A 57,671-nucleotide genomic window follows, 5' to 3' on the forward strand; every position below is an offset into this window, starting at 1 on the left:
TGATACTGCAAAACACCCTACCAGGACCCGCCTGGATCAACAAGCCCAAGACCGAGAAAGACACCACAGAGAAGTCGACACAGAATTAGCCCAGCTCAACTGCCCTGATCAAATTGACGGGTTCCGGGCAGACGCAGGGGATGCTTTCTGTCGATCAATCTGAGGCATCTCGGCTTCCTCCCGGGTCGGGGACGACCTGGCAGGCGTCGCCTATCTCACCCTCACGGACGAGTCTGCCGATTGCTTCGATCATCGCGGTGATGCCGGGCCGGGGCGTGATGATGAGATCCGTCATGCAGAAGTGGAGGCGGTTCACCACGAGGCTGATCATCGGCGCGGCCCCGCCCCCGCAAGGCGGGTCACAGCCGGATCAGGTCGGCGACCTCCTCGGGCAGGCCGGGCGAAGTCAGGACATGGCCCATCCCGGGCACGACGTGCAGGACCGCGCCCGGAATCGCGGCAGCCAGGGCCTCGCCGTGACCGAGCGGCCAGAGCGGATCCTGGTCGCCGTGCACGATCGAGGTCGGCGCGGTGATCGACGACAGCGGGGCGAGCAGGTCAGGGGCGTCCCTCCATACGGCCAGGTCATGGTTGGCCGCGGCCGCCGGGTCGGTGGCCCGCGACAGCGCCAGCTCCAGCATCGCCCGGGCAGCCGGCTCGTCGAACGGCCGGACCGGCCCGTTGAAGACCCGGAACAAGGCCACGTCGGACTCCACACCCGGCGGCAGCCCGGCGGCCAGATGCGCGAGAAACGCCGGCGACGGCGGCGGCAGATCATCCGGGTCGGCCGGCTTCCCGGCCCTCGCCCGTGCCCACACCGGCCTCAGATCATGACCCATCGGCGAGCTGGACATCACCGTCAAAGACCGGACCCGGTCCGGCGCGTGCACCCCCAACCACTGCGCGATCATGCCGCCCAGGGAAGTCCCAGCCACATGAGCGGAACCCAGTCCGTAACCGTCCAGCACGGCCAGGCAGTCGCGAGCCATATCCCCGATCGTGTACGGGTGGGCATCGAAGTCGACGACGCTGGACCGACCGGTATCCCGATGATCGAATCGGATCACCTGAACCCCACGCTCCACAAGCCGCCCAACCAGCGCATCAGGGCAAAGGACACCCTGAGCGGCCGACCCCATGACCATCAACACAGCGGGAAGCCCAGGATCCCCGACCCGCTCAGTCCAAATCCGCAGCGGCCCGGAGGCCACAAATCGCTCGTGCGCATCCAACATGGAGGCACGGTAGCGGCTACCTGCTGCCGAACGCCCACATTTTCCGATGGCCCGGCCGGGAGCAGGGTGCCGAAGCCAGGAGAAAATCGGGAAAATCAAGAACTCGCCCAGCACTGCCCGCCTCATCGAGGGACAACGCACCATCGGCTGGCGCGAGGCACCCATCGAACGCGACATCGCCCCTGCGCGAATCGCGCTGGGCGACTGCGCAGGTGACTTCGGACATTGACGCTCCGTTCCAGAAAAGGTGGTTTGTCGGACGGTGACGTGGTCGGATGCAGCGGCGCCTGCGGGACAACATGTGACCTGCAACGCCCTTTGGCTGGGAATCTGCAACATCGTTTTGGCCGCGTACGGTGCGTATAGGGGCGGTGGTCAGCTGATTCCGATGACAAGAGTATCGCGGGCGATCAGGCGGTGACTGAACGGATCTGGATAGCCTCCGGCAGGCGTAGGCGACAGGCTCAGCGACCGTCCGTGAAAGCACCAAGGCACTTCGGGCAAGAAGGGGCGACCATCGTTCACTTGACCCAGCGGAGACGCCTGCACGGCCGTTCCACCTGACCTGGCCGACCCACCCGATCTACGGGTGGACTTCGAGCAGATCTTCAATGCGCACTTCTCCGAGATCCACCGCTACATCGTCAGGCGGTTGTCCGACGACGTCGCTGACGACCTGGCCGCCGAGGTGTTCCTGGCGGCCTATCGGGGTGGCTACGACGCCGCGCGCGGCGGGGTGCGTCCGTGGCTGTACGGCATCGCCACCCACCTCATCGCACGGCCGCCGCACCGAGATCCGTAGATGGAAGGCACTTAGCCGGACGGCTGAACGCGCCGTGCATAGTTCCGAGGACGCAGCCCTGGCCCGCGTGGCCGCAGGCCAGCTGACCGGCAAGCTGGCGGGGGCGCTGGCCGGGCTCAACCGTGGGGACCGCGACGTCGTGCTGCTGAGCGTGCTGGGCGACCTCAGCCACGCCGAGATCGCCGCCGCCCTGCGGATCCCTGCGGGGACGGTCGCCTCCCGGCTCAACCGCGCTCGCAAGCAACTCCGCAAGACACTCGGCGACGTCAGCCCTTTGGAGGAGATCCATGGATGAGCTGAGGCTCCTGGCGAGAGCACTGCCTGACGCTCCGCCACCCTCGGTGGAGGTGGTTGAGAACGCGCGCCTTCGGCTTGCCGCCGCACAGCGCATGCCGGTACGGCCAGGTAGAGCGAATCGCCGTGGCCTCGCCTGGAGATGGACCCTGGGAGCGGCCGCGACAACGATCGCCGTCGTCATGGCCGTCGTCAGGCTCGTGTCGAGCGTGACCGATGTTCCCGCACATGCTCGCGCCCACAGGCGGTAACGATGCCCTGCTCCACCTGGCGGACCAGATCGCGAAACTGCCGGAGGAGCGCGGCGACTACTGGCGGAGGCCGCAGCTCCACCGTGGGCTGATGAGGGTCCGGGCGGGCGGCGATACGTTCAACGTTCTCTCCTCGTCTCGAATCGACCTCTGGCAGCCGCGACCCCGGCGACCCCGTTCAGGTGGAGCAGAGGCAGCAGTTCGTCCGTCCCGCCACCGAGGCCGATGAGCGTGCATGGCGGGCGGCGGGTTCTCCGGTCAAGGTCCAACGCGTGTGCGCGCCGGGCACCCGCTCGGGCGACTGCGCGAAAGTCCAGATGCGGTTCAAGCCCTCACAGTGCGTTTACACGCGCGCAGTCGAACAGGGCCGCGTGCCCGGTTCACGCCTGAGTGGACTCACGCTGGCCGACCTCGCGGCGCTGCCCGGCGACACCGGACAACTCCGGGAGAAACTGCGAACCTACTGGAAGACCCGAAAGCCCAGCCAGCTCAGAATGAGCTTCGACAATTTCCTCCCCACCTCCTCCGCCCTTCTGGAGCTGCCGGTCAAGCCCTCGGTCAGGGCAGCCACCCTGCGTCTCCTCGCCGGACTGCCGACGACCAAGGTGCGTGGCTCGATCACGGACCCTCTGGGACGTCCGGGAATCGAGGTCACCTTCAGACAGAGCGCGCTCTTCTTCGACGAGTTCGGTACCGATGACGAGGTGCTGATGCGATACACCACCATCCTCGACCCGCGGACCGGCACCGTCTTGGCGACTACCGCGATCGCGGTCGAGAGCACGGAGGGGCTCGCCACGGGGACGCTCATGGAATATCAGGCATGGGCACCTGAGGCGGGCTGGACCAGCGAACGGCCACGCGGCTGCCGGCTCAGCAACCGTCCGCTCTCGTGACGGGCCGCCCCTGGGGCGCCGTGCGTCAGGCGCTAGCGTCACTGCCTCTCCGGCAGCGGGCGACTATCATTCTTCGCTTCTACGCGGACCTCACCGAGCACCAGAGCCCTCGGGTGGACGTGGCGAAGCGGACGATCAAACTCCGCGAGCGACGACGGCGCACTGCCGCTTCCTTGTTCGCGGCGGTTGGGTCGTCGTCACCCTCACAGCGACAATCGGCGTTCGACTGGACGGCCATCACGTAGGCGATGGCGCGGGTCGTTTGGCCGACCCGACGCAGACGGTGCCGCCTACTCGCAGGCATGGACGGCCGCCGAAGCGGATCAGGCGCGCGTCGGATCGAGGCGCCGACCGCCTTGGGCGGCTAGAGATGCAACTCTCGGGTTGCGCTTTCAGTCATGCGGTGCAACCTAGAGTTGCACCACAAGGCGGCAGCGAGGAGTCTCCTCACGAGCATGAATCGGATTGAGCGCGTTGCCGATCACCGCGCCCATGGAGTGGGTCTGACGCGCCCCCACCATCCACTCAGCCCGAACGCGAGCGCGACGCCCATCAGCGTGACTCTCCAATGGTTTCGCGCTGCGTCCATGAGGCGGGCACCGCAGCAGCCAAAGCGGTGTCCAAAAGCCGATTCAGGACGGTGGAACGTCTCGTCCCCGAGATCAGCCCGATTCGGCAGGACACCCCGCAACCTACCTGCACCGCAGCGCACGCCGCAGCCACTGAAATAGGAGAACGCCCGTGAGTGTCATCACCCCGTCCACCGGCCAGGTCAGGCCTCCGCCTCGGGACTGTACGGTCACTGGTGTAACTCCTGATCAAGGAGAACGCACCTGATGAGTACTGTGATCCAGGCATCGGCGGAGATCGACCTGGAGGACGCCGCGGTGGCGCGTAAGCCCAAGGACGCCAAGACGAAGGAGTCGGACCGGGAGCTGGTGGCCCGGCTGGTCGACCAGGCCCGCACCGAGGGAGTGGAACTGGTCGGCGAGAACGGGCTGCTGGGCCGACTGACCAAGCTGGTGCTGGAGTCCGCGCTGGAAGGTGAGATCACCGACTATCTCGGCTACGACAAGCACCAACGCTCCGGCGGCGAGACGACCAACAGCCGTAACGGCGCCCGCTCCAAGACGGTTAACACCGACGTTGGGCCGGTGGAGATCATCGTGCCACGCGATCGGGACGGCAGCTTTGAGCCGAAGATCGTGCGCAAGCGGCAGCGGCGCCTGTCCGGCGTGGACGAGATGGTCATCTCGCTGGCCGCCAATGGCCTGACCACCGGCGAGATCTTCGCGCACCTGGCCGAGGTCTACGGCGCCGACGTTTCCAAGCAGACCATCTCCACGATTACCGACAAGGTGCTGGAGGGCATGGCCGAATGGCAGAACCGGCCGCTCGATCCGCGATCTACCCGGTCCTGTTCGTCGACGCTGTCCATGTGAAGCTGCGGGACGGCCAGGTCGCCAACCGGCCGATCTACGTGGCGATGGCGGTCACCGTCGATGGCGAGCGCGACATCCTCGGGCTGTGGGCCGGCGACGGAGGCGAGGGCGCCAAGTTCTGGCTGCACATGCTGACCGAGATCAAGAACCGTGGCGTCGGTGATGCGCTGATGGTGGGCTGCGACGGCCTGAAGGCGCTGCCGCAGGCCATCGAGAGCGTCTGGCCACAAGCCGTGGTCCAAACGTGCGTGGTTCACCTGCTGCGCGCTTCGTTCCGGTATGCCGCCCGCCAGCACTGGGACGCCATCGCCAAGGGCTCAAGCCCGTCTACACCGCCCCGACCGAAGCGGCCGCGCTCGAGCGCTTCTACGAGTTCGCCGAGACCTGGGGCGGCAAGTACCCGGCGATCGTGAAGCTATGGGAGGACGCCTGGGCCGAGTTCGTGCCCTTCCTCAACTTCGACACCGAGATCCGCCGGGTGATCTGCTCGACCAACGCCATCGAGTCGGTCAACGCCCGGATCCGGCGGGCGGTCAAGGCCCGCGGACACTTCCCGAACGAGCAGGCCGCACTCAAATGCGTCTACATGGCGATCATGAGCCTGGACCCGACCGGCAAGGGCCGCAAACGCTGGATCACCCGCTGGAAGGCCGCGCTGAACGCCTTCGCCATCACCTTCGAAGGCCGCCTGACCCCAACCACCCGATAGAACAATTCAAGATCGAGATACACCACTGACTGGGCTCTGTCGCTCTTTCGGTGGTGACGGAGCGTCAGGCCAAGAGGATGCGGTGGCGGAGCAGCGCGAAGCCGGCTCGGCCGTGCATCTGGCGCATGATGCGTTTGGTCTTGGTGTTCACGCCTTCGGTGCCGCCGTTGTGGAAGGGCAGGGTGACGGCCGCATGGACGGCGTCGCGGTCCTGGTCGAGGCCGCGGATAAAGGCATGCAGGTGAGGGAGGTCGGCGGCGCGGGCGATGGCGATCCACGCGTCGAGACGGTCGGCGTTGTCTTCGCGTGGCCGAAGCAGGTCGGCGAAACCGCGGACGAGTCCCGCCAAGTCGATCATCTCGGGGCAGGCGGCGGTGAGGTCGTCCAGCAAGTGCCGGTGCTCATCCTTGAGGTTGTCCGGTTGAGTGAGCAGGAGCCGGGTCAGGCGGCGGGGCGCGATGGGTAGCCGGTCGGCTTCGACTCGCCCTTGGGTGATGTAGCGGTAGAGGAGGTTGAAGCTGCCCGGGTAGCCGAGGGCTCTGATCTCATTGAACAGGTGCAGAACGGGGACTGCGGGGTCTTCGGCACGGCGGCGGCGCAGGTGGTCGCGGTAGGGGTCGACGAGGGTGGGCCGGTATTGCGGGGCGCGTTGCAGGCGCATCGGTTCGGGCACGCGGGCGTAGCGTTTGACGGTGTTGAGGCCCAGGTTCAGCCGGCGGGCGCATTCCAGCAGGCCGACGCCCTTGCCGAGCAGGTCGTGGACCTGGTGCCAGCGTTCGCGGGTGGTCTGTGCACGCTTGCCGACCTTGATCGGGGGGCCGGCCTTGGCCCAGCAGGCGCTGTGTCCGGCCACTTCTTTGAGCACGGCCTCGCCGAAGTTGTGCCACAGGTGCCAGCGGTCACCGACTTGGGTGGCGTGGGGCAGGGCGCGGCGGATCGCTTCGGCGTAGGCGCCCGAGCCGTCCCGGCAGACCACCTGCACCCCAGGATGGGCGCGCAGCCAGGCCTCGAGCACATCGGCGGTGCGGCCCGGCAGCACGTCGATGCGCTGGCGGGTCTCGGCGTCGATGAGCACCGTGGCGTAGCGATGACGCCGACGCAGAGCGAAGTCGTCCACGCCCAGCACGCGAGGCACCCGCAACGCAGGCAACGGCAGACGCAGCAGCAGGCGCAGGGCAGTATGCCGCGATAAGCGCACGGCCAGCGCGGCTAACGCCCGCACGCTGGCGCGTCCGGCCAGTTCGCGGACCACCGCGCCGATCTGCGAGGTCAGGCGAAGGGCGCGGCGCTGGTAGCGTTCCAGCACCCCGGGCACCTGTTCCCGGAAGGTCTGGCGGCAGCCGCGGGTCGGGCAGACCAGGCGGCGCCTCCGCACCACCACCAGCACCCGGCGTCCATCGATCGCGACATCGGCCACACTCCGCCGGTGATAGCCGTGCACACGCGCTGTCTCGGCCCCGCAGCCAGGACAGGTGGCCGAGCCGTCCGGGGTCCGCGCGCGTAACCGAATCTGCTCGCCCTCGTCTGTCACCTCTTCCACAACGAGGGGCGATAGCCCCGAGAACACCGTACGTACGAGTCCGTCATCATCAAGCACAACTCAGCGTGACGACACAGCACGAACCGTCACCATCGAATCCGAGACAGAGCCGAAAGAGCGACAGAGTCGAGTCGGCTTGAGGCGCGATACTCAGATTTCTCTGAACCCGTTTCCTCAAGCCGCTCGCCGAACCCGCCGTGCGCCTCTCAACGCAACGGGCTCTCCACGGTCTCTGCCGTCATGTGGGTATGACCCAGGGGTTGGGGATCTTGCTGCTCCGCCAGCGATATCGGGTGACCGTGATCTTGGCGATGTCGAACAACTCGATCCCGTCCGTCGCCGTAATGGGCAGCCACCGCCCGATCGGGGTGGTGAACTGGCGTCGGACGTCCTTCCAGCTCCAGCGGTGCCGGACTTGCAGCATCCGGATCAGCCTCCACCACACGAACTGGTGAAGGCCGGAGAACCGGTCTTTGGCCACGGCGTGCTTGAAGTAGTTGGCCCAGCCGCGCATGATCTGGTTGAGCCTGATCAGCACGGACCTCAGGTCCTGTTGTGACTTCCTGTGGGTCTGGGCACGAATCTTGGCCTTCAACGACCGGATGGGCCGGTCTGCGATGAAGGTGTAGACGTACCACTTATCGGTTCCCCTCTTGCGGCGCCACTGGATGCGGAACCCCAGAAAGTCGAACCCGTCGCTCAAATGCACGATCTGGGTCTTGGCCGGTGACAGCTGTAACCCGATCGGTTCCAGCACTCTCGCGACGTCCTCGCGCACCGCCAGCGTGTCGGCCTGTGTCCCGTGGACCAGGACGACGAAGTCGTCGGCGTAGCGGACCAGCCGCCACGTCGGTAGCCCCTTGCGGCGGCGGTGTCCGCGCCTACCCTCGTTCGACATCGTCCCGCCCGGCTTCCATGGCTCCACCAGGTGCTCATCGAGCACCGACAAAGCGATGTTGGCCAGCAGCGGAGACAGGATGCCGCCCTGCGGCGTCCCGGTCGTATAGCTCTTGTTCTCACCGAGCTCGGTCAAGATCCCGGCTTTCAAGAACGCTTTGACCAGTGCCAGAACGCGTTTGTCCTTCACCCGGCGACGCACCCGCTCCTCAGGGCCGTGTGGTCGATCCGGTCGAAGCACGCCTCGATGTCCGCATCCAGCACCCACCGATAGCCTCGGGTGCCGAAATGATGAATCTCAGCGATCGCATCCTGAGCACGCCGGTTGGGCCGGAACCCATAAGAGACCGGCTCGAAGTCAGCCTCGAAGATCGGTTCCAGCACGAGTTTCAGCGCGGCCTGCACGACCCGGTCGGCCACCGTCGGAATCCCGAGGGCACGGACCTTCCCTGCCCCACCCGGTTTGAGGATCTTGCGTTCCCGAACCGGCAAAGGCCGGAACGAACCATCCTTCAGGAAGGTTCGCAGGTCGTCCAGGAACCCCGGAACACCGATGCGCTCCTCGACGTCGGTGACCGTCAGGCCGTCCACGCCGGGAGTACGTGCTCCGCGGTTGCCCGCAACCCGATCGAACGCCACGAGTAGCGTCGCCGGGTCATGCACGAAGTTGAACAGGTCATCGAACCGGCGGCCAGGATCAGCCGCCGCCCAACGGTGAAGCTTGGCCTGCATCTCCGATACCCGCCGACTCGGCCCCAGCGGGACCGCCTCCGGCCAGGCGCCGCCATTCGGCAGCGCGTCTTTCGGCATTGCAGCCTCCATCCCTTCTCGAAACCGCTGCCGCCCTTCGCCATGTGACCGGCTCTCCCGGCCTCGGACTACTACGGCGGCTCCGCCCCACCCCGGCCCGTTCAGTGGTCGATGCACCTATCCCGGCCAACGGGCTGGATGCCCACGGCCTGGAGCTGCGACCGGGTGGTTCCCGTTCACTGCGATTCGCTCGACGAAGTAGGAGCCCGACTTTGTCCCTGCGGCCTCGCCATGAGTACGCCGCAGACTTTCCTCATGGCCTCCCTGCCGGCAATGGCAAACCGGCCCAGGAGTTCCCCGCCCGCCTCGGCCGGCGGGTGCGCGCCGCGTCCTGCCCAGATCCACCAGATTCGAGCAGGCGTCCAGTGGAGGGACTTAACGACGTCGGTTCCTCTCGTACTCCTCTCCATCACGCTCACCGGACCCGCACCATCTGGCAGTACTGGCACGTCCCGGCTTTGTCAGGGCTGCTCCCGCCCTCCCCGGCATCACCCGGATCAGGCTGCCCTCAGCTTCACCGACCTGCTGCGACAGGCCGAAGGCGAAGGTCTCCCACCTCCGCTCAAATCACAGCGCCTCACGGCGCACGCCACTGACTGGACACACCCGCCGTAGAGATGGCGGTAGGTGAGCAGGTGGACGAGAGCGACGCTCGGTGGATCAGTGACACATTTCACAGCGACCGTCCCGGGCGGGAGATGATGGAACATGTCACTGGACGGTGGGTGCCGCTGGTCCTGGCCGCCCTGACGCCTGGGCCAATGCGCTTCTTCGAGTTGCGCCAGCGCATCGAGGGCATCAGCGAGAAGATGCTTTCCGCCAAACTGCGGACCCTGGTCCGCGACGGGCTGGTAGAGCGCATCGTGGAGCCAACCACCCCACCGCAAGTCAGTTATGAACTGACCCAGTTGGGTCAAGGCCCGTCCCGCCCGTTCGCCCAACTGGTCCGCTGGATTTCGGCGCACACCCCGGAGGTCATCGCGGCCCAGCAGCGCTAGGACCGCAGCGTAAATCCTGCGGGTCAGGTGATTCTGAGTCCGTAAGACAGATCGCGGCGATCTCCACCCACATCATCCGCTCGCTTGCCCACGCCCTCCTGGCGTTCGACGCCAGGGGGAGAGGGAAGCAACGCTCGCGCCCTCGCACCGCCAGCAGCGCTGCGCAGAGGACTTTTGGACATCTCCGCAGCGAACTCCAGAAATCGACAACAGTTGTCACTTTTCGAAGTCGTGTGCACAGCTGTCCTGGGGATCTCGGGTTCTGTGCTGAGACGCCGTCCTGCAAGAACACCTCCCTGGCCGGAACGCTCATCCGATGGGATGTGCAGCGGTATAGGGCCTCGTCATGCGTTGCATTCGGTCTTCCACTTGGCGCGGGCGCCGCTGCCGCACAGGTACGGGTTGCCGTCGCTGGCTGGAGACCGCTTGCGCAGCACACCGGTGTCGACGCGTTCGAGGATGAACGAGTCGCCCTTACGGGGATGGCCGGGCGGAGCGGGATGTCCGGATACGGCCTGGCCGGACTCGTTCTTGTAGATCACGGTGGCCACTGTGCCGATCAGACCGCGTGGGTCCATTGAAGGCGAGTTCGGCATGACCCGCGCACATGCCGACCGAGCTTGGGCAGGGGCCCGCGTTCCATACCTGGCTGCCTCGCAGGTTCGAGCCGATGGTCAAGACGAGGCCGTGTGTCTGCCATCTGCCGACGAACGGCAGGTGACTGCGGTCGCGCCCGCGCGGCAGCTCCACTGTGCCGTCGTCGCGGATAACGACGATCTCGTGGAGGGTGCGTGACACGCACCGGCGTCAGTCGGTCGAGGCCTCGGATGGGCGGATGACCCCAGAGAGACCTTCCACTCGAAGCTGCTTAGTGTCGGGAGAGTCACGCGCCATGCGCTGACCGCCAGTAACGCGGCCGCCAACGCCCGGTCGTGCGCCGGATCCCGAGTTCCGTGGTGCACCACCACGGCGCCGTCACGGCGCCGCTCCGTAACCGAACCGTTGGCCTCACCTTCGTAGGAGTTCGACGACCTGCTGCGGGCTTGGCCACCCGGGTACGCCGACTGCTGGTCGATTATCGGGACTGGGTGGTCATCTATGGCCCATCGCGATACGAGAAGCACCGTGCCGTCGACCGTGTCGATCGTCGGTGGCAGTTTGCGCAACACCCTCGTGATCTACATTGTAAAGGGCCGGGCGGCGCACAATATCTAGCCGAGTGACTAGCGGTCCTGCCCGGACATGCAATGGAACGGGCTTCGCCCGTACAGCCTCCAAAGATCAAGGGGCACGGAATGGTTATCGTTGGCGCCCGAAATGCGGCTTTCAAGAGGCTCGGGGTTCATCGCTCATGGCGTTTAGGAGAACGCCGCAGGACATCCCGGCGGCCGGTTAGAAGGTCGCAGCGCCGCCACCGCTCGGCTCGGGGAACGCCTTCTCGACTGGTTGGTCAGGTGACGGACCGGAGGATGCCCGAGCCGTCGCTGGCATGGACGACGGCGCGCCGCAGCTGTGCAGTCGGGGCCGGTCATCACCCGGTCAACCATATGGGGTGATTGTCGTCTCGTCCGGGGCCGCAGGGAGTGTGCGCGCAGTGCCGTGTGCAGGATGGCCAGACCGGCGGCAGTCGGTGTGGGCCGACGAAGCCTGACAGCAGTCGAAGTTCCTTCGTACGGCCCCGGGTTGGACTTGCGAGCCAGGAGGCATTGTTGGCGTTGATGGGTAGGTCGATGTAGCTATGGCGCGCCATTCTTCGCCCGCGAGGACGGCAGCGACGGCGGTGTAGAGCTCAGTGTGGCGGGTCGGTACGGCGTTGGTCAGGTACAGCATGCACACGGCCTCGGCGGCTGCCTCCAGGCCGGGATCGCCGGGCACGATGAGCAGGTCGGTCGCGATGGCGTGCCACAAGGCCGCGTCATCGGTGCGGAGGGCGTGGCTGGCCCGGGTTAGGTCGAGGGAGTGTTTGGTGCGGCGGACGGCGCCCAATTGCCGAAGTGCTCGGCGCATAAACGGGGGCCTCGTAGGTGTCGCGTTCCTTGTGCGGTCCTGTGGCTGTGGAGCATCGCCGGCTGAACCGCTGCCATCCCTCGGCGAGCACCGACCGGGCCAGGGTGTGGTTGACGGTGAGCGGGATACCTCCCTGATGAACCATGTCCAGCAACCGTTGAAAAGGGCGCGAGGATTTTCTCGGTGCCGTCCGGGATGACGGCCGGGCATGACGAGCACCCGAACGAAAGTCCCGTTAGCGGATGGCTACAGCTAACTATTTGATCTTCCGGTCGTCCTGCTTACCGGGGACTGCCGTCGAGCTTGGAATGCCAACGCACTGCGGCGTCCCGAACGCCGGCGAGCCGGGGGCAACAGCATCGGAGGGCCCTTGCCGTACGAAACGGTTGGGTTGCAGGATCCACCCCGAGGCGAACCGGTGCAACGGGAAATCCGTCTGTTCACACCAATGCATGGCTCTTCGCACTGGGCGAGAACACTATGGGCGCAAACGACTGGAGGAGGGGGAGCCTGTGATGATGCACCTGGCCATACGGCTGGTTCCCGTCGGCGCCACCACTTTGATCATCGCCCTGACGGGAGAACTCGACGCCACCACCAGAGCCGTGCTGCCATCCTTCCTGGATCCGATCCCGCAGTCGCCGGTGACGGACGTGATCGTGGAGGCCACGCACCTGTGGTTCTGCGACGTGAACGGGCTTGCGCAGCTCGCCATCACCCAGCGGGCTATGCAGGCCAAGGGCGGCCGCCTGGCCGTGGCGGAGGCGCATCCGCCCCTGTGCAGCCTCATCGCGCTGATGAGCGAGCGCTCCGAGCTTGTGATCCCGCTCTACACCGGCATGCCCGAGGCTCTCTCCGGCACTGACGTCGAGATGTACGAGGCCCCGGCGCCGCCCGCGCCCGTGCGCCCGTGCGCCGCCACCTGCCGCGCCTGCGCACCATGCGACGCGTGCCCGCCCTCAGCCACCAGCCCCGCCCGCACTCCGAGCCGCCGCCCTGAGTCGACCGGAACGTCCGGTCGGGTCTTGCGCATCGGGGCTATGACATCGCTCAGCCGCAGGCCTGTCGCAGGTCGGCATACTATTGACCAGCTTGTGCATCAATCCCGCAGCCAGCACTTATGAGAAAAGCGCCATGCTGCTCGGCAGCACTCTCATGACCAGCGACTCTGCCCAAGCGGGGACCCGCAACGAGGAAACCCTCACGCTGCTTGACGAATTTGAGCGAGCCGGGCTACTCAGCATCGACGGGGAACCAGGCGAGCGCGCGACGATCGCCGTCATGATCGCTCCCGAGGATCCGTTTGAAGGCGAGGGTGCCGAAGCACAAGCCGGCGCACTCGTCTCCTTGGCAGCCGGAATGGATGCGGTGAGCCGAGGCACCGTACTCGCTGGCGGTAACACCTCCACCCTTCCCGGCGGCCTCATCGCCGCCTTGCGCGCCAAAGACGAGACCGTCAAGCACGTCACCACGGTTGCCACCGCCGATACCCCCTTGGGATATATCACGGTCGTCTATGCCCTGCGGGAGCAATTGAACGGGCGTGCGGGTCAGTACGGCACGGGCACAGGAGCCTCGTCATTCCCGCTCACGACGTCGCACGCGACCCCATCTCCCAGCCGGTAGAAGGAAGCGTCACCGCTCCAGCTCGATGCCCTGGCGGCCAGCGGCTACGACGAACTGGTCATGGAGAAGGAGTCGGGCAAGCGCGGTATCGCGCGACCAGCATGGGAGGCGCTCTTAGAGGTCCTAACAAAATGATCTAGAGCCGAGTCCCGTGGCGTTGCTGGTCGTTGATCTTCGTGTGAAGAAGGGCGAGCAGTTACCGTGGATGGTGCAGGACAGCCTGTGGGAGCGGATCGAGCCGCTGCTGCCGAAGGTGGAGCGGCGCCGGCGCCATCCGGGACGTAAGCGGCTGGATGACCGGCTGGCGTTGCAGGGCATCTTGTTTGTGCTCTACACCGCGATCCCGTGGGAGTTCCTGCCGCAGGAGCTCGGGTTCGGCTCAGGCATGACCTGCTGGCGGCGGCTGCGCGACTGGCACCAGGCCGGAGTGTGGGACCGGCTGCACCAGCTCCTGCTCGCCGAGTTGCACGCCGCCGGTCAGCTTGACTGGTCCAAGGCGGTGATCGACAGCTCCCACATCCGGGCGCTCAAGGGCGGCCCAAAACCGGGCCGAGCCCGGTCGACCGCGCCAAGCCGGGCTCGAAACACCACGTCATCACCGAAGGCGGAGGCATCCCCCTCGCCGTCTCCCTGACCGGCGGCCACCGCAACGACGTCACCCAGCTCATGCCCCTGATCAAAGCCATCCCGCCGGTACGCGGCCGCGTCGGCCGACCACGTCAGCGGCCCGACTGCCTGTACGCCGACCGCGGCTACGACCACGACAAGTACCGCCGCCTGGTCTGGCGCACCGGCATCAAACCCATCATCGCCCGGCGCGGCACCCCACACGGCTCCGGCCTGGGCATTCACCGGTGGGTCGTCGAACGCACGATCGCGCTCCTGCACTGGTTCCGCCGCCTGCGCATCCGCTGGGAAGTCCGCGACGACATCCACGAAGCGTTCATGACCCTCGCCGCTGCCATCATCTGCTGGCGACGCCTCGTCCGCTGATCTTTCTGTTAGGACCTCTTGGTGGGCATTTGATTTGAGTAGATTGCGGCTTATGCGCTAGTAGGTGCCTCGCCAGGTTGGCGTGGTCTCGTCCGTTATACGCTTCGTGAGATTGTTGATCGGGGCGATGTGGATCATGGCTTGGGAGCTGGTGGGCAGGGTCTCATAATCGCGGGTTAAACGGCGGTAGAGCATGAGCCAGCCCAGGCTGCGTTCGACGACCCAGCGGCGTTTAACGACATGGAATCCGCGAGTTTCGGCTTTTCTGGAGACGACTTCCACGTCGATGCCTAATGCGGCGCCGTGTTCGATCAGGGCGTTCTTGAAGCCGGTGTCGACCCAGGTTTTGGATATCGTCGGGTAGGTGCTCTTGGTTTGGTCGAGTAGCCCTTTTCCGATGACGTTGTCGGACAGACCTGCGGCGGCAACGCTCACAGCGAGGATAAGTCCGAGCGTGTCGGTGACGATGCCGCGCTTGCGACCGACGATCTTCTTGGCGGCGTCGGTTCCTTGGCTGGTGAGGGGCACGCTGGTGGAGGTCTTCACACTCTGGGTGTCCATCACGCACGCGGTTGGTTCGGCCGTACGGCCTTCTTTGACACGGGCCAGGCCGGTCATCTCGTAATTGAGCTGTACAAAGATTCCCTCATCGCGCCAAGCTGCGTAGTGGTCGTAGACGGTGCTGTACGACGGGAAGTCATGCGGCAGGTATTTCCAGGCGATTCCCGTACGGTTGACATACAGGATCGCGTTGAAGACGTCGCGTAGTTCGACCGAGGCGGGTTGACCGGTGGGCCGGCGGTCGAGCCTGGCTTGCCGCCAAGCGGTCAAGGTGGGTTCGATTAAGGCCCAGCGGGCGTCGGATATGTCGCTGGGATAGGGCTTTCGCTCGCTCATGGCGGAATTTCTACCCGACATATGTGATCGATAGTGATCCTCGGCGGGGTCGTGAACTTCTACCGCATTCCTAGACCAGACGGAATTCGAGCATCATTTGCTGATGAAACGGACGCCCTTGCCGGCGGCGAGGAGTGAGCAAATTTGTGCCTATTGGACAAAGAGCCCAAAGCCTGTCGAGACAAAGCGGGTACATGACATCGAGTCATGCCTAAACCCCCACTCAGCTGGCAACCCACCGGCGACCAACTGCACGGTTCAGCCCCCTACCTGGGGCACAGCACGTTGAAACTATGGCTCTGGCCTCTGCCGCCGGCCGGGCCCTTCGAACTCGGCGTGGAATGGTCCAGCGGAGGCGTCGAACTGAGCGTCGCCCAACTCGACGGCGCAGCCATCGTGTCCGCTGCTCAGCAGTCAGTCCCGTACCGGCCGGATCACCAATAGAGCGAGATCTTCGACAGGCTCGATCGCGGGCTCGCGGACGAGATCCAGCCTCAAAACAGGGCAGGCGCAGCGACATGGCGCGCACGAAGCCGCCAACCTGCACACCAAGACCTCGTCAGCCTCACGCTGCCGGGGTCTTCTTACATCGCCACATCCTCACGCCGGCTGGCGCGTTCATCCTCATCTTGAGTGTCCGGGAACAAATCCTCCGCGTCCTCCAAGTCGAGGAGCATTGGCCTGGCTCCCGGGATCAGCAGTACGGCGGTGTCCGGGACTGGGCCGTACAGCCGGCGGATGGCCTCCAGCGTGTCACTGACCTGACACAGTGGCTGGTGCCAGCCGAGCCGTTCCTCTGCGCCGTCCCTATGCCAGTAGGTCACCCCGATGGAGCACGCCATGCGGCTTCGAGGCAGGTCAGCCCCGCGCTCACGAACGGGTCCGCCAGGGGGCGGCCGATCGCTGCCAGTCCGGCGCGTCAGGACCAGTCCATCAGCGGCACCGCCCCTCTGCGCCTGTCCGGCTATCGTGAGGCGATCGCCGCCCACGGGCTCGCGGAGATCACGGCCTCGGTCGAGCGCTACCACCGCGCCGAAGGAGCGTCCGCGATGGCCAGGCTGCTGGACGCGCCGTCCCCGCCGGACGCAGTCTTCTGCTTCAACGACCTGCTCGCTCTGGGCGCCCTGCGCACGGTGCTGGCCTCGGGCCAACGCGTTCCCGAGGACGTGGTGGTCGGCCGTCGAGGCGATCAAGGACCATGACCGACGCCGCGGAGCAGCTATCCCCGCCCCGCGACCATCGAACCGGCAGCCACAAACTGACTTCCGGGCAGGACGCGTGGCGAACCCGGTTCGGGGCGGCGGCTCGGGGAGACGGACCGGCGGCGGCAAGACCGACACCGCGCCTCGGCGCCGACCGCACAGGCGCACTGAGCAGTTCCCCGAAACTCACTTTGGCAGGAAACCTGCATAGATTTGCAGTTTTGTGCCTGGCGCTTGGGGCGTGGCGATCTGATGCTGACCTTCAGTCATGTAGATCGAGTCGCGTCGTGGACATTAGCACGCGGTGAGAGCCGATGACGCCGCACCCGAATGGAAAAGGATGTTCCGGCAGGGGGTGGTCGCGGCCGCCACCGCGGGGGTCCGAGGAAGCGGGTTGCGAAGTCTCCGCGGAGCGGGCTTGGGAGAGGTCCACCTGAGGGCGCGCGACCCTCTGAGCCTCGCCCGCCGTTCGCCGGCGGGCGAGGAGCATCTGACAGGCAAATCACCGACAAGAACCCCGGCGAGGCCTCACGCACCGGGCGCGGCACGGAACAGCCCAGGTAATCCAGGGACGAGAGCAGGAAAGATGATGACAGATCGCCCACCGCGACGGCCACGAGCCGTCGCAGTGATCACGGCGTTGGTGACGGGAATCGCGATCGCGAGCGTACCGTCGCAGCCAGCGGCTGCCTTGCCTGTCACAACCGTCGGCGTCCAGAAGGAGCCGGTCGTGGCGGCTCGCTACGCCGAACGGGTGAAGGCCCCATCGGGCCAGGTGAAATCCTGGCGGGCCACGGCGCCGGTGTGGCCGGCGCGAGGCGTCGCCGAGGTCGAGGTGTCCGCCGCGGGAGCCACAGCGGCGGACAAACGTGGCGCCCGCGCCGGCGACTTACCCGTGTGGGTGGACGCGGCGGCGGGAGCGGCGGCCACGGCCGATGGCGGCCCCGCCAAGATGCGGGTGGAGTCGCTGGGCAAGGTCGAGACCGCGGGGGCGGAAGGCCTAGCGCTGCGGATGACCCGCGCCGACGGTCAGGCGATGGATGTGCCGGCCCGGCTGACCGTCGACTACAGCGCCTTCCGGTTCGCCTACGGCGGCGACTGGGCGTCCCGGCTGCGGGTGTGGCGCCTGCCGGAGTGCGCGCTCCGCACCCCGAAGGAGGCCTCGTGCCAGGGCGCCATGGTGACGTCGGTCAACGACGTCGGCGCGGGTACCGTGTCGGCGCAGGTCACAGTGCCCGGCTCCGCGGCGGAGCCGGGCGCGACGGCCGCCTCGGGCACGCTGCTGGCGGTCGCGGCCGAGCCGTCCGGGTCCGCCGGTGACTACAAAGCGACGTCGCTGGCGCCGTCGGCGACCTGGAGCGCCGAGGGCAACAGCGGGAACTTCTCCTGGTCGTACCCGGTACGGGTGCCGCCGGGGCTGGGCGGGCCGCAGCCGGCCGTCACGCTGGGGTACTCGGCGGACAGCGTCGACGGGCGGACGGCCGCGGTCAACAGCCAGCCCTCCTGGGCCGGTGAGGGGTTCGACTGGCACCCGGGTTTCATCGAGCGGCGCTACATCGGCTGCGCGCAGGACATGGCAGCCAAGAACGGCAAGCCGGCCAGCAACAAGGTGGCGACCGGCGACCTGTGTTGGGCCACCGACAACGCGGTGTTGTCGATGCAGGGTCACGCCGGTGAGCTGATCAAGGACGCCTCCGGTGGCGACACGTGGCGCCTGCGTGCCGACGACGGCACCAGGATCGAGCGCAGGACCGGAGCGGCCAACGGGGATGACGACGGCGAGTGGTGGCTGGTCACCACGACCGACGGCACCCAGTATTGGTTCGGCGGAAGGCCGGGATCGCAGTCGGCGCTGACGGTGCCCGTGTTCGGCAACCATGAGGGCGAACGGTGCTACAGGACGACGTTCGCCGCCTCCTCCTGCACCCAGGCCTACCGCTGGCAACTGGACCACGTGGTGGACCCGCACGGCAACACGATGCGGATCTCGTACACGAAGGAGACCAATCGCTACGGGCGCAATCTCACTGCGGCGGACGCGGTGGAGTACGACCGGGCGGGTTACCCGCAGACGATCGAGTACGGCACGCGCGGCACCACCGACCAGGCCCCCATGCGCGTCTCGTTCGGCCTGGGCGACCGATGCCTGAGCGCGTGCGGCGAGAACAGGAACTGGCCGGACGTGCCGCTCGACCTGAAGTGCTCGGCTTCCCCGTGCGGGTACACGCAGGTCTCCCCGTCGTTCTGGATGACCAAGCGCCTGGCCTCCGTCACCACTCAGGTACTCGACCCCGGCATCGGCCAGTACGCCGACGCGGAGTCCTGGACGCTGACGCACGCCTTCCCGGCGGTGGAGGACTACGGCACGCCCGCGATGTGGCTGGCGAGTATAGCGCACAAGGGGCTCGCGGGAGCAGGCGCCGACGTCGCCGTGCCAGAGGTGCGTTTCACCTCCGAGCTGCTGTCCAACCGTGTCGACACTCGTGAGGACACCTACCCGGCGATGAACCGGCACCGGATCAAGACGATCACCGACGAGAACGGCGGCGTGACCGACGTCGTGTACGCCCCCGACGACTGCGTCGCCGGATCGCGGACGCCGGACGAACGCAACCTGCACGACAACGCCTACCGGTGCTATCCGGTGCGCTGGACCCCCGCGGGGAAGACCGAGGCGATCACCGACTTCTTCCACAAGCACGTGGTGCAGTCCGTCACGGTGGCGGAGGTCGGCACCGGGAGTCCGACGTCCTCGCCGAAGGTGACCACCGGCTACACCTACAACGGCACGCCGGCCTGGCACTACTCCGACGACGACGGGATGGTCAAGCCGGAGTACAAGACCTGGTCAGTGTGGCGGGGCTACTCGTCGGTGACCAGGACGGTCGGCGAAGGTGCCCAGCAGATGCGCACCGAAAAGCGCTACTTCCGCGGCATGCACGGCGACAAGCTGCCGTCGGGCACCCGCGTGGCCGAGTTGCCGGCCATCACGGCGAACGGCGTCCCCTCGTCCAAGGACGAGGAGGCCTTCGCAGGACGGCTGCGCGAGGCCATCATCTACGACGGCCAGGCGGAGGTGTCGGCCGCGGTCAGCCAGTACACCCAGTCCGAGCCGACCGCGTCGCGCACCCTCGGCGGGGTGACCGTGCACGCGCGCATGGTGCACGAGTCGGCCTCGCACACCCGCACCACGCGTGACGGGGCACGGGCGCCGCGCACCACCACGACCACCCGGCAGGTCGACGGCTACCGGCTGCCGACGGCGGTGGACGAGCGCGGCGACGACAACGTCGCCGGCGACGAGAAGTGCACACTGACCGAGTACGCGCGCGACCCCGGCACCCCGATCGTGGACAGCCCGTCACGGGTACGGACGTTTGCCGCCGACTGCGCCACCGCCAAGGACGCCGAGGCGAACAACACCCTGCGCGAGGAGCAGGTCATCGCCGAGGAGCGCACCTCCTACGACCACAAGCCGTGGGGGCAGGCTCCCAGCGCGGGCGACGTTACCCAGGTGGAGACCATCGGCGGGTTCAGCGGCGGGAAACCGTCGTTCGTGGTGGAGAGCAAGGCCGACCATGACGACTACGGCCGCGTCACCGACGCATGGGACGTGCGCGGCGCCAAGACCGGCACCGTCTACACCCCGAAGTCCGGCGGGCCGGTGACCAGCACCACCGTCACCGGCCCGCTGGGCTGGGTCACCACCACGGAGCAGGACCCGGTCTGGGGCGAGCCGACCAGGATCACCGACCCCAACGACCGGGTCACCGACCTGACCTACGACGCCATGGGCCGCCTGACCGCGGTGTGGCTGCCAGGCCGGGACAAGACGACCTATCCGGGCACGCCGAGCTCACGTTTCTCCTATCTGGTACGCAACAACGCCGCCACGGTCGTGACCAGCCAGACGCTCTCCCCCGCGGGCGACGCGTACGACACCACGCATGTGCTGTACGACGCACTGATGCGGGAGCGGCAGACGCAGACCTCCGACGCCACCGGCGGCACCGGGGCCGTGGTCACCGACACCTTCTACGACTCGGCCGGGCGCGCGGTCAGGAAGAACAACCCGTACCTGGCGTCGGTCGCACCCAAGACCGACCTGATCCAGCCGGACGCGTCCAGCAGCACCATCTCCGCGGCGGACGTGACCGTCTACGACGGGGCGGGGCGGGTGTCGGCCGAGGTCCGCATGAAGGAGATGCCGCCGGCCAGCGCTGGGGGCACGGAGCTGTGGCGTTCCACCCACCACTACGGCGGGGACCGGGAGGACCTCGTCCCGCCTGGCGGCGGCATCGTCACCTCGACGGTGAGCGACGCGACCGGCCACACCGTGGAGTTGCGTCAGTACCGCCGGGCCCAGGACGTGGGCACGGCCGCCGAATCCGACAAGACCGCCTACACCTACAACGCCAAGGGTCAGCTCACCCGGCTGGTGGACGCGGAGGGGAACACCTGGCAGTACGGCTATGACCTGCGCGGGAAGCGTACCAGGACCGTCGACCCCGACACGGGCACCACGGTGACGGCCTACAACGCGGCCGGCGATCTGATCACCAAGACCGACAACCGCGGTGAGACCGTCGCCTACACCTACGACGTGCTGGGCCGCCCCACGTCGGTGCGCGACAAGAGCGTCACCGGCGACCCGCGGGTGGAGTTCACCTACGACACGCTGGCCGACGGCACGTCCGTCCGCGGCCGGCCGGTCAAGTCCGTCCGGTACGCCGGCACCGGCCAGTACGTCAAGGAGATCAAGGGCTACACGATCGGCTACCAGCCCTCCGAGGTGACCCACACCATCCCGGCGGCGGAGAAGGGGCTGGCCGGCGAGTACACGTACAAGATGACCTACTACGCCAGCGGCCTGCCCAAGACCATGCGCCTGCCGGCGGCCGGAGACGTGGGGCAGGAGGAGCTGACGTTCGGATACACCACCACGGGCGAGCCGACGACCCTGTCGACCACCCTGGGCGCCACCCTGGTGACGAACACCCGTTACACCAGCTTCAATGAGCTCGGCACCGTCAAGTTGAAGAACAGCACCGGCCAGAGCGTGGACGTGGCGCGTACCTACGACACGCACAGCCGGCGGCTGGCGCAGATCGCCACAGTCCGGCAGCAGTCCCCGACCGCGGTGGCCGATCTGCGCTTCGGCTACGACGGCAGTGGCAACGTCACCGAGATCGCGGATCAGGTCTCCAAGGACTACCAGTGTTTCACCACCGACCATCTCAAGCAGGTGCGCGAGGCGTGGACGCCCGCCACCGAGGGCTGCGGCACGGCGCCCGGCGCCGCCGTGCTGGGCGGGCCGGCCAAGTATTGGCACACCTACGACCACGACGCGATCGGCAACCGCGTCAAGACGGTGCAGCACGCCACCTCCGCCGGTGACCGCACCACGACCTACAGCGTGCCCGCCGCCCACAAACTGACCGCCGTCTCCACGGGGAGCGAGACCTCCGCCTACGCCTACGACTCCGCCGGCAACGTGGTCTCCCGGCCCGGCCCCGCCGGAACTCAGACCCTCACCTGGGACCCGGAGGGCGAGCTCGCCCAGAGCGTCGACGCGTCCGGCCCGACCTCGTACGTCTACGACGCCGGCGGCGAGCGACTGATCCGCACGGACCCGTCCGGCAAGACGCTGTACCTGCCGGGACAGGAACTGCGCTACACCAACGCCACCGGCACCACCTCGGGGACGCGCTACTACACGCACGCGGGCCAGCTCATCGCGACCCGGGCCGCGGGGAAGCTGACCTGGATGAGCACCGACCACCATGGCACAGCCGTCGCGGCGATCGGCGCCGTGGGGCAGACGGTGGCGCTGCGCCGCCAGACGCCCTTCGGCGAGCAGCGGACCGGCGCCGGGACCTGGCCGGCCACCATGGACAAGGGCTTCGTCGGCGGAACCCAGGACCCCACCGGCCTGACCCACCTCGGCGCCCGCGAGTACGACCCGGCGCTCGGCCGCTTCACCTCGGCCGACCCGCTGATGAACCTGGCCGATCCCCAGCAGATCAACGGATACCACTACGGGAACCAGAATCCCGTCACTCTCAGCGACCCCGACGGCCTGTTCTCGCGCTCCTGCCCGGACGGAGTATGCAGCGACGGCCGCGGCGGCGCCTACCAGCACCGGGCCAGTAACCCGGCGACCAGTTACAACCCGAAGCCGCGTCCATGGAATCCGGCACTCCCGCCGGCGCGTACGCCGGTCAACAAGAGTAAGGCGAACTGTCCCGACGGGCAGGCCCCTTGCGCCGGGGCAATCGGTTCGCGGGTTACCAAGCAGGACATCCTGGCCGGCATACGGGACGATCTCGTCAAGAGACTGAGTGCCCTGGCCGCGATACGGAAAGCTCTCGGGCCGACCGACGAATACTGCAAGGATGGCTTTCTCGGTGTCGAACGATGCAAGTCCATCGAGTACACGGATAAGGGTCTCAAGATAACCGAGACGTCTTCGGTCTTTGGCAGGGACTTCTTCACCCGGACGACGACTGTGCCTACCTATGGACCGGGCCGGCAGCAGGTGAGCTGTCACATCGATGCCGATGGCAACAAAAGCGGGTGTACGGTCCTGCGGGACGACAGCATCACCACGAAGACGAACGGGGCTTGCATTCAGTCCACCATCGGAATGGGCGCCGGAGTGACAGGAGTGTTCGCCGCCGCCCCGGCCATCGTGAGTCCCGCGAGTCCGGCTGCCGTAATAGGCCTTGCGGCGGCTACGGCCGGAGCGTACGGGGGGTTGATGGGAGTCTTTCGCAATTGCTGACCGAACGCCGCCGATCCGGGGGGATCGGCGGCGGGAGGCAAGCTCCTGTGGCGGAAGAGCGGCGCAGAACGGCAGATTAACGACTGGCGTGACGGGTGGGCGATCCCGATCCTGATCTCGTAGTCGGGGATTGATGTGAGCCGCTCGTGCACCGGGCGGGGCGATCGGCCAGCTACGCCCCCTGGTGTCTCGTCTGCATGGAGAAAAGATGTTCCGACAAGGGCTGATCCCCGCACTCATCGCGGTTCTCGCGACCGGGTGGGGACTGCCGTCCACCGCCGCGGCGGCGGCCGGGGCCGAGCCGGACTGCCGGCCGTCCACCGCGCAGGTACGGGCCGCCGCGGCGATGGCCGAGGCGTGCGGCGAGCGGGTGGAGGTCGAGTCGCTGCGCACCGAGACCAGCCAGGTCTTCGCGAACGCGGACGGCACCAGCACGCTGGAGATCGACGCCTACCCGCGGCGGGCCCGGCGGGCCGACGGCTCGTGGGCTCCCCCGAACGCCGCACTCGAACCGCGGGCGGACGGTTCCGTGGCGCCACAGGCCTCCCCCCTGGGCCTGGTGTTGTCGGGCGGCGGCGACGGCCCGCTGCTGCGGGCCAGGCACGAGGGCCACGACCTGGCGCTGTCGTGGCCGCAGCCGCTGCCCAGGCCGGTGCTCGAAGGCACCCGTGCCACCTACTCCGAGGTGCTGGCCGGCGTGGACCTGGTGCTCACCGCGCGTGACACCGGCTTCTCGTTCGTGCTGGTGGTCAAGAACGCGCAGGCGGCGCGGAACCCTCGGCTGCGCGCCCTGACCCTGGGCAGCTCGCTGCCGGGCCTGACGTGGCAGAAGGGCGCGGACGGCGGCCTTCGGGCGGTGGACGCCGAAGGCAGGGCCGTCCTCGGTGCGCCGGCGCCCAGGATGTGGGACTCCGCCGAGGCGGGGGCCGCGTCGGTGGAGCGGCCGGCGCAGGGCGCGCGTGACGCGGCGGTGCGGGTGGACGTGGCCTCCGGCGGGCGGCTGACGCTCGTGCCCGACCAGCGGCTGCTGGCCGACCCGGCGGCGCGCTTTCCGCTGGTCGTCGATCCGGACATCGGGTACGCGGCCTGGACCATGATCAACGAATTCAAGCCCGGCCAGTCGTACTGGAACTACGATCGCCGGGACTGCTCGGGCGCGGCGAACTCCGAGTGCGGCAAGGTCGGCTACTACGTCGACCCGGTGCGCTACCGGTCGATGTTCTCCTTCCCGCCGTGGCAGACGCACGGCAAGGACATCATCGGTGCCTCGATGTGGATCGACCTGGTGCATTCGGCACAGTGCGCGGCCAGCGTCACGGAGCTGCGGGTGGTGCACGCCGACCTGGGCGCGGGCACCACCTGGGACAACACCGCCCCGTCCTGGGAGGGCGCCAACGCCTCCAGGGTCAGCAACAGCTCGTGCCGCCAGATACGAACGCCCACGGAGTTCAACGTGACCTCCACGATCAGCCGCGCGGCGTCGGAGCGGTGGGGGCGGCTCGTCCTGGGGCTGAAGGCCTATGACGAAGACACTACGGCGGGGTGGAAGAAGTTCGACGCCGTGACGGCCAAGCTGGCGGTCACGATGAACTCGGCGCCGGAGGCCCCCTCGTCGCTGACCGTCGGCGAAAAACCCTGCGGCATCGGCGGCGAGCGGGCCTTCGTGCCGACGCGGTCCCCGACGTTGCGCGCGGGGGTGCTGGACGCCGACGGCAATTCGCTCAAGGTGAGCTTCTCCTGGCGGCGCGTCCGCGAGGACGGCTCCCTGGCGTCGGCTCCGCCGTCGCCGAACGGGGTGCAGCAGAACGTGCCATCCAACACGACGGCGCAGGTGAACGCCTATCCAGGCGTGCTGGAGTCCGGTGAGCGCATGGTGGGAACGGGCGACCTCACCCGCGACGGCCGCCCCGACGTGCTCGTCCGCGACAGCGACGGCTACCTGTACGTGCTGCCCGGATGGAACAAGCAGCTCGCCGAGCGGGCGCCGCTGGGCGCCGGGTGGGGCGGGCTGACCATCGCCGGCGTGGCGGACTGGAACAAGGACGGCCGCCCCGACATCGTGGCCCGCGACGACGCGAGCGGCGCGCTGCGCCTGTATCCGGGCGGCGCCACGAAGAACACCTTCGACACCCCGGTGACCATCGGCTCAGGCTTCGGCGGTTACACACCGGCAGGGATCGCGGACTGGGACCGCGACGGGCATGCCGACCTGCTCGCCCGCGACAGCGACGGAGTGTTGTGGCTGTATCCGGGCGAGAGCAAGAACGTGCCGTCGGCGCAGCCCCGGGTCAACCTCGGCGGGGGATGGAACGGTTTCACCTATTTCGGCACGATCGACTATGACCGTGACGGGGCGCCCGACGTGCTGGCCCGGGACCCCTCCAACGGCGTGTTGTGGTTGTATCCGGGAATGGGCGCCAGATCGGCCTACCAGGGAGATCCGTGGCGGTACGAGGTGGGCTCCGGCTGGTGGGGCTATGAGGCGTTCACCACCCCCGACCTAGACGGTGACGGCAAGAGCGACTTCGTGGCCGACCCTCCTGACACCACGACGTGGTACGGCTACCAGGGCGCCGGAGCGCGCATCCCCGGCGGGTCACGGTGGCCGATGGCCGCGATCGGGCTGTCGCCGAACAGCACGTACCGCTGGTGGGTCACGGCCCAGGACCATCGGATCAGCGGGCCCGCCTCCCAGCCCTGCGAGTTCACCGTCGACGTGGCCAAGCCCGCCGTGCCCACCGTGACGGCGGACGTCTACAAGGAGGGCATTGACGTCTGCGACGGCGGGCCGTGCGGCTCGGTGGGCCAGACCGGCCGGTTCACCTTCGCCAGCACCTCCCCCGACGTCGTGCGCTACGAATGGGGGCTGAACGATCCGCCCTCGATGGTGGCCACCCCGGCGGCGCTGGGTGGCAGCGTGTCGGTGGACTGGCTGCCGGCCGACGGCGGTCTGGCGACCCTGTACGTCGACGCCGTTGACCGCGCGGGCAACAAGGCTCGCAGGACCTACCAGTTCGTGGTGGGCTCGCCGTCGCCGCCCCTGGCCCGGTGGAAGCTGTCGGACCCGGCCGGATCGGCCGTCCTGGCCGACGACACGGGCAACGGGCGGGACCTGTCCGTCCACGGCACCCTGACGCTGGGCGAGCCCGGGCGGCTGGAACCCGGCTACGACGGCGAATCGCAGACCGCGATGCGGCTCGACGGGGCCAGTGGCTACGCCTCCAGCCCCGACTTCCTCAACACGGCCAAGAGCTTCACGGTGTCGGCCTGGGCGAAGCTGGACAGCACGGGCGCCGACCAGACCGTGGTGGCGAGCACGGGCAGCCAGTACGGCCCGTTCTCCCTCTACTACGCCGGCGCCGCGAACCGGTGGCTCATGCTGGTCCCGTCCCGGGAGACCGAGAACGGCCAGGTGATCTGGTGGCAGGCGAAGTCCACCACCGTGCCTCGCGCGGGCGTGTGGACGCATCTGGCCGGAACCTACGACTCGGTCGCCAAGACGCTGCGCCTGTACGTCAACGGCGTGCTGGAGGGCACGGTGACCGGCGTGACCACCTTCGACGCCGCCGGTGAGGTGCGGGTGGGCAAGGGAGGGGACCCGTTCAAGGGCTCGGTGGCCGACGTACGGCTGTGGGAACGGAAGATCACCGACGCGGAGGTGTTCGACCTGGCCGACCCGCTGGTCACCGGCAGGGCCGGAGAGTGGGACTTCGAGGAGGTGGGTTCCCGCTCCGCGATCGACACTTCGGGCAGGTTCCGTGACCTGCGCCTGTACGGCGGTGCCGAGATGCCGGCGAGCGGGGGCGGCCATCCGGGATCGGCGCTGAAGCTGAACGGCACGGACGGCTACGCTGCGCTCGACGCGCCGGCGTTGCGCACCGACCAGTCGTTCACCGTGGCGGCGTGGGTGCAGGTCGCGAACCCGGCCGTCGCGCAGACGTTCGTGTCGCAGCAGAGCGCGGGAGCTCTGCCGGGATTCTCGCTGTCCTTCGATCCGGCGGGTGGCGGCAAGTGGGTGTGGTCGGTGCCGAACTCCCCCACCGGCACCACCGGCACGAGCTTCGTGTCGGTGGCCGCGGTGGACCTGGACAAGTATCACCACCTGACCGGGGTGCTCGACGCCCAGAACCGGTCGCTACGGCTGTACGTGGAGGGGGAACCGAAGGCGGCCACCGGCCTGAACGCCGCCTGGCAACCGTGGCGGGCCGGCGGCGGGCTGCTGGTCGGCCGGTCGCACCAGGGTTCCGCCCCGTCCGGGTTCACCAACGGGATGGTGGACGGACTACGCCTCTACCAGGGCGTGGTGTCGGACGTGAAGCGGATCATCACCGTAAATCCGTCCACCTTCGCCGACAGGTTCGACGACGGCTCCGCCTCCGGATGGAGGGTCTACAACGGCGCCTGGTCGGAGTCGGGAGGTGTGTTTTCCGCCGACGCAGGCGATGTGCGACGCGCGGTGGTGGACGACGCGTGGATCGACTTCGACGACTTCACCTTCGAAGCCGACGTCAGCATCGCCTCGGCCTCGGGTGAGGCGGGGATCGTGTTCCGCGACACGGCCGACGACTACGGCGTGGACGCCTACCGGGGGTACTTCACCGGCTTCGACGGCACGTCCCTGGTGCTGGGCCGTTCCGACAACGGCTGGCACGAACTGTCCAGGGTGCCCATCACCGCGGCGACAGGAGTGTTCCACCATCTGAAGGTCGTGGCGCACTCGGGACGGATCCAGGTGTTCTTCGGCAACGCCGCGACCCCCCAGATCGACGTGGTCGACACCGTCTTGCGCTCCGGCGGGATCGGTGTCCGGGCATCGCGCACCGCGGCGGCGTTCGACAACGTGTCGGTGGTCAAGAACACCGCCCTGGACGCCTACACCCTGTCCAGCAACTTCTCCGCCGGGCAGGGCGGCAGGAGCTGGCGCTATCAGGAGGCACGCGGCGGCGGCGTCTACGAGGACCTGACCTGGGATCCCCGCGGCTGGTGGCAAGGCAGCGGCGCATGGAACCGGGTGCTCGCGTCCGGGAACCTCCATCCCGACGACCACCCCACGGTGGTGTCCTGGACCGCGCCGAAGGCTGGGAAGGTGCGCATCAACGGCAACCCTCGCAAAGCGGTCGCGGGCGGTGACGGCGTCAATGTGCGGATCATCAAGAACGGTGTGCAGATCTGGCCCGCCTCCGGCTGGCAGGCCATCGGCGGAGCCGACACCACCGGGGTGTGGCACGGCCTGTCAGCCGAGGTCACCATCGGGGACGTGATCCGTTTCGAGGTAGCGCAAGGAGAAACCGACTCCGCCGACAGCACCATGTGGAACCCTACCCTCGAATACGGCTAGCCATCGGCGTCCTTGGTGGCGGTGAGGACGAGGTGGGTGCTCGGGATGGGGGTGACCAGCCGGCCGCTGGACGCAAGGCGGTCAGTCGGCTGAGAGGAATGGAGCGCACGCCGGTCATGGAGACGATGCGGTCGAAGGGGTCGGGCGGCCGGTCGCAGGCACTAAGGATGTGCACGGGCGGGTGCTGGGCGAGGGCGGCGCTTCGCGCCTCCAGCGCCTGCGTTACCCGTGGCAGCATCGCAGCGGCTGAAGGTCACCTACGAGTGGGTAGCAGGCCGCTCGGCCGCCGCGGCGAGCCTAGGAACCCCCCGACGACCGAGGTGGCCCTGGCGATCGTGCGCGGCCGGTCGAACGCGGACATCGCCGCGGAGCTCACCATGGGCGTCATCGCTCGACCTGGTGGAGCAGATCGCCGAACGCTTCGGTCCGGTGGACACCGCCGTCCTTTTCGCCGGGGCTCCTCGCTTCGACGTCCTCTTCGACGGCGCGCTGATCGTCCTCGACAGCGCCCAGACCGCCGAGGCCGCACAGATCCTCGGCGCCCGCCGGGTGGTTCCCGTCCATTACGACAGCTGGGCGCACTTCACCTAGGGCCGCGACGAACTGGTGACCGCCTTCACCGCCGCCGGGCTGCTTGACCGCCTGGACCTGGGCGACCGGGGCTGACCTCGTGACGACTCCCGTGCCTGCCCTGATCGATCACCTTCCGCGCTCCCAGGCGCAGCGCCGCATCCTGATCGTCTTGATCGCCGCCCAGATCCTCAGCGGCGCCGGACTGGCGGCCGGCGTGACCGTCGGTGCCCTGCTCGCGCAGGACCTGCTTGGCTCCACCAGCCTGGCCGGTGTGCTCAAGTGCCCTGGGCACTGCCGGTTCCGCACTGGCGGCCGTCGTGGTGGGGCGCATCTCTCAGGCGCGCGGCCGCCGTCCCGGCCTTGCCGCCGGGTACCTCGCCGGCGCCATCGGCAGCGCGGGCGTCATCGCCGCCGCCGTCGTCGGCAGCCCCGTCCTGCTGTTCATCGCGATGTTCGTGTACGGCGCCGGCACGGCCACCAACCTTCAGGCCCGCTACGCCGGCGCCGACCTGGCGGCCCCCGCGCACCGCGCCCGCGTCGTGTCCACCGTGCTGGTGGCCACCACCCTGGGCGGCGTGGTCGGCCCCCACCTCACTGCGCCCACCGGCGACCTCGCCCACGTCCTCGGCATCCCCTACCTGGCCGGGCCGTTCCTTCTCGCCGGCCTCGCCTATGCGACAGCCGCTCTGGTCCTGGCCATCTGGCTGCGCCCCGACCCGCTGCTGCTGACCCGTACCCTGGAGGGCGAACGCACCGCCGCGGCGAGCACACAACCGGGCGACGCGGGCGCCCGGCCGCGCCCAGCGGGGGAAGGACGCCGCTCGGGTGTACTGGTCGGCACGCTGGTCATGGTGATCACCCAGCTCGTCATGGTCGCGATCATGACGATGACGCCCGTCCACATGCACGACCACGGCCACGGCGCCGCCGCCTCCGGCCTCGTCATCGCCATCCACATCGGCGCGATGTACCTGCCCTCGCCCCTGACCGGCTGGCTCGTCGACCGCTACGCCCGCCTCACGATCGCCACCGCCTCTGCGCTGGCCCTGCTGGCCGCCGGAATCGTTGACGCCAACACCCCCGGCGACTCCATCGCCCCGCTCGCGGTGGCCCTCGCGCTGCTGGGCCTGGGTTGGAACCTCGGTCTCGTCACCGGCACCGCGATCATCACCGACGCCGTCCCGCTGACCACCCGCGCCAAAACCCAGGGCCTGGTAGATGTCCCCGTTGCCATCGCCGGCGCCACTGGCGGCATGGCCTCGGGCCTCGTCGTCGCCGGAGCCGGCTACCCCGTTCTGGCCATCGGCGGCGGCATCCTGGCACTTGTCATCGTGCCGGCGGTCGCCGCAGCGCGCAGCTGATCGACCGCGCAACCGCTGCTAAGAGAGATGATGGGGTGCCTGGCCCGCACGCCCGGCGCGGGCGGCAGCCGGCAGGCACTGCACGACGGCATCGCACTATTCACCCATTACATGAGCGCGGAGCGCCGGGCGCGCCTGCCCATCGATACCTTCGAGACCTTCTTCGGCGGCCGCAGCATCGCCGTGCGCATACGGTCGGCCAGGTGATCCGGCGGCACGGCGAGCATCGGCCCGTAGACGGTCTCGGCCCCCGACCTCGAGGTCGACCTGCGTCAGCCGCACTCGGCCGACTCCGCCGCCCTCGTTCCCGGCATCACCTGAACCGGACGCACCGTGGCGTTCACGCCAAGAACATGGCCGCCGCCTACGGCCTGCTCCAGCTGCTCTCCCTGCTCATCCACAGCGGCCCCTGACACCGCGATACCGCGGTACTCCCCGACAGGGATGGGCTTCGCCCTCGCGCCTGCGGCTGGTGTACAGCCGACCCGCGAAATGGTCGACCTCGTGGGCGACGAGGCGGGCCAGCCCGTACCGGTCTCGGCGCAGGCGTCGGTGATGCGGGGGTTGAGCAGCACGAGGGCGTCGGCGTCCGGCCGATGCCGATCTGCGGCGCGGCCAGGCCCATGCGCTCACCGAACACGTGGTGCTCGCGGACCTGCTGCAGCGCGGCGAACAGTGCGTCGATCACCTCGCGGGCCTGGCCGGCATCGGCGGGCAGAGCAAACGGTTCGGCGACGGTGGCGAGGATGGAGTGCCCCGCCTGGACGATGCCGGCAGCCTGCATCCGGTCGCTGCTGGTGCGCAGGGTCGGCGGCGGGGCAACCGTCGTCCGCTCCTGGACGGTAATTAGGGCAGGAGCGGTCAGGGAAGGCGAGGTCAATGCGGGATCGGGCAGACTACATCGCGTATGTTGAGGCGCGGTCCTCGCGATTGCTCCGGGCGGCGTACCTGCTGTGCCGGGACTGGGCGCACGCCGAAGACCTGGTGCAGACAGCGCTGGCCAAGGTCTGGCGGGTCTGGCGGCGCGTCGGCAGCCAGCCCGATCCGTACGTGTACCGGGTGCTGATCAACACCCATACCTCATGGCGCGGGCGCCGCTGGCACGGGGAGATCCCCACCGACCAGCTTCCGGACATCGCCGACGCCACCGACCCCATGGGTGCGGCCGACACCCGGGCCACGCTGTGGGCTGCCCTGGGACGCCTGCCACCCAGGCAGCGGGCCGTAGTGGTGCTGCGCTACTTCGAAGACCTGCCGGAACACCTGGTCGCCGAGATCATGGACTGCTCCGTCGGCACCGTGAAGAGCCAGACCAGCAAGGCGCTCGCCAAGCTACGCATCGACCCCGAGCTAGCGTCCACGACGTACGCAGTGGAGGATCCCTCATGACCATCGACGATCTGCGCGGCATGCTGGACGAGCAGAGCCTCGACGGACCGGACAACGATCACCGTCTATCCCAGATTCGACGGAGGATCCGCCACTCGGCAAGGCGCCGCCTGGTGGGCGGTGCGGCCGTGGCCGCCGCCGTGATGGTGGCCGCCGCCGGGACCCTCTCCCTTCCCGGCGTGGAAGTCGTTAGCTCGCCTCCGTCGGCCTCCAGCACGACCGTCGTCGTGCCGGAGCCGCCCGAGGTCTTCGCCGGCATGGAGCGCACCGCATACCGCCGATCCACGGCAGCGAATACGCTGCTGCAGCTCGATGTCACAGGACACGGTCCGCACGCGGCGATCGTCGTCACCTGCCCTCCCGGGTTCGAACTGCTCTGGCGGGCCTGGTTCGCCGGTGGGATGAATACACGATGCGATCCTCACGATGGCAACCCGGGCGCGGTCGTCATGATGACCGGAGAGGATTGGGCGATGCCCGGGCAGCCCAGGCGGGTGGATGTCGCCGTCGTGCCATCCGGTACGGCGAAGGCGGCCGGAGCCGTTCACGTCGGCACGTCGAGCCCTCCGCAGCAGAACGGCACCCGTCCCCGGGCGATCACGTTGGAGGAACTGCTGGCCCGTCAGCAGCCGGTGCAGGCTGGCTGGGCGGTGGCGGTGTACAGCGGAACTTGTGCAGGCGACGCCCGGTGCGAATGAGCAGCGTCTGACGCAGGGGCACCGGTCAGGGCCGTGGCCGGAGGGTGAATAGCGCAAGTGGCCCAAGCAGAGCCGCGATGTTGGCGGCTCGCCGCCAGTGCGGCGCGGAAGGGGCCCCTACCGCGTGATGGATCCGTACGCGCAGGCCGCCACGAATGAGATCCAGGGCATCGGATAGGGCAGGACGCTGCTGGGCGGGTGCCGCGCTGTGGAGAAGAACCGCGAGCATCTCCTGTTCATGGAGTCGGCGGTGCCACTGGGGATACCACCTCAACAGGGCACGGTAACGCCGCTCCAGGGAGGTCACCAGGCCTCCTGGGGCGATAGCGGGAGGGGGAACGGTGCCTGGGGGGATGCTCAGCCGGGCAAAGGCGGTCTCGGCGTGGCGATGCAGCCGCTGTGCTTCGGCGGACAGCCGGGTGGTGCCGTCAGCGGTCAGGCGGTAGTAGCGTCGCGCCCGCCCATCGACGATTTCCTCCCGGTCGGTCTGAATGAGCCCTTCGCTTTCGAGGCGGTCGAGCGCGGCGTACAAGGTGCCAGCGCGTAGCCGTACCTTCCCGCTGGATATCGGCGCGACATCGGTGATGATGCCGTAGCCGTGCTGTGGTTTCGCAGCCAGGGCGGTCAAGATCAGGAATGTTGACTCCTGCATCGATCGCATACCCATGCCATCTATGTATACAGTATGACAGCCTATGAGGGCGGGGAGGCCTGCACCCTCAGAGTGCGTTTCGCGAGTTGATGCCCCGTTCGTCGGCGGAGTTGGCTTAGGTCTGCCGGTCAGGCGCTCGTCATTCGGGCTATGGGCGCGGCTGGGTGAACAATCCCGGCTCGGTCTCGGCGAGGATGCCGCGGCTGACCAGGCGTTTGAGCTTGGCACGGAGGTTCTGGATGTCGTTGCGCGTCAAGGGCAGATCCAGGGCCATGGCCAGGTCGCGGGCGCGCAGGGAGCCGCCGGCTTCGCCGAAGACGGTGAGAATCTGCTGGTAGGCAGGGTGGTCGGGGACCGCTGGCGGCGCGAGCGGTTCGGTCGGGGCAGGGTCCTCCTCGGCCAGGGAGATGAGGGTCTTGCGGCTGATCCGCAGATGCTCGACCTGCTCGCTCAGTTCGCTCAGACGCGTGGTGAGAGTGTCGATCTCCGCCTGGGTCTGCTCGATCTGGCAGGTCAGGAAGTGCTCGCGGGCGTCGATCCGGTCCAGGAGCCAGCTGCCGGGGTCGGGCGGGTGCCCGTCGGGACCGGTCATGTCCACCGCCAGGACGGGATGGGGCCACGGGTCAGGCGGCGGGACATCACATCCGTCATCGCCCAATACACCCGTGATTCGGAGCTGGCCGGCAGGTGCTCGTAGTCGCGGACCAGCCGGCGGTGGAACATCAAGATGCCGTACGTCTGCTCGACGACCCATCTCGTGCGCTGGGGGACGAACCCCTTGCTGGCGGGGTTACGCTCGACGATCTCCACGTTGATGCCCAAGCCGGCGCCATGCGCGACGACGGCCTGTTTGAATCCCTGGTCGACCAGCGCTTTGGTCACCGTACCCTCGGTGGTGGCGGCGACCCGGTCCAGCAGCGCGATCCCGGCGGTATTCTCGTGAGCCGACGCGGCCAGCATGACCACGGCGATGACCAGGCCCAGCACGTCCACCGCCAAGCCGCGTTTCCTGCCTGGCACGCGCTTGGCGGCGTCTTTTCCGGTGGTGGAGGCAGGGACCCCGGCCGCGACGTGGACGCTCTGGGTGTCCAGCACCACCAGGCTCGGGTCGGCTAATCGTTTCTTCTTCTCGCGCAGCTGCCAGCGCAGCAGGTCGTGGATGGTCTTGTCGGTGCCGTCGTCGCGCCACTTGGAGAAGTAGTAGTACGTCGCGCTCTTGGGCGGCAGGTCATGCGGGAGGTAGTTCCATTGAACGCCGGTCCGCCCCTGGTAGCGGATGGCGTTGACGATCTCGCGTAACTCGTAGTCGCCCTCGTGACCGCTAACGGACGGGTGCGCGGCCTTCCATGCCGTGAGCACCGGCTCGATCAGCGCCCACTGCGCGTCGGATAAGTCGCTCGGGTATGGCTTGCGCTCAGTCACGCGGCCATCCCAGCATATCCGGACCTGCCGACCGACGGTAACGCTACAAATCCATACGATCACATAGCGACATCACGGGCATGGACTCGCGAACCGCACTCTCAAGGCCGACTGCTTCACCGGCTACGAGGAACTGGCCTAACGTGAGCAGCAAACCTGCCATCCCACGGCTCGTTTCTGCCGCATTCCGGTGGCACCCGCGGTATATCTCCCCCGAGAGTCGATCATTGTCATGATTCAGCTATGGAGGATCGCGCTTCACCCGTATACCAGGCGCGCTACGGCTGGGACCTCAGGACCATCGGCATCGTGGCGGGCGGCGCCGTATTCACCGCGGCCATGCTGCTTTTGGACATGCCGCTGGTCATGAAGATATTGGGTCTAGCGCTGTTCGGCGCAGGTGGGCTCTCCATGGCGTACATGGCGTACATGGCGTCGAGCCGCAAAGTCGCGTTCCGGGTGGACGAGACTGGTGTACTGCTTGGCGGGAGCCCCATCCGATATAGCGCCACCACCGCCCATGTGCCCTGGGAGGACATCACAGGGTTCGTCCTCTGGCGCCAAGCTGTGCCCGGTGCTTCGCTGCCCTATGTCGGGGTCACCCGAAGGGAGGGGGCTCCGGCTCTGCCGGGGGACGGCCCGAAAGCCCGAGCCATCCTGGAGCATCTCGTTCCGGTGCCCGCCGATATTGCGATGTCGTCCCGGGCAGTGAACGGGTGGCGCATTGATAAGGACCGACTGGTCGCCGCTGTCTCCCACTTCGCGCCCGATATCCCTGTGAGGGACCACTCATAGGCAAAGTACGCCTTGCGGGCACACACCTATGCACCATCGCTCAAGGTTCGTTGGCATGAGCTCAAGACCGACTGCTTCACCGGCTACGAGGAACTGGCCCAACGTGAGCAGCAACCCTGCCAGAAAGCCCAGGGCAGTGTCAGTGATGAACAGGTCGTCGCCCAGGTTGAGGATGCGCATCTCGCCGTGATCGAGTTCGAGCCGGAGGCCGATCTCCGTCCCGATCCGGTGGTCGATGATGCGGTGAACAGCTCGGATCGACTGACCGATGAATCGGCTCATCAGAAAGTTCTCTGCGGCGGGACCGACGGTGACCTGGCCGTACTCGTCCATGTCAGAGGAGTTGTGTGGTTGATCGAGCGTCAGCTCGAGCGAGGCGTCGGGGGCGGTGTGAAAGCGAACCGGGCCGAGATCGCTCAGGTGCAACCACATATGCACCAGCGAGGCTTGATCATCGCTGGGATGGGTGTGCCAGGACACCGTCGCCTGGAGCAGCTTTCGGTTGACAAGCTCATCCGCGGGGATCACGACGCCTATGGTGTCACGGTGGTTCGGGCGTTTCCGCAGCGGTCTGCAGGAGGTGGCGGGCGGCATTGGCGTAGCGGATGGCGGTCTTGTCGTCGATGCCGAACACGGCAGCCAGATGCAGGGGATCGGGGCCGCAGGTCAGAGCCTCTTCGAGTTGGCGGTCGATGCGAAAGCGCTCCAGGGTGGCGGTCAGGCCCCGAACGGCGTTGGTGACCCAGAGCTTGCCGGCCGGGCAGTTCTCCATCGCGGTGTGCTGAGTGAGCAGCAGATGGGGGTTAGCGGTGTTCGGCCAGCGGCTGCCGGTAGTCCAGCCAGGCGAGGAGCGCCTGCCGGGTGAGCTCGTCGAGAGGGCGAGGGTGACCGCCGATGGTGATGCGGTGGTTGCCCAGGTCGATGTCGTCGAGCCGGAGGTCGCGGATCATCTTGGGCCGAGCCGCGTGGACGGCGGCCAGGGCGAGAATAAGGCGGATCGCCGGGGTCGTCGCGGTGGCGATGGCGCGGTCGATCACGCCGGAGGCGAGGGGGAGGATTACCTTGTCCGGCCGGCGAGCGATGCGGATGCGGATGCGGATGGTGGGGTCGCGAAAGATCCGCCCGCTCTTCCTGCAAAGCGCATGAGCGAGCGCAGTGCCACGATGGTGTTCTACCGTTTGGCGCCCTGCAGGGTGTCCTTGATGGTCACGATGTCGTCGTGGGTGACCTCCCGCAGGTGATCGTAGGTGCCTGACCAGGCGAGCAGGACAGGCCGGATCTCGGTGACGTAGCTCCAGACGGTCTGGATGTTATCTTGGGTGACTCTTAGTGGTCAGCCATGTAAGGCAAGTAACGTGTCCCCGTACTTGCCTTACCGATATCCAGGGGTCTTCAGGCATGTCAGCCATGTCGGCACGTTGCCTCGCTACTACCGGCCTGAACGGGCGGTGGCCGCCGACGAGTCGGTGTCGTGGGTGGTGGTCGATAAGGACCTCGAGTTGCCGCCGGGGCACGTCCCGAGGGACGTGCCCCGGCGGCCGGCAGGTGCCGCCTATCCGTCAGGTCGACGCCGTTCCGAAGGCAGCGGTGTGGTCGGCGACCCATTGTGCGTAGGTGAAGGGTGGTCGGCCGGTCACTTGTTCGACCGTCGGCAGGACCTCCGCGGTCTTGCCGACTCTCGCGGTGAGCGCGTCGACGTAATCGTCGATGCCCTGGGCGGGCATGCCGAGGCGGGCCATCTCGTCCCGGAACCAGTCCTCGGATTGCTCCTGCCACCGCAACGGCCGCCCGATGGTCTCCGCGATGATGCGCAGCCGGTCGATCTGGGTCAGCGACTGCGGTCCGGTCACCGAGTACCCCTCGCCGGCGCGCCCGTCGAGGAGGCTGCGGACGGCGACCGCGGCGATGTCGCGCGGGTCTACCGGGGCCGTCGCGGCGTCGCCGAACCGTCCGCGCACGACATCGCCGTCGATGATCTGGGATGCCCAGACCAGATCGTTGGTCGTGAACCCGTCAGGCCGCACGAAGGTCCACGGCAACCCGGACGCTTGGACGGATCGTTCGAGCCGCAGGTGCGCCTCGCCGACCCAGCCGGGCACAGACCACGTGACGGATATCGAGGACAGCATCACGAGATGCCGCAGGCCGGCGTGCTTCGCCGCGTTGAGGAATCCGTCGACCCCCTGGAGAACGGGGAACAGGAAGGCACGCTCGATGCCGGACAGGGCCTCCGTCAGGGTCTCCGGCTGGGTCAGGTCGCCGGTCGCGACTTCGACCTGGTCGGGGAACGTCTGGCCGCTGGGGTTGCGGGTGATGACGCGGACCTTCTCACCTTCCTCCAGGAGTTGGCGGACGACGTGGGAACCGACGTTTCCGCTGGCACCGGTTACCAGGATCATGGTGGAGATCTCCTTTAGTTTCGTTTTTGCGTGCACCAACCACGCCAGCGACGACGAACCTCACGCCCAGGGACGGCCTGCGGGGTTGGGGACTGCCCGCCCCGATCCCGCACGCGAGGGCGTCAGCCGATGAAGGACTCGGGGCCTAAGAAGCGGCCCCATGCCACGAAAGCGGCCAGGGCGAGATAGACCACGTCGCCCACGACCGTTGCTCTCTCGCCACGACGGAGGCGCGTGATGATCGCGCCGACAAACAGCAGCACCGCACCTGTAGCGGCCAACGGAACGAGAACCGGCGCGATGCCGAGTACGGCGGGCAGGATCAGTCCCACCGCGGCCAGGAGTTCGAGGCCTCCGATGGTCTTGAGAGCACCGGGGCTGAAGTCTTCGACCCATCGGGTTGCGGCGCCGAAGCCGGCGATCTTCTCCTTGGGCACGAACAGCTTGGCGCTGCTGACCAGCAAGGCGGCGGCCAGTAATCCGGCGACGATCCATAGTGCGATGTTCATGAGTTTTGTCCTTGGCCCAATGTCGGGGGTGACGAACGGACCCGGGGTCGTCCCGGGCCCGCCCGCGATCCTGAGGGGGAATGTCCGCGTCAGCCGAACTGACCGGGCTGGTACTCGCCGCCGGGCGTCCGTGTGATCACGTTCAGCCGGTTGAAGGCGTTGATCGTGCAGATCAGGGCCACCAGGGCCATCATCTGATCCTCGTCGAAGTGCTTCGCCGCGTTCGCCCACGCCTCATCGGTGACGCCGCTGGAGTCGGCGAGGCGGGTGCCCTGCTCGGTGAGTTCCAGCGCCGCCCGCTCCGCCTCGGTATAGACGGTCGTCTCCCGCCATGCCCCGACCAAGTTGATCCGCACCATGCTCTCGCCGGCGGCCGCGGCGTCCTTGGTGTGCATGTCGAGGCAGCCGCCGCAGCCGTTGATCTGGCTGGCGCGGATCTTCACCAGCTCCTGCACCGCCTTCGGCAGTGCCGAGTCGGTGATGACCTTGTTCGACGAGATGATGTACTTGGCCCACTTCGACCCGACCTCGTTGCCCATGGGGTTGATCCGGGTTTCCATCTCGATCTCCTTCGTCTTCGGATGCTTGCACCACTACGACGAAGCCCCCCACGAAGACGTAACAACCCCATGCGACAGACATGCGCTACTCGGGTCGCGCGGGCAGACCCATGGTGTCGAGAAGCTTGCGGTCGCTCACGGTCAGGAGCTCGACGATCCGGCCGTCGACCACGGTGCACCCCACCACGCCGAGCACCTTGCCTTTCGCACCCCAGGCCACGAACCCGGGGTCGCCGTTGACCAGGACCGCCAGCGCCGAGGTCATTGACCGGATGCCGCGCAGGATCGGGCCGGCCACCTCGGCCGCCCCGACCGTGGTCAGCACGCCCTGCGGGTGGTACGTGCGCCAGGTCACCTTCGGATCGAGCAGCCGTACGAGCCCTTCGAAGTCCCCGTTGCGCGCCGCGGCAAGAAATGCGTCGACCACGGCGCGCTGCCGCCGCGGCTCCTGCTTCGGCGGCGGTGTGCCCTGCACCTTCCGGCGGGCCCGGCTGGCGAGCATCTTGGTCGCATCGGTGGACCGGCCGATGATCTCTCCGATCTCGGCGAAGGGCACCGCGAACATGTCATGCAGGACGAACGCCAGCCGTTCGGTGGGCGTGAGGGTGTCGAGCACCACCAGCAGTGCCAGCCCGACCGATTCGGCGAGCATCACGTCGTCCTCGGGTGCCGCCCCGCCGTCGACGGTCACCACCAGCTCGGACAGCCGGTCTTCGTACGACAGCTTGGCCCGGGTCGTGCGCGAACGCAGCACGTCGATGCAGACCCGGCCGACCACGGTGGTCAGCCAGCCGGCCAGGTTGTCGATCGCGGCCGCGTCCTGCCGCGCCAGCCGGATCCACGCCTCCTGCACCGCATCCTCGGCGTCCGCCCGCGACCCGAGCATCCGGTAGGCGACCGCCACTAGGCGCTCGCGCTGCTGTTCGAAGGCTCCCACCAGTGCTTCGTGCGGACCTGATCCGGCCATGTTGTTACCTTCCTTGCGCACATTCCGTCATGGTCATGACGGGCCCGAAGGCGACGAGGTAACCGTTGGGCGTGCGACGGCCCAGCCGATCAGCACCAGGCTCAGCACGGCGATCAGCCCGCAGACCGCGGCGATCGCGAAGACGATGAAAGTGATCACTGCGACGACTCCATGCGCGGCTTACCAGTCTCGCGGACTGGCAGCTGCGGCCAACCTACTTGCCTTACGTGACTGACACGCATCCAAGCGGCTGACCAGCTAGTTCGCTTGGCAACCCCAGATAACCCTAGCTGCGCGCTCGCTGGCGAGGCCCGCCCTCGTGCAGTAGGCGGGCCCATGCCTCGACGTCGGCGGCGATGCCGGGAGCGATACCGCTCAGCTTGCCGGCCAGCCAACTGTCGAAGGCGGGGACGCGGTCATCATCGAGCAGACGATGTGGGCGAGGACTTCGACGGTGCGTCCGACGCTGAGGCCGTGGTGACGCAGCTTGGGAAACACTTCCGAGAAGCGGATCATGTCGCCGGGAGTGTGGGTGGACAGCAGCATGACCAGGGCCCGGTCGACATCGCTGATGATCCACCGGGTCCAACCCCGAGCCTCGGCGAGGGCAGCGGCCGCCGCGCGGGCCGTGCGTAAGGCCGGGTTGGCCGGGTCGGCGTGCCGGCGCCGGTCGAACCGGGCGTAGTCGCGACGCACTGTGATGGGCAGCCGCAGCTGAGCCCAGCGATGGGGAAGATCTCTGGCTGAGCGGGCAGCGGCTGGGGACGGGAGCGTCGGCGTCCCTGCCGTCCAATGCGCGGCCCAGGACCTTGGGATCGCTGCCGGTGCATGTTGCTGAGGAACGGCTGCTGGCAGGTGAGCCTGCGCAGGAACGGTTCCAGCACGGTGACCTCGTCTTTGGCCTCCAGGCTGGCCTGCAGCCAACACAGCCGGCAATACCCTTTCTTGATCGGGACCTCGCGGTGACAGCTTGCGCGCTGGCCGACTTGGGGAGTTGGCCGAAGGTGTAGCAGGCGCGGCAGTATCGGCCCGGGAGCACGCCCCAGGCATAGCAGCCCACGCAGGTCGCCGCCGGTTTGGTCGGGGAGATGAAGCCCATCAGGCGGGTGGCAGCGACCGTCCGTCCCGCCGCTTGGGCGTCACCACAGGCGTCTCGCCCACGGCTGTGACGCGGGCCTGGCCGCTCTCGGCAGGAGCGGGCACGAGTTCCGGTTCGGAGATCAGCAGCTCTGCGATGCCGCAACCGAGCACGGCGCAGATAACGTCCAGATCCTCCAGCTTGACGCTGGCCGGATGACCCGACCACAGGCCGGACATCTTCCCGGCGCTGATCACCATGCCACGTTCGGCGAGCAGACGCTGCAGCTCGCTGGCCTTCCAGATGCCGCGGTTGGCAGCGGCCAGGCGCAGGTTCCACTTCATGGGATCAATCCCTTCAGCCGGTCGGCGGCTGGTTGCTGTCCGGCGAGCCAGGCCTCTTCGACGTGCGTGCGATGGACGTGGATGTACTTCATCGTGGTGGCCACCCACGCGTGGCCGAGGGTTTCCTGGATGGCGATCAAGTCCATGCCGGCGAAGTAGAGCTGGCTGGCGCAAAAGTGCCGCAGAACGTGCGGTGTCAGCTTCTCTTTCCAGTCCGGCAGGTGCCGGGCGGCGGCTTCGGCCAGCGCGGCGCGCAACGCTTCGGTGCCGACGCGGGAGGCGCTGCCGTCGGCGTTCTTGCGCTCGGAGGGCAGGAGCGGGACGCCGTGACGGGTGTGGTCGTCGCCGAAGTGGCCCCAGACGTCCTCGACGAACCAGCGTAGCGTCCGGCCGGCATCGTTGATCAGCGGAACCATCCGCTCGCGCGGGCCGGAGCCGCGGGCGCCCTTGCCGAGGCGAACGTGGAGTTTGCCGAACCTGCCCAGCTCCCATTTGACGTCGGCCAGGTCGAGGCTGCGAGCCTCGTTCACCCGCAGGCCGACCTCGGCCATCAGCCGGGCCGCGGTGTAGTTGCGGGCTGTGGGGGCGAAATTGCGACAGGTGGCAAGCTCTGCGCGCCAGCCGGCGAACAGGCGGGTGATCTGCTCGGCGCTGGGCGGGACCCGCAGCGCCGCGTCCTTCTGCCCGCGCGGCCGGTTCATCTCATCGATCGGGCGCTCCACCACGTGCCCGGTCAGCTGATGGATCTCGATCTTGTGTCGTAGCTCCAGGAACAAGAAGTAGGTAGTGATCGCCTGGGCCCGCGACAGGCGGGTGCCTTTGGCCGCACCGCGTAGTACCTGGCCGAAGTAGGCGTCGGCGTCGGCCGGTTCCATCGACCACCACGGCCGGCCGAGCCATGCCCGGACCTGCTCGATGTGGATCACCTCAGAGCTGATCGTGGCGTCTGACAGGCCGGCAGCCGCACGCGCGAGCACGAACCCGGCCAGCACGTCGGTCTCGAACTCAACCAGCTCTTCGGGGCCGACCGGGGCAGGCGCCTCACGGAGATCTCGCACGACGGACAGGCTCAACCCACGCCTCCTCGTCTTCATCGGCGATGTCAGACGATCGAGGAGAACGATAGACCTTCAGAATCTCTGAAGTCTCGTCAACTTCGGAAACTCCAGGGGCCCCAAGCAGAAGGTGCAGGTCCAGGGACTAGTCAGGCCACAGGGACCTCAAGGAACCCAAGACTGGCCCTGGTCTTCCGCACCCACCGCCAATGCCGAGCTCGACATGACGAGCTGCAGAACCGCGCGTCGCGCCGGACCCAACCCGGCAGGATCTCACCACACCCCGGACATCGCCGCTGAGGCTTTTCCACCACCTCACAAGGATGCTTCGGGTCACTCCAACGCGCCATGATCGTTGCTAGGGAAGATCACCAGCTTTGGAACAGGCATTTAGTCGCATGGAGCGGAGCACCTCGTGGCCAAGGCCACCAACGACGCCCACCTGTGGGCCAGCATGATCTCTCCAATCAAGGCGGCGGGCGTCCGGGAAGCCGAAACCCTCGCGCGTGTCCTGGTCGCCGTCGTGCGGCGCGAACAGGTTCCCAGCGGCGCGCACTTCGGGCCCGGCGACGACATCCCCTACGACGTCACCACCGTCTCCGATCTGGACGGCGACATCTGGCAGCGCCAGTCGTCCGACCCTGCCAGCACCCAGCGTGATCACTGGAGGATGCGCGACCACGACCCCGACGAGCACGAAGGTGTCGCCGCCGGGGTGTACCTCACCCCGCACCTGCTCACTGCCTACGGCCCGGTCACTGCCGTCCAGCCCAAAGCACGGTGACCGCGGCCGCCGGGCTCGCAGAGCAAGACCCCGCCGGCTGGTGCCTGCTGCGAGAGCAATCCAGATCTACACCGACTTCGTGTCAGGCGGTGTCTCCTGGAGCACCCGTGCCACGGGCACCCACTGGGGCGGCTGCCCATTATGAGCTGTATTGGTCGGGGGAGATAGGTCGACGCTGGGCGTCGCTCATGGACCTCTCCCGAGGGTGCGGATCTGCTCTCATCGTGACCGCTCGGGTGCGGTCGCTGGTCGCGGGAGTTCAGCGCGTGTACAGCGACGGCACGATCCGCCACTACGGCCGGGCGATGGCCCGGACCTCGGCCTCGAGCGCGGCCGCCGCCGCGGCGGCGGAGGACCGGGGGACCGGCCTGCTCGGCCAGCGCGGGCAGCACCTCGCCGATGAGCCGCATGTCCTCATCATCGTCGGGGTCGCCGGGCATTCTTTCGCCAGTAACTGCTGTGGCTGAGGAGCGATGTAGCACCGTAGCGAGCCGCCACCGACAAGTCGATCAAGTAAGACCTTGGCCTCGGCGGCCGCCTGAAGTCCAGTGTTCTAGGCTGAGGGCTGCTGCACGGGGACGGGCGAAAGCAGCGACGGCTCGGCACGGGGAGCGGCGAGTTCGTGGGCCGAACGGGCCAGCCAGATCGTGACCAGGACGTCGAGGGCCGCCACGGCGTCGGCGTAGACGTTTCCCAGGTCCGCGAGCAGCCAAGCCACCGGCATCGAGACGAAGGGCACCACCAGGCCGGCGATGCCGTACCGGACGGTGGATCGCGGCCAGCGGCCGTCCCCCCGCTGCGCCCGCAGAATCAGGATTGTCCAGAGCAGGCCTGCCCCGCCGCAGACCAGCGCCAGCGAATCGGGCATACGAAGGCTGAAGAGGCGCAGCACGACATAGGCGATGACGCCTCCATATGACAGGAGGCCGACGGCCCGGACGTGACCCGCATGCCGCAGGCTCGCGCCCAGCACCGGCGGGAACAGCACCACGAGCGGCACCATCGACACGGCGCTGAGTATCGCCGCCACCCCGAACCAGTCATACACGAAGGGCGAGATCAGCCCGTACGCCGCCGCGATGTACAGCGCTGTCCGCAGCCGTCGCACGGCGCGGTCCTGCTCCGGCGGCGGACCCGCCAGCGGCCCCCGCAGGCACTGCCACAGCGCCCAGGCAAACGGCAGCCCGGCCACCACCAAGACGAGCGTGTTCGGCCACGTCACCGGAGCGGTCTCGTTCGCCGGCGTGAAGAGGGTCAGCCGCCACAACGTGCCGAGATCGCCGGACGTCAGCGCGATCATCGCGGCGACCACCAGCGCGGCGAGATAGAAACCCGTGAAAAGCAGAGCGGGAACGCCCAGACGGTAACGACGGACCACGTGACTCTTCCGATGACGGCGGGGGAACAGAGGGCGTCTTACCTTAGCGAGCCGCCACCGCCAAGTCGATCAGACGCGACCCCGGCCTTGCGCCGTCGCGATGCGGCGCGGCCGTGCTGTCAGAGCAGGCGTCGAAGGGCAACACCTGTGTTGCATAGCTCAGCACTGTCATCGGCCAGATGACCAGGAACAACACCGCCTCAGCGCTGCACAGGAGCCAGTCTCCAACAGCGGGAGAACGTGCACCACGGTGACGGGGCACTCTGCCCCTGCGCCGCGAGCACGGCACGCTCGGCCAGCCGTTGTGCCCAGTCTGGCTGGCGTGGCCCTTCCGGTGGGTCATCGCTGTCGGGCGTTTCGGGCCGCTTGTCGGTGCTCATCGGGGGGAGAGGTCCTTTCGTTGACGAGGTGGTCGCGGTGGCCGGGGAGGGGACTTGGCGGTCCCGTGCTAAGGCGATCAGGAGCGCTCGGAGGAGGCGGCCAGGATCGCGGCGGCCACAGCCGGGCCGTGCTCGGCGGCATGCCCGGGGTCGCCGAGCGGGATCCGGGTGTTGCGCCAGTGCAGCACCACGGTGCCATCCGGGTGCCGGGCGACGACCTCGATGCCGGCGTCGGACAGCGCCACGCCGCGCACGCCGTCGCCGTGGTTGGAGCTCAGGTCGGTCAGGTCGGGGATCACCAGCCCGGCGGCGGCCTGGGCGGTGGCGAGCCGGCCGCGCAGTTCCGCCAGTTCCGCGGCGCTGCGCTCACGTTCGGCGTCGGCGGCGCGGGCCCGCTCCTCGGCGGTCACGGCGCGTTCGCGCTGACTGTCGTGCTCGGCGCGGGCCTGGCGCAGTTCGGCGTCGGCGCGGGCCTGCAGCCCCTGGGCGGCGGCCAGGGCGAGGTGGGCCTGGGCGGCCTCGGTGCGGGCGGTCTCGGCGCGGCTGTCGGCGGCCTCGGCCCGGTCCTGGGCCTGGCGATGGTCGTGCTGGGCGAGTTCGCGGGCGGTGTCGGCGGCACGGGCGCGCTGCTCGGCGGCGGCGGCCGCGGCGCGGGCGGTGTCGGCCTGCTGGATGCGCTCGTCCACGGCGGCGCGCAACCGGTGGAGCTCGCGGCGGGCCTCCTCCAACTCGGTGGCCATCGCCGTGTGTTCGGCCATGGCCTGATCACGCTGGGTCTCGGCGCTTTCGCGGGCCTGTTCGGCCGCGCCGCGGGTGCGTTCGTGCTCGGCGACCTGGGCCCAGGCCGCCCGGGCGTCGTCCTTGGCGGCGGCGACCTGGTGGGCGGCCTCGCTCTTGGCGTGGCGCCGGGCTTGCTCGGCGGCCTCCCGGTGCTCGTGCGCGGCCTGGGCGCGGCGCTCGGCCAGCTCGGCCCGCGTGTCGGCCTCGGTCTTCTCGCGGCGGGCCCGGTCGGCGTCGGTCTGGGCGGAGCGGGCCTCGGCCAGCGCGTCCGCGACGGAACCGGCCAGATCGGCGCGCAGCGCGGTGGCCACGGCGGCGAGCTGGTCGGTTAGCGGCCCGAGCACGGCGGCGGCCTGTTCCAGGCGCGCCTCGCCGCTGTCGCGGGCGGCGGCGGTCGGGACGCGTTCGCGGTTGAACCGGCGCCGGTGGTCGTCGCTGCAGTCCAGCGCGTCGGCGCGCTTGCCGGCCGGCAGGGCGCCGCCGCAGTAGCGGCAGGCCCGGTGCCCGGCGGCACGGGTGCGCGCGGCGCGCGCCGCGGCGTCGTCCTCCGTCATCGGGCCGGGCAACGGCTCCGGGAGATCTTCCTCTGACACCGTCTGCAGATTCCTACTGACATCCCGCTGCAGAGTTGCATGCTCGCCTGCGGGCCGGGGCTGCTCGTCGCGCTCGCTCATGCCTCCGATCCTAACAAAAACATACCCGATCCGTATCCGCGTCGTTCGATTCGGAACGGATATGAATAAAGGAAGATCTTAAATCTCTCACACAATTCGACTTATGTGAGATAGCGTGACGAGCATGGCTCAGAACGCCCTCAGCGCGCCCGGCGGGACCTCCGACGAGGACGCCCCTGCGGCGCACCACGGCGTGTGCGACGACCGCGCGGCGCGACCTGACTCGGGTGGACCGGACACGGCGAGCGAACCAGGCGAAACCGTGCGAACAGGCGATCGGGGACCGCGTGTGGCTGCCGGGCCAGGCGCAGGTGCCGACGAGTACCGGTCCCGGCCGTGCGCGGGCGCTGTGCGGGTGTGCCCGTGGCGGCGCGATGCCGATCTGACCGCCTTCTCCGGCGACGACATGGCTCTGCTGTCGGCAGCAAGCCGCGGCCACACCAAAAGCGGCGCCTACGCGTTCGACGAGGTCGAGCAGAAGACCGAGGCCCGCCGGATGTCCTGCCACCTGGATCGGCACGACACCGCGCACCCAATCCGGTTGTGCGCCGGGTGGCTGGCCGTGGTCGGCCCGCACCAAGACGGCACCCTGCTCAGCGTGCTGGCCGACAGGCTCGGGTCCAAGGCGAGCCACCCTGACACCACCGCCTGGCCGCCGCTCGTGGCCGACCTGGACGAGCTGCCGGAACGACGCTGCGCTCGGCTCGCCGCCCTGGGCAGCACCGCGCCGAGTTCGAGCGATGCGCAGGGCGGTGCGGCTGAGCTCGGGGGAGCCGGCCCCACCCCAGGCGGACCGGCCGGGCAGGTGTGCGGCGCATGAGCGGAGCTGAGCCCGGTGACGACGCGCTGGTTCCGACCGCCGTTCTGCCCCCCTCCGGCGCCGCCGCAGCGCTTCGGCGCGAGGAGCGCAGCGACGGCGTGGCGGCGTCGGCCGTCTCGTCCATGTCATCCGCGAGCGGGGGAGCGGATGGTGACCTGGTGCGCGGCGTGCCTGGCGGGCAGGCGCCCCCGCCGCCCCGGCCGCTGGTGGACTCGGTCGGCGACCTCGCCGGGCTGCGGCCACGCCGCCGTCGCCGGGACGGCGGCGAGGTGCCGGGCGCGCACGTCGACCTGATCGATGCGCTGGCCCGCACCGACGATGACCCGGTGCCCGGACAGCGGGCCAGCTGGCCGACGGTGGCGGCCTGGTTGCGCGCGGGCAAGACTGCTTCCACCCGCCGTGCCCGGCTGGCCGACCTGGTCCTGTTTGTCCGCTGGCTCGCGGCCACCGCGCCCGGCGCTGGGTTGTGGCAGGTGGATGAGGACGTCGTGGCCGCCTACATCGAGGAGCTCGGCACCGGCAGCGGAAAGGCGGCCGAGCTCACCCGCGGCGGGCAGGCCCTGGCCGCCGCCACGGTGGCCCGGCACCTGTCCACGCTGAAAGCGTTGTACGGCTACGCCGTACGCCGCCGCGTGATCGGCTACAGCCCCCCGGCGTTCGTCGAGCCGCCCGAGGTGGGCAAGGCCGGCACCACCCCGGCTCTCACCCTGGGTGAGGGCGGAGCGCTGCTGCGCGGCGCGCAGGCGATCGCCGGGCGCCATCCCGTCGATGCCGCCGCGGTGATGCTGCTGGCCACGGTCGGGCTGCGCGCCGGTGAACTCGAGGGCCTGACCGTCGGCCGGATCACGCGTTCAGCAGGGCACTGGGTGATGAGCTTCCGGCTCAAAGGCGGCAAGACCATCCTGGTGCCGCTGGCCGCCGAGGTGATGGTCCTGCTGCGGCCGCTGCTGGACGGGCGCGCGGCGGGGAAGTTGCTGCTGCTGCGCGCCGACGGCAGAAGCTTCGACCGGTGGCGGCAGCAGACCGCGCTGCGCCGCGCCGCCCGGGCCGTCGACCTGGATGTGGCCACGCTGACCCCGCACATGCTGCGGGCCACCGCCGCCACCCTGTTGCTGGCCGCCGGCGTCCCGGTCGAGCACGTCCAAGAGCTCCTGGGCCACGCCTCCCCGGTCACCACCCAGCGCTACAACCGCGGCGAGACCGCGCTCGACGGGCACGCCGCCTACCGGCTGGCCGACCTCCTCACCCAGCAGGCCGCCCAGCCACCCTCCGGCCCCCCTGCCGGGTCCTGCGGCGAATCCTTCGCCCAGAGCGCTACTGAACCGCCCCGAGTTTGATGGAGACCTCAGCGGTTGATGGTCAGGGCATCGTTGGGCTGGTGTTGAGCGTAGTAGATCGCCTCGAATTCCTCAGGTGGAAGGTGTCCGATGGCCGAGTGCAGTGGCCGCCGACGTCGATCAGCGGCGCCGCGAACGCGGCCGGGGCGCCAGCCGGCCGCGGCCGATCCGCTGGCTGACCATCGACGGCGCCGCCGAAGCGCCGCGAGCGTTCGCCGAAGAGATCATGGTCGGCATCGTCCAGGCCGCGACCGCCTCATGGGAGGAGTACTACGGGGCGGCCTGCGCCTACTCCGAGGCCCACGGTGACCTCCTGATTCCCGATGAATGGGTGAGCCCGACCGGGCTGCACGTGGGCAAGTGGCTGATCACCCAGCGCGCCCAGCGCACGCGCGGCCAGCTTCGGCCCGACCGGATCACGCTTCTGGACGCGATCGGCATGGCCTGGAGCCTGCGCGAGGCCGAGTGGAAACGCCAGTACGCCGCGCTTGCCGCCTACCACTGCGAGCATGGCCACGCCGACGTGCCCTACGAGTACGTCACCGCGGACGGATTCCGCCTCGGCGTGTGGGCCAGTCGCCTGCGCAGCGGACGCAGGGCCCTGACGGCCAAGCAGCGTGGTCAGCTCGCCGTGCTGGGCGTGACGATCAACGACGGCCCGAGCGCGTGGGAGCTCAACTACGCCGCCGCGGCGGCCTTCCACCGCGAGCACGACCATCTGAAGGTTCCCGTTTCCTACGTCACCCCCAAGGGCATCCGGCTGGGGATGTGGATCAGGTTCATGCGCGCCACCGGAGACAATCTCCCCGAGCAGAAGCGAAAGCGCCTGGACGCGCTGAACATGATCTGGAAACCGCGCCAGGAGGCCGCCAAAGCGCGCCAGGCCGACTGGGAAGCAGCCGTGGCCGCCGCCACCGCGTACGTCACGGAGCACGGCCATCTCCGCCCGCTGACCCGCTACGTCACCCGCGACGGCTACCCGCTCGGCAGGCGGCTGGGCCGTTGGCGCTCGTCCTTCTCCCGTCCCCTCACGGCCGAGCAGCGGGCCGTGCTCGACGCGCTGGACCCCAACTGGGCCCAGCCAGGCCAGCAGTCCTCTTCCTTGACCTGCCCAGCGCCAGAAATGGCCCACCACCCAAGGAGGTCATCATGACCGCACGGAAGACAACGCCGAACGTCCAGACGTCCGCCCCGAGCAGCCCTCCCTCCGGCGAGGCGACCGAGACCAGCCACGACTCCAGCCAGGCGATCCAGCGGATGCGCAGCGCCTTCGCCGATCAGCTCAGCCAGCAGGGGATCGTCCGCACCCCGGCAGTGGAGAACGCGCTCCGCACCGTGCCCCGCCACCCCTTCGTGCCCGGCGCGTCGCTGGAGCAGGCCTACGCAACCACGCCCGTGCACGCCGCAACCAGCTTCATCACGGCTGAACCAGCTCTCGCCGCGCTCCTGCTCGAACAAGCGCAGGTACAGCCCGCCATGCGGGTGCTGGACACCGGCGCCACCACCGGCTACCCCGCCGCCCTGATCGCCCACATGGTTGGCGGGCAAGGCCACGTGACGACCGTGAACACCGACGCCGACCTGGTCCGTACCGCCATCGCCAGCCTGGCCGAGATCGGTTCCAGCACCATCCGCGTCGCCAGCAGCCAGGCGGCCATCGGCTACGCCGACGGCGCGCCCGGCTGATCACCTCCGACGCCACCTGGGACCTGCCATCGGCCTGGCTGCCACAGATCGCGCCGAACGGCCGCCTGGTCGTGCCGCTGCGCCTGCGCGGCAGCATGTACCGCCTCATCAGGTTCGAGCGCACCAACGACCACTGGACCGCGCGCTTCTCCGACACGGCCGCGTTCATCCCGCCGCCCGACCGGCTCGCCGACGACCCCCTGCGCTTGGCAGCGCTGAACGCAACCTGCACGGTCACCCTCCACCTCCACCAGGACCAGAAGGTCGACGCGGCCGACCTTCTCGGTGTGCTGGGTCGCAAGCGCAGCGAAGTGTGGATGGGCGTGCGCATCGCCAGGGACGCCGACAGCATCGAACTCCTCCACCTGTACCTCGCGTGCGCCATGGAGGCGGGCCTGTCACGCATGACGGCGACCACGGACGCGATCACCACCGCGACGATCACGCCACCGTTCGAGTGGGGCGCCATGGCCGTCCCCGGCGCCGGCGACCTCGCCTACATCATCCTGAGGCCTGCCCACACCACCACCGTTGCGAGCGACCTGATGTACGACATCGGCGTCATCGGGCACGGCCAGGGCGGCTTCAGCCTGGCCGGCTACGTCGCCGACGCGATCTGCCTGTGGGCGCGGAAGTACCGCGAGCGCTCCGTGCGGATCGATCTCCAGCGCTCCGACGCCTGCAAGCAGATCGACGGCCAGTTCGTCTTCGACCGGCCGAACACCCGACTGGTGATCGACTGGGAATGATCCCGCGTGCCGCACCCGGCGAGAAGCATCCAAGCACGCCCTCCACACACTTGCGACGGCCAGCACGCGCCCCAACAGACGAACCGCCCATCATCGATCAACAGGTAACCGTATGACTACACGAGATTCCGACGTGGAGAACGCCGACCGGCTGCGCGCCTCCATGGTCGAGGCGCTTCGCGACAACGCGATCACCTCCGACGCGGTGGCCAAGGCCATGGCCATCGTGCCCCGGCACGTCTTCGTGCCAGAGGTACATCTGGCGCAGGTATACGAGCCGAACACCGCGGTGCCGGTCAAGCGCGACGGTGGCGGCATGACCCTCAGCTCCCTGTCGGCGCCGCGTCTCCAGGCCGCCATGCTGGAGCAGGCCGAGGTCAAGCCCGGCATGCGGGTGCTCGAAGTCGGCTCCATGGGCTACAACGCGGCTCTGCTCGCCGAGCTCGTCGGCCCGGCCGGGCACGTCATCTCCGTCGATATCGACGGAGACATTGTCGAGCGAGCCCGCGCCCACCTTGCCGCCGCCGGCTACGACCGCGTCGAGGTCGTGCATGCCGACGCCGAATACGGCGTCCCCGCCAGCGCCCCTTACGACCGCATCATCGTCACCGTGGCAAGCCCGGACATCCCGCCGGCGTGGCTGGCGCAGCTCGCCATCAAGGGCCGGATCGTGGTGCCCCTGCAGCTGAAGGGCGTCACCAGGTCCATCGCGTTCGACCGCGGCGGCGTCGGCCTGATCAGCCGCAGCTACCGCCCCTGCCGCTTCGTCCCCATGCAGGGCGACGGCGCCTGCAAGGACCAACGCCTCACCATCGACACATGCGTCTGCCTGAACATTGAGGACGCCGAGCACAGCATCGACGTGAACGCGCTGCACTCGCCACCCATGGAAAGCTGGCCCGGCGCCGTCTTCGATCTGCCCGACGAACTGGAACTGTTCCTGCTGACCAACTCACCGCGGATGACTCTCCTGCGCGCCAGCCCTGAACGCGTCAACGAAGGACTGGTAAACGCCTCCGCACGCCTGGGCGTGCCCGCCCTCATCGGTGACGACGGCAGCTTCGCCTACCGAATCGAACGCGTCCAAGACGGCAACGTCTTCGAAAGCGGCGTCATCGCGCACGGCCGCTCTGCCGAGTACGCCGCGGCACAGTACGGCCAACTGCTTCGCCGATGGGCGAAGCAGTACCGGCGCCGCGGTGCCGCCTCCATCCGCTACCTGCCCGCCCCGGCCGTCACATCGCCTGAGCGCGCGCCGCAGCAGGGCGGGCTGCTGCGCAGGTGGCACGGAAGCGTCGCCGTCTTCTGGCCTGAGACCTTCACACCCCGCTGCGGTGATCCCGCCTGAGATTCAGGAGCCCCGCCCCGCCACGACGCCACTCCTGCACGCGCTAAGAACCTGACGTAGGCCGATCAGACAAGAGGCGTTCATGTCCTCCCATCCGACGCGCCACCCACCGCCCGAAGCGGCAGGCTCACACACTGACAAGAGCGTCATGGAACGTCGCTGCGGCGGCGTGACCCGGCCACGCCCGGACAAGATCACCATCCAGCGTGCGCAGCTCGCGCCAGATCCGCGCCGAGCCGGTCTGTTGAGCCGTCGCAATCGTCTCCAGCCCCAGCGTCGCCGCCCGCGCCGGGTCGGTAGTCGCGAGGGCTACGGCCAGCTTCGCAGTGAGGTGGCCGCGATCGCGGACGAGACGGCCGGGAGTGGCCGCGATCTGCTCCTGCAGGATGGAGGCCGATGTGGCGACCTGGCCGGCGGCCCGGTAGCAGACCGCGCTCTGCTCGCGCAGGGTCGCCAGGTCGTAGTGATGCAGGTACACCGGCACGTCCGGCTGGCGTACCTGCGGATGGTCTTTCAATGCCTCACCGGCGTCCTCCAGCAGCGCGAAGCACTCGTCGGCCTGTCCGAGCATGACCAGGCCGCGCGCCTGCTGCTGGGCGGCCAGCGCCAGCAGCTTCGGCTCCACCTCAGCCGGGTTCCGGCGGGCGGCCGCAGCGAGCTGAACCACACCGGCGTAGTCGCCGCCCAGAGCGGCGATGTTGGATTGGCGCACCAGCGCGTACGCCGCCATGTTGGCGTCGCCGGCGCATTGCGCCCACTCCGCCGCCCGGCGTGTCCACTGGGTGGCGGGTTCCAGCTGGCCCAGGTCCTGGTACAGCCATCCGACCATCTCGCCATAGTGGGACAGCACCTGCAGCAGCGGCTCGGCGTGTGCCCCTGCGGCACCGCGGCGAAGTTCGTCCAGCACGTCAATCTGCGCCAGGACCGGCTTGAGAAGGCTGCGCGGCCCCAGCATCTTGTCGGCCGCGTAGTGCTCGGCCAGCACGCGCCGGAAATATGCGATCACCTCGGCGTCGACGCGCGCGGGGGAGCTGATCGCCTGCGTCACCCGGTCCATCTGGTCGGCGTTGGCCAGCCCTGGCATCGCGGACGAGAGCACGCCAGCGGCGAGCAGACGGCCGAACTCGCGTCGCGACAGAGTCACCGGGACACTCCTTCCCTGCACCTGAAGCACCAGCATGACCTCCTGTCCGCTGGTGGCGCCAGCCAGCCTCGCCGACAAATGCGATGTGTGCCCGATATTGGCCGCCCGCCGCAACTCCACCAGAAGCCCTTGGGTGTCGAACAGGGCGTCCAACGCCGCGGCGTGCTGCTCGGGAAGGAGGTACTCGCCCCTCTCGGCGCGGCCCAGCCAGCCGAAGTCGTAGTGAGTGAGCGTGGCGGTCTGGCGAAGCGACAGGCCGGCCTTTGTGCGCTGTTGCCGCAGGACCTGCCCCATCAGGTGCGCTGCACACGCGCGCCGCTCATCTACCTGCTCAGGCACGTCGACCCACTCCTCCGCCGTGTCGCGGCCTGTGGCATGCCACAAGGCTGCCACAGCGATCCTCTAGGCGACCGCTTTGAACTCCATGACAATGCGTTACAGGGAGTTGATCGGAGCGTAAGCCCGGAGGTCAACGAAAGCAGCGGTTTTCATCAGACCCTCACCCCACGGCCACAAGCCGTGCCGCAGCACGAGCCGCCTCACGTCGTCATCCTCGTGATCCGGCCGGCAGCAGAACGGAGACCACGATGACATCGCCCCGCCCCTGTTCAGCTCTTGTCGGATCGCCCCCTGATCTGCGCGATCTGGGCGGTGCCGGACTCACCATCGGCAAGACCTTCACCTTCGAGGCGGCCCACCGCCTGAACGGGCTGCCTGACGGGCACAAGTGCGGCCGTCGGCACGGCCACAGCTACCAGGTGACTGTCGAGCTCACCTCCGACGAGCTCGTCGGCCCGGGATTCGTCACCGACTTCGGCGACCTGGCGCCGTTCGCCGCCTATCTCGCCGAGCACCTCGACCATCGCGACCTGAACGAGGTGCTCACGGTCGAGCCGACCTCCGAACACCTGGCTGTCCATCTGGCCCGGTGGTTCCTCGACAACGTGCAGCCGGGCATCCCCGGGCGGCTGGTCGCCGTCACCGTCAGCGAGACCTCGAAAACGTGGGCGCGCTGCACGGTCGGAAACGTCGCATGACCGCCGCCTCGGTATCCGCCCCGCCTCACGGCGCGACGCTCCGGATCGCCGAGCGCTTCGGCCCGACACTGCAGGGTGAGGGGCCCAGCGCCGGGCAGCCTGCGCTGTTCATCCGGCTGTCAGGCTGCAATCTGTCATGCAGCTGGTGCGACACCCCGTACACGTGGGACGCCAGACGGTTCAATCTGCGGGACCAGCGCGAGCGCGTCCCGGTCGCCGACCTGGTCGCGTGGGCGCTGGACCACCCTGTGCCGCTGATCGTCATCACGGGTGGAGAGCCTCTGATGCAGCAGCGCCATCTGCCCGCGCTGGCCGGGCCGCTGCTCCAGGCCGGCCGACGCTTGGAGATCGAGACCAACGGCACCGTCACTCCCGATCCAGCGCTGCTGGTGGACGGGCTGCACTTCAACGTCTCCCCGAAACTGGACAATGCGAACGTTCCGCACAAGCGGCGCATCAAGCCCGCCGCCCTGGAAGCGCTGTCGGCCAGCGGGCAGGCGGTGTTCAAGTTCGTCGCCTGCAACCTGGCCGACCTCGACGAGATCGCCGAACTCGTCGAGCGCTTCGCGATGACGCAGGTGTGGGTGATGCCTGAAGGCGTCACCGCCGACCACGTACTGGGCCGTGCCCACCTGCTCGCCGAGGCGGTCATCGCCCGCGGCTGGTCGCTGTCCCTGCGCCTGCACGTCCTGCTGTGGGGTGACGAACGTGGCCGCTGACTGCCATCGCCCCGCGCCTGCCGACTCCACCCCTGGAAGCGAGGACGGATCATGACCACCAACGCCGTGCGGCCCCCTGAGACGGCGCATCCCGGCCGTGCCGTGTCACAGCCGCCCGAGGAGATGCCGGTCTCGACGGTGAACACGCCGCGCGTGGCCGAGCTCGTCCGCGAACTGCTCGTCGCTGTTGGCGAGGACCCCCAGCGCGAGGGCCTGCTCGACACACCGGCCCGCGTCGCGTCCTGGTGGCACAGCTTCCTGTCGCCGGACCTTTCGGCGATGGCGACCCGCTTCACCGAGACCCACGCCAGCGACCAGCTCGTCGTGGTCGGCGGGCTGAACGTGTGGTCCCTGTGTGAGCACCACCTGCTGCCGATGCAGCTGGACGCGCACGTCGGCTACCTCGCCAACGGCACTGTCCTGGGCCTGTCGAAGTTCGGCCGGATCGCGCAGCGTTACGCCGGGCGGCTCCAGGTGCAGGAGCGTTTCACCCGCCAGCTCGCCGACGAGGTGGCCGCAGCGATCGGCAGCCCAGACGTGGCTGTCACGGTGCACGGCGTGCACCTGTGCATGAGCATGCGCGGCGTCCGGATGGAGAGCGCCCGCACCTCTACCGTTCACGCCGCCGGCCGGTTCAGGACCGATCCGCTGCTGTCCCAGCAGTTCCTCACCCTCACCACCAGCGGCGGGGGGACGGTGTGATGCCGATCAACCCTGGGCGGTTCGCTGCCGCGATCCTGCCGACGGCGGCAGGGAACGACGGACCCGCGATCACCCAACTGGCGTGGCCTGGAGTGGAAGAGCTCATCAGCCAGATCGCCGAGGCGATCAGGAACGACGGCGCCCCCCAGACCATGGTCGCCATCCTGCGCGGGGGTGCCATCCCGGCCGTCTGCCTCTCCCACCGGCTCGCGCTGCGGGACGTCCGGATGGTCGAGGTCACCCACACCGCCGACGACAGCACCAACGCCGCCAAGACCCCGCAGCCCCTGGTCGTCAACCGGGCCTCGCTGGGCGACCTCACCGGCCGGGACGTTCTCATCGTGGACGACGTCGCCGGCACCGGCGACACCCTCGCCGCCGCGGTGCGCCTGGCCACCGACGCCGGTGCCGGGCGGGTGCGGACCGCGGTGTGCGTGGTGAACGAGGACAACTGGACCGGCCGCCGTCCAGCCAAGGCGACCATCACCTACATCGGCACGTCCACCCGCGCCTGGACGGTCTTCCCCTGGGAGGGGCAACCATGAACACCAGCACTGATCAGCTTCCCGAGCAGTTCCGCACCCGGCCCGGGACCCCCATGATCGGCCCGTACAGCGTCAACCAGATGGACGACTTCTACGCGGCGCTGCACCGCGGCGAGGCCAAGCCGTCGGGGCTGATGAACCTGATGCAGCACCTCATCGTCGCCGAGCGGTGCACGCCGGGCGCGACGGTGCTGGACGTGTGCTGCGGCCGCGGACTGGCGCTGCCGCTGCTGCACCGGTACGCGCCACAGATCGGACGGTACGTCGGGCTGGACATCAGCCCCGACAACCTGAACGAGGCCCGGGAGCGGATCGCGTTCGTGCGCGAGACATACGGAGAGCTCTTCCCGATCGACCTCGTCGAATGCGATGTGGCCGAACCCTGGCCGTCCCTGCCCGCCTTCGACGTGGCGCTGTACACCTCCGCGCTGGAGCACCTGCCCTTCGACCTCGGCGCGCGCAGCCTGGCCAGCACGGCGCAGGCGCTCGCCCCCGGCGGGGTGCTGTACCTGTCCACGCCGCGGGGGTTCGGCCCGCACCCGCGGCCGCTGCAGTACCGCGTCCACGTGTGCGAGTGGTCACGGGAGGAGGTGGAGCAGGTCGTCAGCGAGGCAGGCCTGGTCATCGAGGACGTGATGGGCCTGCTGCCACCCGAACCCGACACGGTGGCCGGCGAGCTCGCCGAACGGTACGGGCCAGCGGCGGCCGGCTGGTACCGCGACCTCGCCGAGCGCGTCCCCGCGGCGCTGCTGGACACGATCTCGGCAGTGTCAGCGCCGAAGTCGGCGACCGAGCTGCTGTACGTGTGCCGGAGGCCCGCATGAACGCCGCCGCCCTGCCCGCACCGCGCCGCGACAGCGCCTCCGCCCGGCCGCTGTGGGTGACCATCGAAGGCATCAACGGCGTCGGCAAGACCACCGCGGCCCGCGCGGTCGCCGCCCGCCTCGGTGAGCGATGCCTGCTCCTGGACGAGATCACCGACCAGGCCAGCAACACGCTGACCGGATGGGTGATCTCCGCCCTGGCCGCGCAGGACCCCGTGTGCCTGCGCACCGGGCACCCGGT

At 68.6% G+C, this 57,671-nt stretch carries 54 protein-coding genes and 1 pseudogene (1 of these 55 running past the window's edge); 32 read left to right on the forward strand and 23 right to left on the reverse strand.

Going from position 1 to position 57,671, the window contains the following annotated elements; translation table 11 throughout:
• Positions 1-359: 359 nt before the first annotated feature.
• A complete protein-coding gene (locus ETD85_RS12275; protein WP_138689795.1) occupies positions 360-1,235 on the reverse strand; it encodes an alpha/beta fold hydrolase in 876 nt (291 codons plus the stop codon).
• Positions 1,236-1,824: 589 nt separating this feature from the next.
• Here ETD85_RS12275 and ETD85_RS65670 point away from each other — a divergent pair.
• The 4 genes and pseudogenes from ETD85_RS65670 (at position 1,825) to ETD85_RS12290 (ending at position 5,629) form a co-directional block, all read left to right on the forward strand.
• The gene (locus ETD85_RS65670; RefSeq protein WP_240779104.1) at positions 1,825-2,037 is read left to right on the forward strand and encodes an RNA polymerase sigma factor; all 213 of its coding nucleotides are present in this window, start codon (positions 1,825-1,827) and stop codon (positions 2,035-2,037) included.
• A 34-nt stretch (positions 2,038-2,071) separates the two neighbouring features.
• Positions 2,072-2,332 carry an RNA polymerase sigma factor gene (locus ETD85_RS65675; RefSeq protein WP_240779105.1) on the forward strand — a complete coding sequence of 87 codons (261 nt, stop codon included), beginning with the start codon at positions 2,072-2,074 and terminating at the stop codon, positions 2,330-2,332.
• A gap of 432 nt (positions 2,333-2,764) precedes the next feature.
• A complete protein-coding gene (locus ETD85_RS12285) occupies positions 2,765-3,478 on the forward strand; it encodes a hypothetical protein (protein ID WP_138689796.1) in 714 nt (237 codons plus the stop codon).
• 836 nt (positions 3,479-4,314) lie between these two features.
• Positions 4,315-5,629 (forward strand): annotated as a pseudogene (locus ETD85_RS12290) (IS256 family transposase).
• A 64-nt stretch (positions 5,630-5,693) separates the two neighbouring features.
• On the opposite strand, the gene ETD85_RS12295 reads toward ETD85_RS12290, so the two are convergent.
• The 3 genes from ETD85_RS12295 to ETD85_RS66790 form a co-directional block, all read right to left on the reverse strand.
• Positions 5,694-7,226 carry an ISL3 family transposase gene (locus ETD85_RS12295; RefSeq protein ID WP_138689797.1) on the reverse strand — a complete coding sequence of 511 codons (1,533 nt, stop codon included), beginning with the start codon at positions 7,224-7,226 and terminating at the stop codon, positions 5,694-5,696.
• A gap of 181 nt (positions 7,227-7,407) precedes the next feature.
• Positions 7,408-8,256 carry a group II intron maturase-specific domain-containing protein gene (locus ETD85_RS66785; RefSeq protein ID WP_206058266.1) on the reverse strand — a complete coding sequence of 283 codons (849 nt, stop codon included), beginning with the start codon at positions 8,254-8,256 and terminating at the stop codon, positions 7,408-7,410.
• Positions 8,253-8,876: a reverse transcriptase domain-containing protein gene (locus ETD85_RS66790; RefSeq protein ID WP_206058267.1), complete on the reverse strand. Its 624-nt coding sequence runs from the start codon at positions 8,874-8,876 to the stop codon at positions 8,253-8,255. Before ETD85_RS66790 ends, ETD85_RS66785 begins: the two co-directional genes overlap by 4 nt.
• Positions 8,877-9,511: 635 nt before the next feature.
• On the opposite strand from ETD85_RS66790, the gene ETD85_RS12305 reads away from it, so the two are divergent.
• Complete coding sequence (locus ETD85_RS12305; RefSeq protein ID WP_240779106.1) at positions 9,512-9,874, forward strand: winged helix-turn-helix transcriptional regulator; 363 nt, start codon at positions 9,512-9,514, stop codon at positions 9,872-9,874.
• Positions 9,875-10,218: 344 nt separating this feature from the next.
• On the opposite strand, the gene ETD85_RS12310 is transcribed toward ETD85_RS12305, so the two are convergent.
• Entirely contained in the window at positions 10,219-10,416 is a 198-nt protein-coding gene (locus ETD85_RS12310; RefSeq protein ID WP_138689799.1) for a hypothetical protein, read from the reverse strand.
• 1,980 nt (positions 10,417-12,396) lie between these two features.
• On the opposite strand from ETD85_RS12310, the gene ETD85_RS12315 reads away from it, so the two are divergent.
• The 3 genes from ETD85_RS12315 (at position 12,397) to ETD85_RS12325 (ending at position 14,500) form a co-directional block, all read left to right on the forward strand.
• Positions 12,397-13,005, forward strand: coding sequence for an STAS domain-containing protein (locus ETD85_RS12315; RefSeq protein WP_170246642.1), 609 nt, complete (start codon positions 12,397-12,399; stop codon positions 13,003-13,005).
• Positions 13,006-13,015: 10 nt separating this feature from the next.
• A complete protein-coding gene (locus ETD85_RS12320) occupies positions 13,016-13,507 on the forward strand; it encodes a copper transporter (protein ID WP_138689801.1) in 492 nt (163 codons plus the stop codon).
• Positions 13,508-13,712: 205 nt separating this feature from the next.
• A protein-coding gene (locus ETD85_RS12325; protein WP_138689848.1) for an IS5 family transposase occupies positions 13,713-14,500 on the forward strand; the annotation gives its coding sequence in 2 pieces (ribosomal slippage) (positions 13,713-14,046 and positions 14,046-14,500; 789 coding nt in all).
• A 57-nt stretch (positions 14,501-14,557) separates the two neighbouring features.
• Here the strand turns inward: ETD85_RS12325 and ETD85_RS12330 are convergent.
• On the reverse strand, positions 14,558-15,397 hold the full coding sequence (locus ETD85_RS12330; RefSeq protein WP_138689802.1) for an IS5 family transposase: 840 nt from the start codon (positions 15,395-15,397) through the stop codon (positions 14,558-14,560).
• An 809-nt stretch (positions 15,398-16,206) separates the two neighbouring features.
• Between ETD85_RS12330 and ETD85_RS65690 the strand changes: the two genes are divergently transcribed.
• The 9 genes from ETD85_RS65690 (at position 16,207) to ETD85_RS12375 (ending at position 32,742) form a co-directional block, all read left to right on the forward strand.
• Positions 16,207-16,599 carry a substrate-binding domain-containing protein gene (locus ETD85_RS65690; protein ID WP_240779107.1) on the forward strand — a complete coding sequence of 131 codons (393 nt, stop codon included), beginning with the start codon at positions 16,207-16,209 and terminating at the stop codon, positions 16,597-16,599.
• A gap of 730 nt (positions 16,600-17,329) precedes the next feature.
• Complete coding sequence (locus ETD85_RS12340) at positions 17,330-23,383, forward strand: RHS repeat-associated core domain-containing protein (RefSeq protein ID WP_138689804.1); 6,054 nt, start codon at positions 17,330-17,332, stop codon at positions 23,381-23,383.
• A 208-nt stretch (positions 23,384-23,591) separates the two neighbouring features.
• Positions 23,592-28,721, forward strand: a complete 5,130-nt coding sequence (locus ETD85_RS12345) for a LamG-like jellyroll fold domain-containing protein (RefSeq protein WP_138689805.1) — start codon at positions 23,592-23,594, stop codon at positions 28,719-28,721.
• A gap of 399 nt (positions 28,722-29,120) precedes the next feature.
• Positions 29,121-29,312 (forward strand): MBL fold metallo-hydrolase, encoded by a 192-nt coding sequence (locus tag ETD85_RS12350; protein WP_240779108.1) that lies wholly within the window; start codon positions 29,121-29,123, stop codon positions 29,310-29,312.
• A 302-nt stretch (positions 29,313-29,614) separates the two neighbouring features.
• Entirely contained in the window at positions 29,615-30,655 is a 1,041-nt protein-coding gene (locus ETD85_RS12355) for an MFS transporter (protein ID WP_240779109.1), read from the forward strand.
• Positions 30,656-30,682: 27 nt separating this feature from the next.
• A complete protein-coding gene (locus tag ETD85_RS12360) occupies positions 30,683-30,862 on the forward strand; it encodes a hypothetical protein (RefSeq protein ID WP_138689806.1) in 180 nt (59 codons plus the stop codon).
• Positions 30,863-31,298: 436 nt separating this feature from the next.
• The gene (locus tag ETD85_RS63045; protein WP_170246643.1) at positions 31,299-31,505 is read left to right on the forward strand and encodes a hypothetical protein; all 207 of its coding nucleotides are present in this window, start codon (positions 31,299-31,301) and stop codon (positions 31,503-31,505) included.
• 29 nt (positions 31,506-31,534) lie between these two features.
• Positions 31,535-32,044: a SigE family RNA polymerase sigma factor gene (locus ETD85_RS12370; protein WP_138689807.1), complete on the forward strand. Its 510-nt coding sequence runs from the start codon at positions 31,535-31,537 to the stop codon at positions 32,042-32,044.
• On the forward strand, positions 32,041-32,742 hold the full coding sequence (locus ETD85_RS12375) for a hypothetical protein (protein ID WP_138689808.1): 702 nt from the start codon (positions 32,041-32,043) through the stop codon (positions 32,740-32,742). Before ETD85_RS12370 ends, ETD85_RS12375 begins: the two co-directional genes overlap by 4 nt.
• Before the next feature lie 25 nt (positions 32,743-32,767).
• Here ETD85_RS12375 and ETD85_RS12380 read toward each other — a convergent pair whose 3' ends face one another.
• From ETD85_RS12380 to ETD85_RS12390, 3 genes are all read right to left on the reverse strand, one after another.
• Positions 32,768-33,409, reverse strand: coding sequence for a PadR family transcriptional regulator (locus tag ETD85_RS12380; protein ID WP_240779110.1), 642 nt, complete (start codon positions 33,407-33,409; stop codon positions 32,768-32,770).
• Positions 33,410-33,542: 133 nt separating this feature from the next.
• Positions 33,543-33,992, reverse strand: a complete 450-nt coding sequence (locus tag ETD85_RS12385; RefSeq protein WP_206058268.1) for a hypothetical protein — start codon at positions 33,990-33,992, stop codon at positions 33,543-33,545.
• Entirely contained in the window at positions 33,983-34,816 is an 834-nt protein-coding gene (locus ETD85_RS12390) for an IS5 family transposase (RefSeq protein ID WP_138689809.1), read from the reverse strand. Before ETD85_RS12390 ends, ETD85_RS12385 begins: the two co-directional genes overlap by 10 nt.
• Before the next feature lie 243 nt (positions 34,817-35,059).
• Here ETD85_RS12390 and ETD85_RS12395 point away from each other — a divergent pair, with 243 nt between their 5' ends.
• Positions 35,060-35,611: a hypothetical protein gene (locus tag ETD85_RS12395; protein WP_138689810.1), complete on the forward strand. Its 552-nt coding sequence runs from the start codon at positions 35,060-35,062 to the stop codon at positions 35,609-35,611.
• Here ETD85_RS12395 and ETD85_RS12400 read toward each other — a convergent pair.
• The 11 genes from ETD85_RS12400 to ETD85_RS12445 all read right to left on the reverse strand — a co-directional run bounded on the left by ETD85_RS12400 (position 35,606) and on the right by ETD85_RS12445 (position 42,541).
• The gene (locus ETD85_RS12400) at positions 35,606-36,139 is read right to left on the reverse strand and encodes a hypothetical protein (RefSeq protein WP_138689811.1); all 534 of its coding nucleotides are present in this window, start codon (positions 36,137-36,139) and stop codon (positions 35,606-35,608) included. The two genes, ETD85_RS12395 and ETD85_RS12400, sit on opposite strands and share 6 nt — an antisense overlap.
• Positions 36,140-36,152: 13 nt before the next feature.
• A complete protein-coding gene (locus ETD85_RS12405) occupies positions 36,153-36,383 on the reverse strand; it encodes a hypothetical protein (protein ID WP_138689812.1) in 231 nt (76 codons plus the stop codon).
• Between the two features lie 31 nt (positions 36,384-36,414).
• The gene (locus ETD85_RS12410) at positions 36,415-36,648 is read right to left on the reverse strand and encodes a site-specific integrase (protein ID WP_138689813.1); all 234 of its coding nucleotides are present in this window, start codon (positions 36,646-36,648) and stop codon (positions 36,415-36,417) included.
• 522 nt (positions 36,649-37,170) lie between these two features.
• Positions 37,171-38,010 (reverse strand): NAD(P)H-binding protein, encoded by an 840-nt coding sequence (locus ETD85_RS12415; RefSeq protein WP_138689814.1) that lies wholly within the window; start codon positions 38,008-38,010, stop codon positions 37,171-37,173.
• Between the two features lie 122 nt (positions 38,011-38,132).
• On the reverse strand, positions 38,133-38,519 hold the full coding sequence (locus ETD85_RS12420) for a DoxX family protein (RefSeq protein ID WP_138689815.1): 387 nt from the start codon (positions 38,517-38,519) through the stop codon (positions 38,133-38,135).
• An 89-nt stretch (positions 38,520-38,608) separates the two neighbouring features.
• Positions 38,609-39,079 carry a carboxymuconolactone decarboxylase family protein gene (locus ETD85_RS12425; RefSeq protein ID WP_138689816.1) on the reverse strand — a complete coding sequence of 157 codons (471 nt, stop codon included), beginning with the start codon at positions 39,077-39,079 and terminating at the stop codon, positions 38,609-38,611.
• An 85-nt stretch (positions 39,080-39,164) separates the two neighbouring features.
• Positions 39,165-40,046, reverse strand: coding sequence for a sigma-70 family RNA polymerase sigma factor (locus ETD85_RS12430; protein WP_138689817.1), 882 nt, complete (start codon positions 40,044-40,046; stop codon positions 39,165-39,167).
• Positions 40,047-40,079: 33 nt separating this feature from the next.
• Positions 40,080-40,205 (reverse strand): hypothetical protein, encoded by a 126-nt coding sequence (locus tag ETD85_RS66795; RefSeq protein WP_276617218.1) that lies wholly within the window; start codon positions 40,203-40,205, stop codon positions 40,080-40,082.
• A gap of 216 nt (positions 40,206-40,421) precedes the next feature.
• The gene (locus ETD85_RS12435) at positions 40,422-40,742 is read right to left on the reverse strand and encodes a hypothetical protein (protein WP_138689818.1); all 321 of its coding nucleotides are present in this window, start codon (positions 40,740-40,742) and stop codon (positions 40,422-40,424) included.
• Between the two features lie 402 nt (positions 40,743-41,144).
• Positions 41,145-41,468 (reverse strand): helix-turn-helix domain-containing protein, encoded by a 324-nt coding sequence (locus ETD85_RS12440; RefSeq protein ID WP_138689819.1) that lies wholly within the window; start codon positions 41,466-41,468, stop codon positions 41,145-41,147.
• On the reverse strand, positions 41,465-42,541 hold the full coding sequence (locus tag ETD85_RS12445) for a tyrosine-type recombinase/integrase (RefSeq protein ID WP_138689820.1): 1,077 nt from the start codon (positions 42,539-42,541) through the stop codon (positions 41,465-41,467). Before ETD85_RS12445 ends, ETD85_RS12440 begins: the two co-directional genes overlap by 4 nt.
• Before the next feature lie 397 nt (positions 42,542-42,938).
• Here ETD85_RS12445 and ETD85_RS12450 point away from each other — a divergent pair, with 397 nt between their 5' ends.
• Positions 42,939-43,307 (forward strand): hypothetical protein, encoded by a 369-nt coding sequence (locus ETD85_RS12450; protein ID WP_138689821.1) that lies wholly within the window; start codon positions 42,939-42,941, stop codon positions 43,305-43,307.
• A gap of 224 nt (positions 43,308-43,531) precedes the next feature.
• The gene (locus tag ETD85_RS12455; RefSeq protein ID WP_138689822.1) at positions 43,532-43,774 is read left to right on the forward strand and encodes a hypothetical protein; all 243 of its coding nucleotides are present in this window, start codon (positions 43,532-43,534) and stop codon (positions 43,772-43,774) included.
• A gap of 86 nt (positions 43,775-43,860) precedes the next feature.
• Here the strand turns inward: ETD85_RS12455 and ETD85_RS12460 are convergent, their stop codons facing one another.
• Both ETD85_RS12460 and ETD85_RS12465 read right to left on the reverse strand, forming a co-directional pair.
• Entirely contained in the window at positions 43,861-44,619 is a 759-nt protein-coding gene (locus tag ETD85_RS12460) for a hypothetical protein (protein WP_138689823.1), read from the reverse strand.
• Between the two features lie 523 nt (positions 44,620-45,142).
• A complete protein-coding gene (locus ETD85_RS12465; protein ID WP_138689824.1) occupies positions 45,143-46,438 on the reverse strand; it encodes a coiled-coil domain-containing protein in 1,296 nt (431 codons plus the stop codon).
• A gap of 370 nt (positions 46,439-46,808) precedes the next feature.
• On the opposite strand from ETD85_RS12465, the gene ETD85_RS12470 reads away from it, so the two are divergent.
• From ETD85_RS12470 to fxlM, 6 genes are all read left to right on the forward strand, one after another.
• A complete protein-coding gene (locus tag ETD85_RS12470) occupies positions 46,809-47,339 on the forward strand; it encodes a DUF6283 family protein (protein WP_138689825.1) in 531 nt (176 codons plus the stop codon).
• On the forward strand, positions 47,336-48,676 hold the full coding sequence (locus ETD85_RS12475; protein ID WP_138689826.1) for a tyrosine-type recombinase/integrase: 1,341 nt from the start codon (positions 47,336-47,338) through the stop codon (positions 48,674-48,676). The genes ETD85_RS12470 and ETD85_RS12475 overlap by 4 nt, the downstream gene beginning before the upstream one ends.
• A gap of 76 nt (positions 48,677-48,752) precedes the next feature.
• A complete protein-coding gene (locus ETD85_RS12480) occupies positions 48,753-49,829 on the forward strand; it encodes a helicase associated domain-containing protein (RefSeq protein ID WP_138689827.1) in 1,077 nt (358 codons plus the stop codon).
• Positions 49,826-50,362 (forward strand): class I SAM-dependent methyltransferase, encoded by a 537-nt coding sequence (locus ETD85_RS12485; RefSeq protein WP_138689828.1) that lies wholly within the window; start codon positions 49,826-49,828, stop codon positions 50,360-50,362. Before ETD85_RS12480 ends, ETD85_RS12485 begins: the two co-directional genes overlap by 4 nt.
• A gap of 71 nt (positions 50,363-50,433) precedes the next feature.
• A complete protein-coding gene (locus tag ETD85_RS12490) occupies positions 50,434-51,111 on the forward strand; it encodes a hypothetical protein (RefSeq protein WP_138689829.1) in 678 nt (225 codons plus the stop codon).
• Positions 51,112-51,244: 133 nt separating this feature from the next.
• The gene (fxlM, locus tag ETD85_RS12495) at positions 51,245-52,459 is read left to right on the forward strand and encodes a methyltransferase, FxLD system (protein ID WP_206058269.1); all 1,215 of its coding nucleotides are present in this window, start codon (positions 51,245-51,247) and stop codon (positions 52,457-52,459) included.
• Positions 52,460-52,586: 127 nt separating this feature from the next.
• Here fxlM and ETD85_RS12500 read toward each other — a convergent pair whose 3' ends face one another.
• Positions 52,587-53,942 carry a helix-turn-helix domain-containing protein gene (locus ETD85_RS12500; RefSeq protein WP_138689831.1) on the reverse strand — a complete coding sequence of 452 codons (1,356 nt, stop codon included), beginning with the start codon at positions 53,940-53,942 and terminating at the stop codon, positions 52,587-52,589.
• A gap of 248 nt (positions 53,943-54,190) precedes the next feature.
• Between ETD85_RS12500 and ETD85_RS12505 the strand changes: the two genes are divergently transcribed.
• The 6 genes in view from ETD85_RS12505 to ETD85_RS12530 are tightly spaced (at most 51 nt apart) and all read left to right on the forward strand, a layout consistent with a single transcriptional unit that may run on beyond the window.
• On the forward strand, positions 54,191-54,640 hold the full coding sequence (locus tag ETD85_RS12505; RefSeq protein WP_138689832.1) for a 6-pyruvoyl trahydropterin synthase family protein: 450 nt from the start codon (positions 54,191-54,193) through the stop codon (positions 54,638-54,640).
• On the forward strand, positions 54,637-55,359 hold the full coding sequence (locus ETD85_RS12510; RefSeq protein ID WP_138689833.1) for a 7-carboxy-7-deazaguanine synthase QueE: 723 nt from the start codon (positions 54,637-54,639) through the stop codon (positions 55,357-55,359). Before ETD85_RS12505 ends, ETD85_RS12510 begins: the two co-directional genes overlap by 4 nt.
• 51 nt (positions 55,360-55,410) lie before the next feature.
• Entirely contained in the window at positions 55,411-56,061 is a 651-nt protein-coding gene (gene folE / locus ETD85_RS12515) for a GTP cyclohydrolase I (RefSeq protein WP_240779111.1), read from the forward strand.
• Positions 56,061-56,606: a phosphoribosyltransferase gene (locus tag ETD85_RS12520; protein ID WP_138689834.1), complete on the forward strand. Its 546-nt coding sequence runs from the start codon at positions 56,061-56,063 to the stop codon at positions 56,604-56,606. Before folE ends, ETD85_RS12520 begins: the two co-directional genes overlap by 1 nt.
• A complete protein-coding gene (locus ETD85_RS12525) occupies positions 56,603-57,430 on the forward strand; it encodes a class I SAM-dependent methyltransferase (RefSeq protein ID WP_138689835.1) in 828 nt (275 codons plus the stop codon). Before ETD85_RS12520 ends, ETD85_RS12525 begins: the two co-directional genes overlap by 4 nt.
• A protein-coding gene (locus ETD85_RS12530) for a thymidylate kinase (protein ID WP_138689836.1) crosses the window boundary here: on the forward strand, positions 57,427-57,671 show its 5' portion. It continues 472 nt past the right edge of the window; 245 of the gene's 717 nt are visible here — the first part of the coding sequence; its start codon is at positions 57,427-57,429; its stop codon lies off the right edge, out of view. The genes ETD85_RS12525 and ETD85_RS12530 overlap by 4 nt, the downstream gene beginning before the upstream one ends.

The sequence above is a fragment of the Nonomuraea zeae genome (assembly GCF_005889725.1).
GTDB classification, from domain to species: domain Bacteria; phylum Actinomycetota; class Actinomycetes; order Streptosporangiales; family Streptosporangiaceae; genus Nonomuraea; species Nonomuraea zeae.

Excerpts from the sequence above, each read along its gene's own strand:
- ETD85_RS12275 (WP_138689795.1), bottom strand. The coding sequence starts at position 1,235 with ATGTTGGATGCGCACGAGCGATTTGTGGCCTCCGGGCCGCTGCGGATT.
- ETD85_RS66790 (WP_206058267.1), bottom strand. The coding sequence starts at position 8,876 with ATGCCGAAAGACGCGCTGCCGAATGGCGGCGCCTGGCCGGAGGCGGTC.
- ETD85_RS12315 (WP_170246642.1), top strand. The coding sequence starts at position 12,397 with ATGATGCACCTGGCCATACGGCTGGTTCCCGTCGGCGCCACCACTTTG.
- ETD85_RS12320 (WP_138689801.1), top strand. The coding sequence starts at position 13,016 with ATGCTGCTCGGCAGCACTCTCATGACCAGCGACTCTGCCCAAGCGGGG.
- ETD85_RS12330 (WP_138689802.1), bottom strand. The coding sequence starts at position 15,397 with ATGAGCGAGCGAAAGCCCTATCCCAGCGACATATCCGACGCCCGCTGG.
- ETD85_RS65690 (WP_240779107.1), top strand. The coding sequence starts at position 16,207 with ATGCCAGTAGGTCACCCCGATGGAGCACGCCATGCGGCTTCGAGGCAG.
- ETD85_RS12345 (WP_138689805.1), top strand. The coding sequence starts at position 23,592 with ATGTTCCGACAAGGGCTGATCCCCGCACTCATCGCGGTTCTCGCGACC.
- ETD85_RS12360 (WP_138689806.1), top strand. The coding sequence starts at position 30,683 with ATGATGGGGTGCCTGGCCCGCACGCCCGGCGCGGGCGGCAGCCGGCAG.
- ETD85_RS12370 (WP_138689807.1), top strand. The coding sequence starts at position 31,535 with ATGCGGGATCGGGCAGACTACATCGCGTATGTTGAGGCGCGGTCCTCG.
- ETD85_RS12375 (WP_138689808.1), top strand. The coding sequence starts at position 32,041 with ATGACCATCGACGATCTGCGCGGCATGCTGGACGAGCAGAGCCTCGAC.
- ETD85_RS12380 (WP_240779110.1), bottom strand. The coding sequence starts at position 33,409 with ATGGGTATGCGATCGATGCAGGAGTCAACATTCCTGATCTTGACCGCC.
- ETD85_RS12395 (WP_138689810.1), top strand. The coding sequence starts at position 35,060 with ATGGAGGATCGCGCTTCACCCGTATACCAGGCGCGCTACGGCTGGGAC.
- ETD85_RS12405 (WP_138689812.1), bottom strand. The coding sequence starts at position 36,383 with ATGGAGAACTGCCCGGCCGGCAAGCTCTGGGTCACCAACGCCGTTCGG.
- ETD85_RS12415 (WP_138689814.1), bottom strand. The coding sequence starts at position 38,010 with ATGATCCTGGTAACCGGTGCCAGCGGAAACGTCGGTTCCCACGTCGTC.
- ETD85_RS12420 (WP_138689815.1), bottom strand. The coding sequence starts at position 38,519 with ATGAACATCGCACTATGGATCGTCGCCGGATTACTGGCCGCCGCCTTG.
- ETD85_RS12425 (WP_138689816.1), bottom strand. The coding sequence starts at position 39,079 with ATGGAAACCCGGATCAACCCCATGGGCAACGAGGTCGGGTCGAAGTGG.
- ETD85_RS12430 (WP_138689817.1), bottom strand. The coding sequence starts at position 40,046 with ATGGCCGGATCAGGTCCGCACGAAGCACTGGTGGGAGCCTTCGAACAG.
- ETD85_RS12440 (WP_138689819.1), bottom strand. The coding sequence starts at position 41,468 with ATGAAGTGGAACCTGCGCCTGGCCGCTGCCAACCGCGGCATCTGGAAG.
- ETD85_RS12475 (WP_138689826.1), top strand. The coding sequence starts at position 47,336 with ATGAGCGGAGCTGAGCCCGGTGACGACGCGCTGGTTCCGACCGCCGTT.
- ETD85_RS12485 (WP_138689828.1), top strand. The coding sequence starts at position 49,826 with ATGACCGCACGGAAGACAACGCCGAACGTCCAGACGTCCGCCCCGAGC.
- ETD85_RS12505 (WP_138689832.1), top strand. The coding sequence starts at position 54,191 with ATGACATCGCCCCGCCCCTGTTCAGCTCTTGTCGGATCGCCCCCTGAT.
- ETD85_RS12510 (WP_138689833.1), top strand. The coding sequence starts at position 54,637 with ATGACCGCCGCCTCGGTATCCGCCCCGCCTCACGGCGCGACGCTCCGG.
- folE (WP_240779111.1), top strand. The coding sequence starts at position 55,411 with ATGACCACCAACGCCGTGCGGCCCCCTGAGACGGCGCATCCCGGCCGT.
- ETD85_RS12520 (WP_138689834.1), top strand. The coding sequence starts at position 56,061 with ATGCCGATCAACCCTGGGCGGTTCGCTGCCGCGATCCTGCCGACGGCG.
- ETD85_RS12525 (WP_138689835.1), top strand. The coding sequence starts at position 56,603 with ATGAACACCAGCACTGATCAGCTTCCCGAGCAGTTCCGCACCCGGCCC.